General features: G+C 69.4%; 39 protein-coding genes and 3 pseudogenes. 12 read left to right on the top strand and 30 right to left on the bottom strand.

The window, feature by feature from the left end:
• Positions 1–116 precede the first annotated feature (116 nt).
• Positions 117–1187, bottom strand: coding sequence for a PLL family lectin (locus tag AOK08_RS00325; protein ID WP_079053719.1), 1071 nt, complete (start codon positions 1185–1187; stop codon positions 117–119).
• 93 nt (positions 1188–1280) lie between these two features.
• Between AOK08_RS00325 and AOK08_RS00320 the strand changes: the two are divergent.
• Positions 1281–1649 (top strand): annotated as a pseudogene (locus AOK08_RS00320) (PIN domain-containing protein); the annotation flags it as partial.
• A 108-nt stretch (positions 1650–1757) separates the two neighbouring features.
• On the opposite strand, the gene dxs reads toward AOK08_RS00320, so the two are convergent.
• From dxs to ngcE, 8 genes are all read right to left on the bottom strand, one after another.
• A complete protein-coding gene (gene dxs, locus AOK08_RS00315; protein WP_055522440.1) occupies positions 1758–3683 on the bottom strand; it encodes a 1-deoxy-D-xylulose-5-phosphate synthase in 1926 nt (641 codons plus the stop codon).
• Between the two features lie 280 nt (positions 3684–3963).
• Entirely contained in the window at positions 3964–5286 is a 1323-nt protein-coding gene (locus AOK08_RS00310; RefSeq protein WP_055522438.1) for a sugar ABC transporter permease, read from the bottom strand.
• Entirely contained in the window at positions 5283–6074 is a 792-nt protein-coding gene (locus AOK08_RS00305; RefSeq protein WP_079053718.1) for an ATP-binding cassette domain-containing protein, read from the bottom strand. Before AOK08_RS00305 ends, AOK08_RS00310 begins: the two co-directional genes overlap by 4 nt.
• 263 nt (positions 6075–6337) lie before the next feature.
• Positions 6338–7444 (bottom strand): sugar ABC transporter substrate-binding protein, encoded by a 1107-nt coding sequence (locus AOK08_RS00300; RefSeq protein ID WP_422125711.1) that lies wholly within the window; start codon positions 7442–7444, stop codon positions 6338–6340.
• Between the two features lie 123 nt (positions 7445–7567).
• A complete protein-coding gene (locus tag AOK08_RS00295) occupies positions 7568–8767 on the bottom strand; it encodes an ROK family transcriptional regulator (protein WP_055522434.1) in 1200 nt (399 codons plus the stop codon).
• Positions 8768–8959: 192 nt separating this feature from the next.
• Positions 8960–9886 (bottom strand): carbohydrate ABC transporter permease, encoded by a 927-nt coding sequence (locus AOK08_RS00290; protein WP_055522432.1) that lies wholly within the window; start codon positions 9884–9886, stop codon positions 8960–8962.
• Positions 9887–9891: 5 nt separating this feature from the next.
• Complete coding sequence (locus tag AOK08_RS00285) at positions 9892–10818, bottom strand: carbohydrate ABC transporter permease (RefSeq protein ID WP_055522431.1); 927 nt, start codon at positions 10816–10818, stop codon at positions 9892–9894.
• A gap of 91 nt (positions 10819–10909) precedes the next feature.
• A complete protein-coding gene (gene ngcE / locus AOK08_RS00280; RefSeq protein ID WP_241826739.1) occupies positions 10910–12406 on the bottom strand; it encodes an N-acetylglucosamine/diacetylchitobiose ABC transporter substrate-binding protein in 1497 nt (498 codons plus the stop codon).
• A 505-nt stretch (positions 12407–12911) separates the two neighbouring features.
• Here ngcE and AOK08_RS00275 point away from each other — a divergent pair.
• Positions 12912–16733, top strand: a complete 3822-nt coding sequence (locus AOK08_RS00275) for a GH92 family glycosyl hydrolase (RefSeq protein WP_055522429.1) — start codon at positions 12912–12914, stop codon at positions 16731–16733.
• Between the two features lie 44 nt (positions 16734–16777).
• Here the strand turns inward: AOK08_RS00275 and AOK08_RS00270 are convergent, their stop codons facing one another.
• From AOK08_RS00270 to AOK08_RS00250, 5 genes are all read right to left on the bottom strand, one after another.
• The gene (locus AOK08_RS00270; protein WP_055522428.1) at positions 16778–17167 is read right to left on the bottom strand and encodes a hypothetical protein; all 390 of its coding nucleotides are present in this window, start codon (positions 17165–17167) and stop codon (positions 16778–16780) included.
• Between the two features lie 430 nt (positions 17168–17597).
• Positions 17598–18698 (bottom strand): lytic polysaccharide monooxygenase auxiliary activity family 9 protein, encoded by a 1101-nt coding sequence (locus AOK08_RS00265; RefSeq protein WP_055522426.1) that lies wholly within the window; start codon positions 18696–18698, stop codon positions 17598–17600.
• A gap of 415 nt (positions 18699–19113) precedes the next feature.
• Positions 19114–21831 carry an aconitate hydratase AcnA gene (gene acnA, locus AOK08_RS00260; RefSeq protein WP_055522442.1) on the bottom strand — a complete coding sequence of 906 codons (2718 nt, stop codon included), beginning with the start codon at positions 21829–21831 and terminating at the stop codon, positions 19114–19116.
• A gap of 487 nt (positions 21832–22318) precedes the next feature.
• A complete protein-coding gene (locus AOK08_RS00255) occupies positions 22319–22999 on the bottom strand; it encodes a formylglycine-generating enzyme family protein (RefSeq protein WP_055522424.1) in 681 nt (226 codons plus the stop codon).
• A gap of 12 nt (positions 23000–23011) precedes the next feature.
• Positions 23012–23551 (bottom strand): GNAT family N-acetyltransferase, encoded by a 540-nt coding sequence (locus AOK08_RS00250; RefSeq protein ID WP_055522422.1) that lies wholly within the window; start codon positions 23549–23551, stop codon positions 23012–23014.
• A 283-nt stretch (positions 23552–23834) separates the two neighbouring features.
• On the opposite strand from AOK08_RS00250, the gene AOK08_RS00245 reads away from it, so the two are divergent.
• From AOK08_RS00245 to AOK08_RS45380, 6 genes are all read left to right on the top strand, one after another.
• Positions 23835–25364 (top strand): helix-turn-helix domain-containing protein, encoded by a 1530-nt coding sequence (locus AOK08_RS00245; protein ID WP_055522421.1) that lies wholly within the window; start codon positions 23835–23837, stop codon positions 25362–25364.
• A gap of 797 nt (positions 25365–26161) precedes the next feature.
• Positions 26162–26629 carry a thiol-disulfide oxidoreductase DCC family protein gene (locus AOK08_RS00240; protein WP_063793972.1) on the top strand — a complete coding sequence of 156 codons (468 nt, stop codon included), beginning with the start codon at positions 26162–26164 and terminating at the stop codon, positions 26627–26629.
• A gap of 133 nt (positions 26630–26762) precedes the next feature.
• Positions 26763–27374, top strand: a complete 612-nt coding sequence (locus AOK08_RS00235) for a methyltransferase family protein (protein WP_157876502.1) — start codon at positions 26763–26765, stop codon at positions 27372–27374.
• A gap of 78 nt (positions 27375–27452) precedes the next feature.
• Positions 27453–27800 carry a hypothetical protein gene (locus tag AOK08_RS00230; protein WP_055522415.1) on the top strand — a complete coding sequence of 116 codons (348 nt, stop codon included), beginning with the start codon at positions 27453–27455 and terminating at the stop codon, positions 27798–27800.
• Complete coding sequence (locus AOK08_RS00225; RefSeq protein ID WP_157876501.1) at positions 27797–29107, top strand: cytochrome P450 family protein; 1311 nt, start codon at positions 27797–27799, stop codon at positions 29105–29107. The genes AOK08_RS00230 and AOK08_RS00225 overlap by 4 nt, the downstream gene beginning before the upstream one ends.
• A gap of 4 nt (positions 29108–29111) precedes the next feature.
• Positions 29112–30374 carry a hypothetical protein gene (locus tag AOK08_RS45380; RefSeq protein ID WP_157876500.1) on the top strand — a complete coding sequence of 421 codons (1263 nt, stop codon included), beginning with the start codon at positions 29112–29114 and terminating at the stop codon, positions 30372–30374.
• Positions 30375–30736: 362 nt separating this feature from the next.
• Here the strand turns inward: AOK08_RS45380 and AOK08_RS00215 are convergent, their stop codons facing one another.
• Together AOK08_RS00215 and AOK08_RS00210 are read right to left on the bottom strand one after the other, a co-directional pair.
• Positions 30737–30928, bottom strand: a complete 192-nt coding sequence (locus AOK08_RS00215; RefSeq protein ID WP_055522411.1) for a hypothetical protein — start codon at positions 30926–30928, stop codon at positions 30737–30739.
• On the bottom strand, positions 30925–32667 hold the full coding sequence (locus tag AOK08_RS00210; RefSeq protein WP_055522410.1) for an ABC1 kinase family protein: 1743 nt from the start codon (positions 32665–32667) through the stop codon (positions 30925–30927). Before AOK08_RS00210 ends, AOK08_RS00215 begins: the two co-directional genes overlap by 4 nt.
• 101 nt (positions 32668–32768) lie before the next feature.
• Between AOK08_RS00210 and AOK08_RS44350 the strand changes: the two genes are divergently transcribed.
• Genes AOK08_RS44350 through AOK08_RS00195 form a run of 3 tightly spaced genes read left to right on the top strand, consistent with a single transcriptional unit; the run spans position 32769 to position 34659 of the window.
• Positions 32769–33197 (top strand): hypothetical protein, encoded by a 429-nt coding sequence (locus AOK08_RS44350; protein ID WP_055522408.1) that lies wholly within the window; start codon positions 32769–32771, stop codon positions 33195–33197.
• Positions 33194–33988: a hypothetical protein gene (locus AOK08_RS00200; RefSeq protein WP_055522406.1), complete on the top strand. Its 795-nt coding sequence runs from the start codon at positions 33194–33196 to the stop codon at positions 33986–33988. The genes AOK08_RS44350 and AOK08_RS00200 overlap by 4 nt, the downstream gene beginning before the upstream one ends.
• The gene (locus AOK08_RS00195) at positions 33985–34659 is read left to right on the top strand and encodes a hypothetical protein (protein ID WP_055522404.1); all 675 of its coding nucleotides are present in this window, start codon (positions 33985–33987) and stop codon (positions 34657–34659) included. Before AOK08_RS00200 ends, AOK08_RS00195 begins: the two co-directional genes overlap by 4 nt.
• On the opposite strand, the gene AOK08_RS00190 is transcribed toward AOK08_RS00195, so the two are convergent.
• The 12 genes and pseudogenes from AOK08_RS00190 to AOK08_RS00140 form a co-directional block, all read right to left on the bottom strand.
• Positions 34608–35501 (bottom strand): methyltransferase family protein, encoded by an 894-nt coding sequence (locus AOK08_RS00190; protein WP_079053715.1) that lies wholly within the window; start codon positions 35499–35501, stop codon positions 34608–34610. The genes AOK08_RS00195 and AOK08_RS00190 overlap by 52 nt on opposite strands.
• A complete protein-coding gene (locus AOK08_RS00185; protein WP_055522402.1) occupies positions 35498–36127 on the bottom strand; it encodes a hypothetical protein in 630 nt (209 codons plus the stop codon). The genes AOK08_RS00190 and AOK08_RS00185 overlap by 4 nt, the downstream gene beginning before the upstream one ends.
• Positions 36128–36364: 237 nt before the next feature.
• Positions 36365–36902, bottom strand: a pseudogene (locus AOK08_RS00180) (hypothetical protein).
• A 150-nt stretch (positions 36903–37052) separates the two neighbouring features.
• Positions 37053–38666 carry an IS1182 family transposase gene (locus AOK08_RS00175; protein ID WP_055522401.1) on the bottom strand — a complete coding sequence of 538 codons (1614 nt, stop codon included), beginning with the start codon at positions 38664–38666 and terminating at the stop codon, positions 37053–37055.
• Positions 38667–39235: 569 nt separating this feature from the next.
• Positions 39236–40003: a respiratory nitrate reductase subunit gamma gene (narI, locus tag AOK08_RS00170; protein ID WP_055522399.1), complete on the bottom strand. Its 768-nt coding sequence runs from the start codon at positions 40001–40003 to the stop codon at positions 39236–39238.
• Complete coding sequence (gene narJ / locus AOK08_RS00165; protein ID WP_055522397.1) at positions 40000–40665, bottom strand: nitrate reductase molybdenum cofactor assembly chaperone; 666 nt, start codon at positions 40663–40665, stop codon at positions 40000–40002. Before narJ ends, narI begins: the two co-directional genes overlap by 4 nt.
• Entirely contained in the window at positions 40662–42377 is a 1716-nt protein-coding gene (narH, locus tag AOK08_RS00160; protein WP_055522395.1) for a nitrate reductase subunit beta, read from the bottom strand. Before narH ends, narJ begins: the two co-directional genes overlap by 4 nt.
• Positions 42377–46075 carry a nitrate reductase subunit alpha gene (locus AOK08_RS00155; RefSeq protein ID WP_055522393.1) on the bottom strand — a complete coding sequence of 1233 codons (3699 nt, stop codon included), beginning with the start codon at positions 46073–46075 and terminating at the stop codon, positions 42377–42379. Before AOK08_RS00155 ends, narH begins: the two co-directional genes overlap by 1 nt.
• Before the next feature lie 295 nt (positions 46076–46370).
• Complete coding sequence (locus AOK08_RS00150; protein ID WP_055522391.1) at positions 46371–46847, bottom strand: hemerythrin domain-containing protein; 477 nt, start codon at positions 46845–46847, stop codon at positions 46371–46373.
• Positions 46848–46905: 58 nt separating this feature from the next.
• Positions 46906–48195 carry an MFS transporter gene (locus tag AOK08_RS00145; RefSeq protein WP_055522389.1) on the bottom strand — a complete coding sequence of 430 codons (1290 nt, stop codon included), beginning with the start codon at positions 48193–48195 and terminating at the stop codon, positions 46906–46908.
• A 352-nt stretch (positions 48196–48547) separates the two neighbouring features.
• Positions 48548–48685 (bottom strand): annotated as a pseudogene (locus AOK08_RS48630) (IS5/IS1182 family transposase); the annotation flags it as partial.
• Positions 48686–49399: 714 nt separating this feature from the next.
• Positions 49400–50119 (bottom strand): flavodoxin family protein, encoded by a 720-nt coding sequence (locus tag AOK08_RS00140; RefSeq protein ID WP_055522387.1) that lies wholly within the window; start codon positions 50117–50119, stop codon positions 49400–49402.
• A gap of 134 nt (positions 50120–50253) precedes the next feature.
• On the opposite strand from AOK08_RS00140, the gene AOK08_RS00135 reads away from it, so the two are divergent.
• Complete coding sequence (locus tag AOK08_RS00135) at positions 50254–51240, top strand: NAD-dependent epimerase/dehydratase family protein (protein ID WP_055522385.1); 987 nt, start codon at positions 50254–50256, stop codon at positions 51238–51240.
• 158 nt (positions 51241–51398) lie between these two features.
• On the opposite strand, the gene AOK08_RS00130 is transcribed toward AOK08_RS00135, so the two are convergent.
• Together AOK08_RS00130 and AOK08_RS42445 are read right to left on the bottom strand one after the other, a co-directional pair.
• Entirely contained in the window at positions 51399–52511 is a 1113-nt protein-coding gene (locus AOK08_RS00130) for a sensor histidine kinase (protein WP_055522384.1), read from the bottom strand.
• Between the two features lie 2 nt (positions 52512–52513).
• Positions 52514–52617: winged helix-turn-helix domain-containing protein (locus AOK08_RS42445; RefSeq protein ID WP_198539058.1), on the bottom strand; the 104-nt coding region annotated here is incomplete at its 5' end.

The following is a 52617-nucleotide window of genomic DNA, read 5'->3' as shown; positions in this document are numbered from 1 at the left end:
CGGCACCTTCAGCCCGTCCGGCGTTTGAGGACGAGCGCGTTCAGCGCGAACGGGGGTTCGGGGGCGGAGCCCCCGAGGGACGGGAAGGGTAAGGGCGGCGGGGGCGAGAAAAAGCCCTACACCGCCTCCCATGCCTCCAGGGCCAAGCCCGGTTCCCGTTTGCGCCGAGCCACCCTCAGCTCTCCGCCTCCCGGCACGACCGTCGCCGCGATCACCCTGCCGTCCGCGTCCTTCGCCAGCGACACCCGTGCGTCCAGCGGCAGTTGGGGCCCCGACTCGGTCCACCACGCCCCCGCCGACTCCTGCTCCGTCGGATACGCCGCGAACGCCACCCGACCGCTCGCCGAGCGCTGCGCGAGCAACGTGCAGTCGACCTCGTCCAGAGTGCAGCGGATCACCGACACCGGACCGGGACCGGCGCCCGGGAGCAGTTCGACCGGATCGCTGCCGTGGCGCCACGCGCACACGGTGTCCGTGTCGTCCGTGTAGAACAGCGTCACGTGCTCGTCGGACGTGACCAGCGCCCGCAGGCTGCCCTGACGGGCCGTCGCCTTCAGCGGGCTCTCGTCCAGTTCCGGGATCCAGCCGGGGCCGCCCTGCGTCCAACGCAGGATGCCGTGGGGCGAGTTGCCGTACAGCTCCACGCGTCCGGAGACCCGCGTGACCGCCGTCAACTGCTCTTCCACGTCCTCACCCTTGAGGTCGCGCCAGGGCCCCCACCCGCCGCGTTCCTTCTGGCCGCGCATGCTGACACCGCCCACGGCGTTCCGTACGAACACATGGGCGCGGCCCTCCGCGTCGACGGCGACCGCCGGTACGCCCGTACAGTCGCCCTTCTGGTCCGGATGGCCGAGCGGCGTCCAGTCGAGGGCGGCGAGGGCGGGGCGGAAGTGCGTCGTGTGGACGAGGCCCGCCTCTCCCTTCACCGTGGGGCGCCAGGTCGCCAAGTGGGCGTATTCGTCGGCGCCTTGGCCGACCCCGAGCGTGGGGTGCACGCGCTGGTCGCCGCCGATGCGCCGGGGATCGAGCCAAGGGCCGCCGGGCCGGGACTCCGCGCGGCAGACGATCCCGTCTCCCACGGCGTCGTACGCGCTGAGCCGGCCGTCGCGACCCCGTATGAGCCAGTCGCCGTTGACCGATTCCGAAGGCTCCGCGGCCGTGGGCGCGGATGGAGGAACAATGGGCACTGGGCTACTTTAGTGTGCTCTTACCTTTGCCACGCCCCCCGGCCCCCTCATCCGGTACCCGTGGTTCCGGTGCCGCGTGGGACGCTGAACCTCATGGACACCCCTCTCCTCGTGATCGTCGACGCCGCGAATGTCGTCGGCTCGGTGCCCGACGGCTGGTGGCGGGACCGGCGCGGGGCGGCGGAGCGGCTGCGGGACCGGCTGTCGGCGTACGCGGAGGGCGGGTTGGCGGGGCGGGCGGGGCCCGTGGAGATCGTGCTGGTCGTCGAGGGCGCGGCCCGTGGGATCGACTCGGTGCCGGGCGTACGGGTCGTGTCCGCATCCGGCAGCGGGGACGACCGGATGGTCGAGCTGGTCGCCGAGTTCGGGGACCGGGAGCGCCTCGTCGTCACCGCCGACCGTGAACTGCGGCGCAGGGTCGCGGAGCTGGGCGCCGAGGTGACCGGGCCGCGTTCGGTGCGGAACGACCGGCGCGCGGGAAACGCAGCCGAGCGTGCCGCCGACGAGCCGATGGGCGGGTCTTCTTACCCTGAAGAGTAAGAAGACCCGCCCATCGCGGCTCGTCCTTGGTCAGTCGCGGGCGGGCTCCACCGCGTCGACCTCCGACTGCTCGAACCGTCCGTCGATCTTCGAGACCAGCCCGGTGACCTGGCGGGCGATGTCCGGTGCCGTCAGACCGATCTCCGCCATGACCTCGGCCCGGGAGGCGTGGTCGAGGAAACGCGGCGGGATACCGAAGTCACGCAGCGGCACGTCGACCCCGGCGTCCCGCAGGGCCTGCGCGACGGCCGAACCGACGCCGCCCACCCGGGAGTTGTCCTCCACGGTGACGACGACGCGGTGCCGTTCGGCGAGCGGCGCCATGGCCTCGTCGACCGGCTTGACCCAGCGCGGGTCGACAACCGTCGTGGAGATGCCCTGCTGTTCGAGGAGTCCGGCGATCTCCAGGCACATGGGCGCCAGCGCGCCCACGGAGACGAGGAGCACGTCCGGAGTGCTGGTGCCGGGCTCGCGCAGCACGTCCATGCCGCCGACGCGTCCCACGGCGGGTACGGCGGGACCGACGGCGCCCTTGGAGAAGCGGACGACGGTCGGCGCGTCGTCGACCGCGACGGCCTCGCGGAGCTGCGCGCGCACCTGGTCGGCGTCGCGCGGGGCAGCGAGCCTGAGACCGGGGACGACCTGGAGGATCGACATGTCCCACATACCGTTGTGGGAGGCCCCGTCGGTGCCGGTGACGCCGGCCCGGTCGAGGACGAACGTCACACCGCACTTGTGCAGCGCCACGTCCATGAGGACCTGGTCGAAGGCCCGGTTCAGGAAGGTGGCGTACACCGCGAAGACGGGGTGCACTCCCCCGGTGGCGAGCCCGGCCGCCGAGACGGCGCCGTGCTGCTCGGCGATGCCGACGTCGTAGATGCGGTCCGGGAAGGCGTCCGCGAACTTCTTGAGGCCGACGGGCTGGAGCATCGCGGCCGTGATGGCGACGATGTCCTCGCGTTCCCGGCCCAGTTCGACCATCTCGTCGCCGAATACGGAGGTCCAGTCGGCGCCCGAGGCCTTGACCGGCAGGCCCGTGTCGGGGTGGATGGGCCCGATGCCGTGGAAGCGGTCGGCCTCGTCCTGGAGGGCGGGCTGGTAGCCGCGGCCCTTCTCGGTGAGGCAGTGCACGATGACCGGGCCGCCGAAGCGCTTGGCGCGGGTCAGCGCGGACTCCAGGGCCTCGATGTCGTGGCCGTCGATCGGGCCGACATACTTGAGGCCGAGGTCCTCGAACATGCCCTGCGGGGCGATGAAGTCCTTGAGGCCCTTCTTGGCGCCGTGCAGCGTCTCGTACAGCGGCTTGCCGACGACCGGGGTGCGCTCCAGCAGGTCCTTGCCCTTGGCGAGGAACCGCTCGTAGCCGTCGGTCGTGCGCAGGGTGGCCAGGTGGTTGGCGAGGCCGCCGATGGTGGGCGCGTACGAACGTTCGTTGTCGTTGACGACGATGACCAGCGGGCGGTCCTTGGCGTCGGCGATGTTGTTCAGCGCCTCCCAGGCCATCCCGCCGGTGAGCGCGCCGTCACCGATGACTGCGACCACGTGATGGTCGTCGCGGTTCATCACCTGGTTGGCCTTCGCGATGCCGTCGGCCCAGCCGAGGACCGTCGAGGCGTGCGAGTTCTCGATGACGTCGTGCTCGGACTCGGCCTGCGAGGGGTAGCCCGACAGACCGCCCTTCATCTTCAGCTTCGAGAAGTCCTGACGGCCGGTGAGCAGCTTGTGGACGTAGGACTGGTGGCCGGTGTCCCACAGCACCTTGTCCTTCGGCGAGTCGAAGACCCTGTGCAGCGCGATGGTCAGCTCGACGACTCCGAGGTTGGGGCCGAGGTGGCCGCCGGTCTTGGAGACCGCGTCGACGAGGAAGGTCCGGATCTCCTCGGCCAGCCGGTCGAGCTGCTCCAGGCTGAGCCGGTCAAGATCGCGCGGTCCCGTGATGCGGGTCAGCAGCGGCACCCGTGCCTCCTTGCAGTAGAGCTGATCGAGCTTTCGCCGGGCGTGTCGAGTCTAGTGTTCCGCCTTCGCGACCTACGCCCGGCCTCCAGGTCATACGTCACGCGATCGGCCGTACCCAGAAAGCTCCGGTTCTATGACGCACCTGTGCCCGGCGCCGCACTGCGGACACCGGGCACATATGTACGAAAGGCCGCCGAAGGCGCCTTTCAGGGGCGCGGGGAACTGCGCGACCAGCCACAACGGACCGGCACCGTAAGAACCACCGCACCCCTCGGCGAGATCACGCGCGCCCAGCAGCCTTCTGGCTCTTGCGCGACACCGAGTCGATGACAACCGCACCGAGCAGAACCGCACCGGTGATCATGTACTGGATCGACGTGTTCATGTTGAGCAGGTCCAGACCCGTCTGGATCGACTGGATCACCAACATACCCAGCAGCGCGGACCACACAGTGCCCCGGCCGCCGAAGAGGCTGGTGCCACCGATGACGGCCGCCGCGATGGCGAGCATCAGCGTGTTGCCGCCACCCGCGTTCAGCGTGGCGCTCGCCGTCTGACCGGCGAAGAACATACCGCCGATCGCCGCGAACCCGCCGGAGATGGCGAACACGGTGATACGGACCATCGGCACGTTGATACCGGCGCGGCGGGCCGCCTCGATGCCGCCGCCGACCGCGAAGACCTTGCGGCCGTACGTCGTACGACGCAGCACGAAGTCCACGATCACCAGCGCCGCGAGGAAGATCACCAGGGCGTTGGAGACACCGGACGCGTTGTTCAGCACGGCCGCGGCGGCGAACGACGCCACGGCGAGCGCGCCGACCCGCAGGAGGATCTCGCTGGTGGGCCGGAACGGCACCCCGGCGGCCTTGCGCCGGCGCTGTTCGCCGAAGGAGCCGACGAGCATCGACAGGACACCGAGGGCGGCCAGCAGGTAGGCGCCGATGATGGCCTGGTCCATGAAGAAGGAGCTCTGGCCGAGCAGCTTGATCGGGCCCTGGTCGGCGGGGATGTTGATCGTGCCGCTCGTGCCGAGCAGCCACAGCATCAGGCCGTTCCAGCCGAGGAAGCCGGCCAGTGTCACGACGAACGCGGGTACACCGATCCTGGCGAAGAACCAGCCCTGCAGCGCGCCGATACCGATGCCGGTCAGGACGGCCAGGAACAGCGCCAGCCAGCCGTTCATCCCGTGGGTGACCACGAAGACGGCGAATACGGTGGACGCCAGACCGCTGACCGAGCCGACGGAGAGGTCGATCTCGCCGAGCAGCAGTACGAACACCAGGCCGATGGCGAGCATGCCGGTGGCCGACATGTAGTAGCTGATGTTGGAGAGGTTGTCGGCGCTGAGGAAGCGGTCATTCTGGAGCTGGAAGATCGTCCAGATGACGATCAGGCCGATGACGACCGGCAGCGAGCCCAGCTCACCGCCCTTCACCTTGCGCTTGAACTCGGTGACGTAGCCCTTGAGGCCCTCGTCACGGATCAGCAGGCGCGGGTCGACGACGGTCACCGGCGCGGCGGTGGGGTCGTCGGAGGGCGCCACCGTGTTCTGGTGCTCCGAGCCGGGGTCCGGCTGCACGGTCTTGGACGTGTCGCTCACTTTGCCGCCTCCGCGTCGCGACGCCCCGCACGACGGGTCACGGCGTTGTCCGTGGCTCCGGTGATCGCGGCGATGATCTCTTCGTGGCTCGTGGTCTTCACGGGGAAGGAGCCGTTGTTCTTGCCGAGGCGCAGGACGTGGACGGTGTCCGCCACGGCCTTGACGTCGGCCATGTTGTGGCTGATGAGGATGACGCCCAGGTTGCGCTCGCGCAGCCGCTCGACGAGGTCGAGGACCTGCGCGGTCTGCTCGACGCCGAGGGCGGCGGTGGGCTCGTCGAGGATGACGACCTTGGGGTCACCGATCAGGGCACGCGCGATGGCGACGACCTGGCGCTGGCCGCCGGAGAGGCTGGCGATCGGGATGCGCACACTCGGGATGCGGATGGAGAGCGTGCTCAGCAGTTCACGGGCGTTCTTCTCCATCGACACCTCGTCGATGACACCTCGGTGCAGCAGCTCGCGCCCGAGGTAGAGGTTGCCGACCACATCGAGGTTGTCGCACAGGGCGAGGTCCTGATAGACGGTCGCGACGCCGAGTCCCTGGGCGTCGTGCGGCCTGTTGATGCTGACCGGCTTGCCCTCCCACTCGATGACACCTTCATCGATGGGGTGAACGCCCGCGATCGTCTTGACCAGGGTCGACTTTCCTGCGCCGTTGTCGCCCACCAGGGCGACGACTTCTCCGGGGTGGACCTCCAGCTCTACGTCGGTGAGGGCCTGGACCGCACCGAACCGCTTGGAGACTCCGCGCAACGCCAACACGGGCGTAGCGGACACGTGAACCATCTCCTTCGCCGCCTGACCGGCGGGGATACCGCGCTTGGGTAAGGCGCGGAGTGGTGTGCGCAATGCACGATTGTTTACAAGAAGAACTTGCGCGAATCCGCCGCGGAAGGCAACGGTTCCGCCCGACGCCCGCTCCGGCAGCGGGGTATGAAGGCCGGAACGGGCGTCGGGCAGGTTTCGCGGGACCGCCGGGCGGCTGGTCCGGGTGGGCGCTCGGTGTAGAGCGCCCACCCGGGGGCCGGCGGTGCTGGTACGCCTACCGGTTAGCTGAGACCGGCGCTCTTGCAGGCGGCGGCGAACTCAGGGGTGCAGATCTCGGCGACGGTGTAGAGCCCGTCCTTGACGACCGTGTCCTTGATGTTGGCCTTGGTGACCGACACGGGGACCAGGAGCTGCGAGGGGACCTTGTCGCCGGAGCCGCTGGTCAGCGTGGTGGTGGCGAGAGAGTCGATGCTCTTGCCGTCCAGGAGGTTGACCGCGAGCTGGGCGGCGGCGTCGGCCTCGGGCTTGAACGCCTTGTAGACGGTGCTGGACTGGGTGCCGGCGACGATGCGCTGGATGCCCGCGAGCTCCGCGTCCTGGCCGGTCAGCGGGATACCGCTGATGCCCGCGCCCTTGAGCGTGTTGGCGATACCACCGGCCATGCCGTCGTTGGCGGAGTAGACGCCCGCGATGTTCTTGGCACCGAGCTGCGTGATGGCGGCCGACACCTTCTGCGCGGCGACGGTGTCCTTCCACAGGCCGGACTGCTCGTAGGCGATGTCGACCTTGCCGTCGAGGGCCTTGTGCGCGCCCGCCTTGAACTGACCGGCGTTCGGGTCGGCGTCGTCACCGTTGATCATGACGATCTTGGACTTCGGGGTCGCCTTGGGGCCGAGGGCGGTGAGCAGTGCCTCGCCCTGGAGCTGGCCGACCTTGACGTTGTCGAAGGAGACGTACGCGGAGACCGGGCCCTGGGCCAGACGGTCGTACGCGACGACCTTGATGCCCTTGTTCACCGCCGTCTGGATCGAGGACTTGATGGCGGCGGAGTCCTGGGCGCTGATCACGATGACCTTGACGCCCTTGGTGATCATGCTGCTGACCTGCTGGGCCTGCTTGGCGGCGTCACCGGCGGCGTTCGCGTACTCGACCGTGCAGTCGGAGCACAGCTCCTTGACCTTCTGCTCGAAGAACGGCTTGTCGAACTTCTCGTACCGCGCGGTCACGCTGTCGGGGAGCAGCAGACCGATGGTCTTGTTGCCGCCGCCCGAGGTGGTCTTCTCACCGCTGCTGGACTTGTTGTCGCCGGCCTTGCCACAGGCGGCCACGGCAAGGGCCATGGAAACCGCAGTGGTACCGATCACGACTCTACGCATCATGGCGTTCATTTTGGTGGTGCCTCCCTGACAGGGCCGCAACGCTGCGACCGAGGTGGCTGGAAGTCAACTCGGCCACACGTGCGACGTCAAGAAGTAAATCCTTAACGGGTTGGCAACGGCGTTGTTCGTTCTCTAGGTGAAGGCAGGAGTCGCCGAGGTCAGCGTGCCGTCCAGAAGGGTCGAATCGCCCATTTCGCTCAATGCGAGAGCGAGCGCTCCGAGCACCTCCGCACGGCCTCCAAGTGCCCCTGGAAGAACGGACAGTTGACGTGCCGCACTGGGGATCGCATAGCGGCCGACAGACTCTCTTATGGGACCGAGCACCAGCTCGCCGGCCTCGGCGAGATCACCACCGAGGACCACTCTGCTCGGGTTCAGTAGATTGCAAAGATTGGCGACTCCACTGCCGATGTGACGGCCGACGTCGGCGATCACGCGACGACAGCCAGGGTCACCGTCCCTCGCCAGCCGCACCACACCTTCCATGGTCAGGTCGGTTCCGTGGCTGGACTGGAGCAGCGGCAGCACATAGCGCGCCGCCGCGAAGGTCTCCAGACAGCCCCGGTTTCCGCAGCGGCAGACCGGTCCGGATTCATCAAGAGTAATATGCCCGATTTCTCCCGCTGTGCCACCCGGACCACGGTAGATCTTGCCGTCTATCACCAGTCCGGACCCGACACCGCTGGCCACCTTGATGTATGCAAGATCACGCACCCCCCGGCCGCTCCCCCAGACCAGCTCACCGAGGGCGCCGAGGTTGGCGTCGTTGTCGACGTGCACCGGCACGCCCAGGCGCCCGCGCATCTCCTCGCCGGGCCTGGTGCCGGTCCAGCCCGGCAGGATCGCGCTGGAGCCCAGGGTGCCCGACTCCACATCGATCGGGCCGGGTACGCCCAGGCCCACTCCGGCGATCTTGGACTGGTCGACGCCCGTTGCTGCGATCAGGCGATTGACCAGCTCTTCTGCCCGGTCGAAGCCCTGCGCGGCGGAGGCGTCCACGTCCAGCGGCTCGGACTCCTCGGCCAGCACCTGGTGGGCGAGGTTGCCGATCGCGACCCGCAGGTGCGTGTGGCCGAAGTCGATGCCGATCACGATGCCGGCGTCCCCGCTCAGCGACACGGCGCGGGCCCTTCGGCCGCCCGCCGAGGTGGGCGTGACCTCGACCGTTCCGCCGTCCTTCAGCTCACGGACGATGTTGGACACCGTGGCCGCGGACAGACCGGTGGTCCTGGCGATCTCGGCCTGCGTGAGGGACCCGGCGAGGCGCACGGCCCGTACGACCCGCTCCAGGTTGGCTCGGTGCAGTGACGACTGCGACCCTGGAGTCTCCACGACGACCTCCCGCGCACGGGGCCGCATCGATGAGGCCCCGTCTATGTCCAACTAGTGAACTCTAAGCTGAGCCGTTCGGGTCACCTCCCGTCAAGAGGTTGAACTACATTCAGGGGCTTGTACACATAGCGGCGCGCATGCACGTTTTGCGGTGTGCACGCGCGCGTACGGCGGCTGAACGAATGATTCCGGTTACTTCAGAGCACCGGCCGTGAGACCCGTCACCACCTGGCGCTGGAAAATGATGTATGCGGCCAGTACCGGCAGCATCGCCATCACCAGACCCGCGAAGAGACCCGACCAGTCGCCCTTGTAGCCCTGGGCGGCGGCGAGCTGCACCAGCCCCTGGGTGAGGACCCGTTTGTCGGGGTCGGTGTTGAGCACCGTCGGCAGCATGTACTGGTTCCACTGGCCGAGGAAGTTGAAGATGCCCACACTGATCAGTCCGGGCTTGGCCATGGGCAGCATGATCTGGAAGAAGGTCCGGGAGTGCGAGGCACCGTCGACGAAGGCCGCCTCCGCCACCGACGTCGGCAGGGTCCGGAAGAACGCGGTCAGGAAGAAGACCGTGAACGGCAGCGAGTAGGCGACGTAGACCAGGATCAGCCCGTGGATCGTGTTCAGCAGGCCCATGTTGTTCACGACGTAGAACAGCGGGACCAGGGCCAGCATGATCGGGAAGCTCATGCCGCCGATGAACAGGAAGTAGATGAACCGGTTGCCCGGGAAGTCGAAGCGGGCCAGGACATACGCCGCCATCGAGCCCAGCACCAGGGTGCCGATGAGTGAACCGCCCACCACCAGAACGGTGTTGAGGAAGTAGTCGCTCATGTTGGCGTCGGTCCAGGCCCGCGCCCAGTTGTCGAAGTGCAGCTTGTCCGGCAGGGACCAGGGTGAGCTGAAGATCGCGTTGTCGTCCTTGAAGGACGTCATCACCGCCCACAGCAGCGGCATCACGACCATGAACGCCCACAGGACGAGCATGCCGTGCGAGAAGACGTTGAGAACCCCGCCCTCACGCTTCTCCCGGCCGCCCTTCGCGGGCACTTCCGTCTTGCGAACGGGCCCTCCGTCCGGCTGGCGAACCGTGTCCGGCGGTGTGCTGTCGGTCGTCGTCATAGGTGTCAGTACTCCAGCCGCTCGCGCCGGCCCAGCCGCATCACGAGGGCCGCGAAGGCCAGCGTGACGACGAGCAGGGCGACTCCGATGGTGGTTGCGTAGGCGGCCTGACCGTCGCGGAAGGCCTTCTGGTAGACGTAAAGGACCATGACGGTCGTCGAGTAGTCCGGGCCGCCGGGCCCGGTCGTCATGATCTGGACGACCGCGAACGCCTCGGCGCCCAGCGCGAGGATGCCCATGTAGACCCAGCCGGACTGCACGGTGTCCCACAGCAGCGGCAGGGTGATCCGGAAGAACGTGGCCGCCCGGCCCGCGCCGTCGAGCAGCGCGGCCTCGTAGAGGTCCGCCGGGATGGACGCCATGCCCGCGGAGAACAGCACCACGAAGAAGCCGACCGTCGACCAGACCAGAACCGCCATCACGCACCACAGGGCGAGATCCGGGTCGCCCAGCCACAGCGGCTGGACACTGCCGAGCCCGATACCCCGCAGCAGCGAGTTGATCGCGCCGCTCTCCGGGTTGTACGCGAAGGCGAACAGCAGCGCGACGATCGCGATCGACAGCACCTGCGGGAAGAAATAGACGATTTTGTAGAACGAGGAGCCGCGCACCCCGGAAATCACCGGTCCGCCGCGGCGCCGCCGTCCGCCCACATTGATCATGAAGGCGAAGAACAGTGCCAGGCCGATCGTCACCAGCGGCAGCACCAGCGCGAACAGGAGGCTGTGCCGCAGGGACTTCCAGAAGATGTCGTCGTCGAACATCCTCTCGTAGTTGGCGAAGCCCACCATCTTGAATTCCGGGCTCAGTCCGGTCCAGTCCGTGAACGAGTAATAGATGGACTGGATGAACGGCCAGATGACGAAAAGCGCGTACAGCCCGAGAGGGACCGCCAGAAATCCGATGATGAAACGGTACTTGCCGTGCTGCATTACCACAGACCCCGTTCCGTGCGCGGGTGCCGCCGCCGATGACACACCATCAACTCTTGATCAGCCCTCGATCAGCTCTTGGACGCTTCGGTCACTGGTGCTTGTAGTGCTTGATCGACGGGTCCTTCGCGGTCTCGTCGGCATAACCCTGGATCTTCTTGATGGCCTCGGCCGGGGTGAGCCGTCCGGCCATCATCTCGCCGAGCCCCGACACCCCGATCTTCTCCTTCTGAAGCTGTACGTACCAGTCCTGAAGACGCGGGTTGACGACGTTGTCGCCGGCCTTCGCCAGCGCCGCCACACCCGACTTGAGGCCCGGGGTGAGGGTGATGCCCTCGGTCCCGCCGTTGTACGCGGTCAGCGACTTGACCTTGGTGGTGAAGTTCTTCGAGGAGGCCTCACTGAGCATGATGCGCAGTTGCTCCATGCCGCCCGGGGTGTTCCTCGCCTTGGCCGGGACGATGAACGGCTCACCGCCGGAGGCCCAGATCGTGCCGAACGGCAGCTTGTCGGAGCTGTCGATGCCGGTCGGCGCGGAGACGGCGAGGTCGAAGTCGGCGGGGATGACGTTCGCCGACTCGTTCTCCACCCATGAGCCGTTCGGGATGAACAGCGCCTTGCCCTTGGCCCACGCGGTCTGCGACTGGATGTGATCCAGGCCCGGGGTGCCCTTGAGGACGTACCCCTTCTTGTAGAGCTCGTAGTACGCCTCGAAACAGGCCTTGACGGCCGGGTTCCTCCAGGCGTTGGGCTCCAGGTTGTCGATCGCGTCGAGGACCTCGACCCCGCCGACCTTGCCGATCATCGCGTAGAGCGAGAAGGGCAGGTAGTACGGGTACTTGCCCGCGTAGGTCCAGCCCGCGATGCCCTTTTTCCTGGCCTTCTCGCACACGGCGAGCATCTCGTCCCACGTCTGGGGATAGGTGGCGTCGAGCGAGTCCAAGGCCTTCTGGGAGTACCAGACGCCGTACACCGTGTAGGCGTAGTACATGATCCACACCGGGTCGCCGTCGAGCCGGCCCATCTCGACGATGCCCGGGCGCAGGGTGTCACGGACCTTCTTGTCCGGGTCGTCGAAGGACGGGGCGTCCAGCAGTGGGGTGAGGTCGGCGAGCTGGTTCTTGCCCGCCAGGACGCCCATGTCCATCTGCTCGGCACCGGAGTTGTCGATCAGGTCGGGCGGGGTGCCCTGGTTGAAGCGGGGCTGGAGCGTGGACTGGATCTTCTGGGTGGCGGAGAACCTGACCCCGGCCTTGGGGAAGCCCCGCTCATAGAGCTTGACCGCGTCCTCGGCGTACTCCTTGCCGAAGCCGCCGTCGAAGAGCACGAACTCCATCGGGACGCTGTCGTTGACCGCCAGGGGGTTCTTCGCGGTCTTCTCGCCCGCCGCGGCCTTGTCCTCGCCGCCTCCGCCGCTGCTGGCGCAGGCGGACAGGAAACCCATCGCGGGGACGGAGACCAGACCGAGCGCCGCGGACCGCCTGATCAGGTCGCGGCGGCCGACACCGTTGACGGGGGTGGCGCCGGTCGGGTCGGTGGTACCGGACGTGCGGTCGGGGGTGCGGCTCTCGTCGGAAGTGGATCCCATGCTCAAGTCCTCGCCTTCTCCAGGACTCAGGCGGTGAACCGGATCCTCCCGGCACCGCGATCGGGTCGAACTGGGTCGTGCAGGAAGTGCGTCGTGCGGGAAGTGCGTCGTGCGGGAACTACTGGTGCGTGATGCGTCCTGATCAGAGGGAATACCCGGCGGGCCGCGCGTTCAGCACGTCAAACCACCCTTCCGGTCCCCTCGCACCTGTCGTTTCCTCTGTCGTCGACGGGGCGTCGACAGGGCGAACAGTGGCAGACGCCGACAGGTATAGTCCACTTCCCGTCAAAGGAGCAAGATCGAGGGCGGGGTCGACCGCGGGTCTTTTCCGAGTTGAGACCTCACGGAAATATGCGGACCGCGGGCATCCATTGCGCGATGAATTCGCGATATTGGGTCCGAATGCCACATCCAACACCCTTGACACCACTGACCACTTGACTCCCTACTGGTTCCTGCGCAGCAAGCTGACAACGTTGTCCAGCAGTAGGGAGAGTGCTCTCGCATGCGGCAGGGAGTTCGGTACAGAGGTTGGTACGGGCGGGAGTTCAGGTCATTTTCGGCCATTGCTGCGACGTTCGCACTGGTGATCGGCGGACCGGGTGCGGCAACCGCCCTCCCGGCCACCGAACCGGCCGCCGACCGGGAGTTCGTCTCCTCGTTCGAGCCGGGTGAGCCGGCCCCGGACTGGCTGAACACCGTCGACACCGGGCCGGACGGCACGAAGCGGGCCTCGGGTGCCGACGGCGCCTACACCACCGGCATCCCGGGCAACGCGACCGACCAGGTGACGGACGTACGGGCGAGCGGCGAGAACACCACCGGGGGCGAGGTGAAGGAGAACCTCGTCGACGGCGAGCCGGGGACCAAGTGGCTGACGTTCGCGTCGACCGGCTGGGCGGAGTTCGACCTGGACGAGCCGGTCAGGGTCGTCACCTACGCGCTGACCTCGGCCAACGACCACGCCGAACGCGACCCCGCCGACTGGACGCTCCAGGGCTCGGCGGACGGTACGACGGGCTGGCGGACCCTCGACCGCCGCTCGGGCCAGTCGTTCGCCGAACGGTTCCAGACCCGGTCGTACGACCTGGCCGCGCCCGCCACCTACCAGCACTTCAGGATCGACATCGGAGGCAACAACGGGGGTGCCATCACCCAGCTCGCCGATGTCCAGTTCTCGACGGGCGACGGCGACCCACCCGTGCCCCGGGACATGCTGTCGCTCGTCGACCACGGCCCGAGCGGATCGCCGACCGCGAAGGCGCGCGCCGGTTTCACGGGCAAACGGGCGCTGCGCTACGCCGGAACACATCGGGCGGACGGGCGGGCGTACTCGTACAACAAGGTGTTCGACGTGGACGTGGCCGTCGACCGGGACACCGAACTGTCGTACCGGATCTTCCCGTCGATGGCGGACGGTGACCGCGACTACGACGCCACGAACGTGTCGGTGGACCTCGCCTTCACGGACGGCACCCTTCTGAGTGAACTCGCGGCGGTCGACCAGCACGGGTTCGCCCTGACGCCGCAGGGGCAGGGCGCGGCCAAGGGGCTGTACGTCAACCAGTGGAACCATGTCGCCTCGCGGATCGGGGCGGTGGCGGAGGGGCGGACGGTCGACCGGGTGCTGGTGGCCTACGACTCACCGGCCGGTCCCGCGAGGTTCCGGGGCTGGATCGACGACGTGGCGTTGCGGACGGTGGCTCCCGAGCCGCCCCGGGAACACCTGTCCGACTATGCGGTGACGACCCGGGGCACCAACTCCAGCGGTGCCTTCTCGCGGGGCAACGACTTCCCGGCGACGGCCGTGCCGCACGGTTTCAACTTCTGGACTCCGGTGACCAACGCGGGCTCGCTGAGCTGGCTGTACGACTACGCGCGGGCCAACAACGCCGACAATCTGCCGACGATCCAGGCGTTCAGCGCGAGTCATGAGCCGAGCCCCTGGATGGGTGACCGGCAGACCTTCCAGGTGATGCCGTCGGCCGCCGCCGGCACCCCGGACACGGGCCGTACGGCACGGGCGCTGGCCTTCCGGCACGAGAACGAGACCGCGCGGCCCTACTACTACGGGGTGCGGTTCGAGAACGGCGTCAGGGCCGAGATGACACCGACCGACCACGCGGCGGTCCTGCGCTTCACCTACCCCGGCGACGACGCCAGCGTCCTGTTCGACAATGTCACCGACCAGGCGGGCCTGACCCTCGACCCGGAGAACGGCTCCTTCACCGGCTTCTCGGACGTGAAGTCGGGGCTGTCGACAGGAGCGACCCGCCTGTTCGTGTACGGGGTGTTCGACGACGACGCGGAGGTCACCTCGGCATCGTGGACCGGGGTCAAGGGCCGTATGCGGTTCAGTGCTCCCACCGGGGTGGTGACGCTGCGGCTCGCCACCTCGCTGATCAGCGTCGAGCAGGCCAAGGCCAACCTGCGGCAGGAGATTCCGGACGGTACGTCCTTCGAGACCGTACGGGCCGACGCTCAGCGGCAGTGGGACGGGCTGCTCGGGAAGGTCGAGGTGGAGGGGGCGACGCAGGACCAGCTGACAACTCTCCACTCCAGCCTGTACCGGCTGTATCTGTACCCCAACTCCGGCTTCGAAAAGGTCGGTTCGAAGTTCCAGTACGCGTCTCCGTTCTCCCCGATGCCGGGTCCCGACACCCCGACGCACACCGGGGCGAAGATCGTGGACGGCAGGGTGTACGTCAACAACGGCTTCTGGGACACGTATCGGACGACCTGGCCGGCGTACTCACTTCTGACGCCCGGTCAGGCGGGCGTGATGGCGGACGGTTTCGTGCAGCAGTACAAGGACGGCGGCTGGACCTCGCGGTGGTCCTCCCCCGGGTACGCCGACCTGATGACGGGCACCTCGTCGGACGTGGCGTTCGCCGACGCCTATGTGAAGGGCGTCGGGTTCGACGCCAAGTCGGCGTACGACGCCGCCCTGAAGAACGCGACCGTCGTGCCCCCGATGTCGGGCGTGGGCCGCAAGGGCATGGCGACCTCGCCCTTCCTCGGCTACACGAGCACCGAGACGCGCGAGGGCCTGTCATGGGCGCTGGAGGGCTGTCTCAACGACTACGGCATCGCCCGGATGGGCCAGGGGCTGTACAAGGAGACGGGGCAGAAGCGCTACCAGGAGGAGTCCGAGTACTTCCTCAACCGGGCCCAGGACTATGTGCGGTTGTTCGACAAGGAGGCCGGGTTCTTCCAGGGCCGCGACGCGCGGGGTGACTGGCGGGTGGCGTCGTCGGCGTACGACCCGCGTGTCTGGGGTTACGACTACACGGAGACGAACGGCTGGGGTTACGCCTTCACCGCCCCGCAGGACAGCCGGGGCCTGGCCAATCTGTACGGCGGCCGGGCGGGTCTCGCGGACAAGCTCGACGACTACTTCGGGACCCCGGAGACGGCGTCACCGGAGTACGTGGGCTCGTACGGCGGGGTCATCCACGAGATGACGGAGGCCCGGGACGTCCGGATGGGCATGTACGGCCACTCCAACCAGGTGGCCCACCACGTGAATTACCTGTACGACGCGGCCGGCATGCCCTGGAAGACACAGAAGAACGTCCGCGAGGTCCTCTCCCGGCTCTACACGGGCAGCGAGATCGGCCAGGGCTACCACGGCGACGAGGACAACGGCGAGCAGTCGGCCTGGTACCTGTTCTCGGCGCTCGGCTTCTACCCGCTCGTCATGGGCAGCGGCGAATACGCCATCGGCTCCCCGCTGTTCACCAAGGCCACGGTCCATCTGGAGAACGGCCGGGATCTGGTGATCAAGGCCCCGGCCAACAGCGCACGGAACGTGTACGTGCAGGGCCTGAAGGTCAACGGGCAGTCCTGGACGTCGACTTCGCTCCCCCACTCGGTCGTCTCCGGGGGCGGGACCCTGGAGTTCGACATGGGCCCCGAGCCCTCGGCCTGGGGAACGGCCAAGGACGCGGCCCCGGTCTCGATCACCCAGGACGACGAGGTGCCGACACCACGGGCGGACGTGGTGACCGGCGCGGGCGCCCTGTTCGACAACACGTCGGCGACGAACGCGACGGTGACGTCCGTGAACCTGCCGGTCACCGGTGCCCCGAAGGCCGTCCAGTACACGCTGACATCGGCGGCCCGGGGCGACGCGCCGACGGGCTGGGCGTTGCAGGGGTCGTCGGACGGCGCCAACTGGCGGACACTGGACCGGCGTTCGGGGGAAGCGTTCAGGTGGGACCGGCAGACGCGGGCGTTCTCGGTGGCGTTCGCGGGGTCGTACGCGCGGTACCGGCTGGTGCTGGACGACGAGTCGACCCTGGCGGAGGTGGAGTTGCTGGGCTGACCACTTCCGGCTGGGCTGCCCCCTTCCGACGCCCGCTTCGCCGATCAGGGATCGGGGAAGCGGGCGGGGAGGCGGGGCAGCAACCGGCTTAGGGCGTCGGCGTGTTGGTGGACGCGCTTGAGCAGGGAGCGCCGGTTGTGGACAGTGCCCGGGACGTCCTGGGGTGGGCCGCAGCCGGTGGCGGTGTAGATGTCGTCCAGCGACGCGCCCCATCCTCGGGTGCCGTCCGGCGCGACCGGGCTCAGATGCGTCCACATGCACGGCTCAGGTCGCCCCGAATGGAAGCACAGGCACACTTCCAGGTCCGCGCGGCGGTACCTCAGCCCGAGGTCACGGTCCTCCGGCTCGGCGAAGCCCTCGCTCTCGACGAGGAACGCGAAGGCGATGCGTGCCTCGGACCTGAACTCCTCCAGCAGGTTCGGCCGATGCCCCATCCGTCGATGGTCGCGTGCGACGGTGTGCCCCGCCAGAGGCAGTCACGGTCAGCCGGTCGCGAGGGTGAACACGTGGACGTTGGCGTTGGCAGGGAGGCGGACGCTCGCCAGCGTTACCACGGGAGGGCGGGCACCTCGGAGGGGACGCGCACGCGGGTCACACCCGCGGGGTACCGCGTCCGCTCCTGCCCGGGAGGCAAGCCGTTTGACGACGCTGTCCGGCGGAGCGATAGAGTGAAGATCGGACCGCTGGACAACGTTGTCTCCAACCCCCGTCGGTCGCTTCCCCAGACGCACTCCACCCGGGCCTCATCCCCCGTGCCGGCCCGGCTCGCGGACCCGGTGTGTATTCGGCCACCGGGTCCGCCCTGAGCCGCTGAGCCGCCTTGAGCCCAATTGCGCTGCCTGTCCCTGCCTTGAACCTGCCCGTCTAACCGACCCGGCAGGGCAGGGTGGTCGCCGTCTCGCCGCCCGAGCCCCGGACGACGTATCCGAACGTCGCGCTCTTGCCCGGATCGAGCGAGCCGTTCCACCCGGCGTTGTGGACCATCACCGCCTGGCCGTTGTAGGTGGCGTCGCCGCTCCAGAGACTGTCCACCGCGAGGCCGTCCGGGAGCGTCCAGTCGACCATCCAGCCGAGCATGGGCACGGTCCCGGAGTTGGTGACGGTCACCTCGGACTGGTAGCCGCCGTTCCAACTGCCCGTCGTACGGCGGGTGGCGGTGCACGCGCCGGGCGGGGGCTCGGTGGGCGGGTTGCCGGGGTCCTTGATGCCCGTCACCTCGCCGTTGCCGCCGTCGAAGACGACGTCGGAGCAGGAGTAGAAGGTCTCCGAGCTGTCGGAGCGCTGCCACACCATGTAGATGATGTGACGCCCGGACTTGTTCGCCGGAAGCTTGCCGCTCCAGGAGTACTTGGTGTCGACCGTGCCCGGGGACCCGGTGCGCGGCGGGTGGTCGACACTGAGGAACGGCTGGGGCTCGATCGCGTCCCAGGTGAGCGTCTTGGTCGGGTCGAAGCCGTCCTTGGTGATGTAGACATAGAACCAACCCGGGTGCGCCGCCCACGCGTTGTACGCGAAGTCGATGGTGGCGCCCGAGGTGAGGTGGGTCAACGGCCAGTCCGCGCTGGGGGTGTTGAACCCGGCGAAGTTGGGGTTGCCGCCGCTGCACAACTGGCCGTCCGGGACGAAGCCCCGGGTACGGCCCGCGCCGTCCGAGCGCAGCACCGAGAACCAGTTGTAGAACGGCGTTGTCCCGCCGACCTGTTGGGCCGTCTTGCAGGCCGGATTGATCGCCTTGATCTCACCGCTGCTGGTGAGGGCGTCCTCCCAGCACAGGAAGGTACGGCTGCCGGGCTTCATCGGGGTGCCGTGGGCCTCCGCGTCGCCGCCCGCCGTGACGACCAGACCGAGGGCCGGGATCGCGGTGAGCAGGGCCAGGAGGATCAGGAGGAAGGCCCGGCCTCGGGTGGGGAGTGGTGGACGGCGTGGAGTGCGGGGGGAGGGCGGGGAGAGAGATGTCAGGGCCATGCCATGGACTCCTTCAGTCGTACGCGAGGCGCCGTACGTCGTGCGGTACGTACGGAACGTGCGGGTGAAGGGGCGCGCCCGGGCTGGGGGCGCGCGTGAAATGCCATACGGGATGTGCGCGAGGTGCGAGGTGTTCGAGGTGCACTGGTACGCGAGGTGCACGGGGTGACGCGTGGGGGGTGGTGAGGTGGGAGCGGCTCCCGCTTTACGGGTTCCGGTCCGCTCGGTGTGGGAGCGCTCCCACCTCACTCCTTCTCGAAGCTAGCGCCAGAGGGGGAAGATGTAAACGCCTGGCGCACAGGGGCCGTACACCCGGTCGACGCCCGGACACGGACCGGACACGGCCCGGACACGCGAAGGGCCGCACCCCCGCCCGAAGAACGGGGAGTGCGGCCCAGGCGCGTTACCGGATCGGCTAGCCGCGGATCAGGTTGCGCAGCACGTACTGCATGATGCCGCCGTTGCGGTAGTAGTCGGCCTCACCGGGGGTGTCGATGCGGACGACCGCGTCGAACTCGACGCCGGTGTCGGTGGTCACCTTGACCGTGCGCGGGGTGGTGCCGTTGTTCAGCTCCTCGACGCCGGTGAAGGAGAAGGTCTCCTCGCCGGTGAGGCCGAGGGACTCGGCGGTGACACCCTCCGGGTACTGGAGCGGGAGGACACCCATGCCGATGAGGTTCGAGCGGTGGATGCGCTCGTACGACTCGGCGATGACGGCCTTGACGCCGAGGAGCGCGGTGCCCTTGGCGGCCCAGTCGCGGGACGAGCCGGAGCCGTACTCCTTGCCGGACAGGATGACCAGCGGGATGCCCTGCTCGATGTAGTTGCGCGAGGCGTCGTAGATGAACGCGACGGGCGCGTCCGGCTGGGTGAAGTCGCGGGTGTAGCCGCCCTCGGTGCCCGGCGCGATCTGGTTGCGCAGGCGGATGTTGGCGAACGTGCCGCGGATCATGACCTCGTGGTTGCCGCGGCGCGAGCCGTAGCTGTTGAAGTCACGACGCTCGACGCCGTGCTCCGTGAGGTACTTGCCACCGGGGGTGTCGGCCTTGATCGCGCCGGCCGGGGAGATGTGGTCGGTGGTGACCGAGTCGCCGAGCTTGGCGAGGACGCGGGCGCCGGTGATGTCCGAGACCGGGGTGGTCTCCATCGTCATGCCCTCGAAGTACGGGGGCTTGCGCACGTAGGTCGACTGCGGGTCCCACTCGAAGGTGTCGCCCTCGGGGATCGACAGGGCCTGCCACTGGGCGTCGCCCGCGAAGACGTCCTGGTAGGACTTGCTGAACATGTCCTCGCCGATGGCGTTCGCCACGACGTCGTTGACCTCGGCCTCGGAGGGCCAGATGTCGGCCAGGAAGACCGGCTTGCCCTCCTGGTCCACACCCAGCGCGTCGCGCGTGATGTCCACCTTCATGGAACCCGCGAGGGCGTACGCGACGACCAGCGGCGGGGACGCCAGGTAGTTCATCTTGACGTCGGGGTTGATCCGGCCCTCGAAGTTGCGGTTGCCGGAGAGCACCGAGGTCACGGCCAGGTCGTGGTCGTTGACGGCCTTGGAGACCTCGTCCGGCAGCGGGCCGGAGTTGCCGATGCAGGTGGTGCAGCCGTAGCCGACGAGGTTGAAGCCGACCTTGTCGAGGTAGGGGGTGAGCCCCGCCTTGTCGAAGTAGTCGGTGACGACCTTGGAGCCGGGCGCGAGGGTGGTCTTGACCCAGGGCTTCCGCGTCAGCCCCTTCTCAACCGCCTTCTTGGCCACCAGCGCGGCGGCGACCATGACGTACGGGTTCGAGGTGTTGGTGCAGGAGGTGATGGCCGCGACCGTCACCGCGCCGTGGTCGATCTCGTACGTCGAACCGTCGGGGGCGGTCACGGTGACCGGGTTGGACGGGGCGCCGTTCGGGGCGACGGCCGGGGAGTCGGAGGCCGGGAAGGACTCCTGGCCGGCCTCGTCCACGGAGGCGACGTAGTTGCGGACGTCGACCTTGAACTGCTCGGCGGCGTTCGCGAGGACGATACGGTCCTGCGGGCGCTTCGGGCCGGCGATGGAGGGGACGACCGTCGAGAGGTCGAGCTCCAGCTTCTCGGAGAAGTCGGGCTCGGCGGACGGGTCCAGCCAGAGGCCCTGCTCCTTGGCGTACGCCTCGACGAGCGCGAGCTGCTGCGGCGAGCGGCCGGTGAGCTTGAGGTACTTGATGGTCTCGCCGTCGATCGGGAAGACCGCGGCGGTGGAGCCGAACTCCGGCGACATGTTGCCGATGGTGGCGCGGTTCGCGAGGGAGGTGGCGGCCACGCCCTCGCCGTAGAACTCGACGAACTTGCCGACGACGCCGTGCTTGCGGAGCATCTCGGTGATGGTCAGCACGAGGTCGGTGGCGGTGGTGCCGGGGGTCAGCTCGCCGATGAGCTTGAAGCCGACGACGCGCGGGATGAGCATCGAGACGGGCTGGCCCAGCATCGCGGCCTCGGCCTCGATACCGCCGACGCCCCAGCCGAGCACACCGAGGCCGTTGACCATGGTGGTGTGGGAGTCGGTGCCGACGAGGGTGTCCGGGTAGGCCTGGCCGTTGCGCACCATGATCGTACGGGCGAGGTGCTCGATGTTGACCTGGTGGACGATGCCGGTGCCCGGCGGGACGACCTTGAAGTCGTCGAAGGCGGTCTGGCCCCAGCGCAGGAACTGGTAGCGCTCCTTGTTGCGGCCGTACTCCAGCTCGACGTTCTGGCCGAAGGCCTCCGCCGTGCCGAACTTGTCGGCGATGACGGAGTGGTCGATGACCATCTCGGCCGGGGAGAGCGGGTTGACCTTCGCCGGGTCACCGCCGAGCGCCTTGACGGCCTCGCGCATGGTCGCGAGGTCCACGACACAGGGCACGCCGGTGAAGTCCTGCATGATCACGCGGGCCGGCGTGAACTGGATCTCCTGGCTGGGCTGCGCCTGCGAGTCCCAGCCGCCGAGGGCCCGGATGTGGTCGGCGGTGATGTTCGCGCCGTCCTCGGTACGGAGCAGGTTCTCCAGCAGCACCTTCAGGCTGTACGGAAGGCGAGCCGAGCCTTCCACCTTGTCCAGCCGGAAGATCTCGTACGACTCGTCGCCCACGCTGAGCGTGCTACGGGCGTCGAAGCTGTTCGCCGACACGACAGTCTCCTTCATTGATGTGCGCGTTCCACCGCATCCTGCCGCCACGACTACTTGGCCGATCCGCTAAGGTGAGGCTAAGTTAGGCAAGCCTTACTGAGCTGGCGACTGCGGCACGTCTGGGTAGATATCTCGATGTCGAGATAACTCTAGTACATGGGCGGCGGATGGTCATGCCCGGCTGCCCTTGACCTGTCTCACTTGGCCCACCGGGGTGCCGGACAGCGTGTCGCTCCGGTATGCACGTCCGCCGGTTGCGCGGTGAGTGTCGCTTCGGGGGCTGGTACCGGGCGGTGGCGAGCGGACGGCGTGGCTGCGGGGTGGGACGATGCCGGGGAAACAGGTGCCGTTGCGTGGGCGACAGGCACAACAGCCCGGTACGCCACTCCACAGCGCGACGCGGCCTATTGGGAGGCCCGGTGCGCGAAGTCGAGCGAGCCGCCAGAGTGGCCGTGGCCAAAACCGGTGACCCGGGTCTCCCGGAGTTCTAGCCGGTGGAGCGCGCGACGCGGAACCCCACGTCGTCGACCTGGAAGGTCGGATGGCTGCGGCGGCGCGCGGAGGCGCGGCAGCTCCAGTGCTCGTCGAACCAACCGCCGCCGCGGAGCACCCGGTAGGTTCCGTAGACCTCGGCGTCGTAGACGTCCCAGCACCAGTCCCAGACGTTGCCGAGCATGTCGTGAAGACCCCATGAGTTGGGCTGTTTGCCACCCACGTCGTGGATCCGCTCGTGCGAGTTGCCGCGGTGCCAGGCGATCTCATCGAGCGGCGCGTACCGCGGCCCGGTCGTGCCGGCGCGGCAGGCATGCTCCCATTCGGCCTCGGTCGGCAGGCGGTACCCGTCGGCGGACGCGTCCCACTCGATGCCTTCGCCCCCTTCGCCGTCGTCAGGGAAGTGGTAGGCGGGCGTGAACCCGTCACGCCGGGACAGGGTGTTGCAGAACCGCACCGCGTCCCACCAGGAAACGCACTCGACGGGCAACCGGTCCCCGTGGGCGGCACTCGGCCGCTGGTCCGTGACCTGTGCGTACAGCGACTGGGTGACCGGGAATGCCGCAAGCCGATAGGGCGCGAGCTCGACCGTCCAACTCCGCTGCGTCCGCCGGTCCGACAGCGTGACCTGCCCCGGCGGGACCGCGATCATCTCGTTCGCTGCGATCATGCCCATGATCAGGGCATCCTAGCGAGACGTGACGCACACACCGAACCACTGCTCGGCCCCCCATTCCTCGAACCGTCGCACCTCGGTGAACCCCAGCTTCGCCGCGAGGCGCATCGAGCGGTCGTTGGCGGTCTGGGTGCAGAGCACCACCGGCTCGCCGGGAAACGCGTCGGCGAACCAGCCGAGCGCCGCCGAGCACGCCTCGGCGGCATACCCGCGTCCCCACGCCTCCGGCAGAAACATGTAGCCGAGCTCCGCCTCCCCGCCCTCCGGACGTACACGCCCCGGACGCTCCGCGTCACGCCGGTCGAGCGTGACCGTGCCGATCATCGCCCCGTCGAGCTCGATCACGAAAAGGCCGGGGCGCCGCCCGGGCAGTTCAGGCAACGCGCGTTCGAGCTCGTCACGGGGTCGAGGACCACCGAGGTAAGTGCGCACTTCCGCCGAGGCGAACAACTCGACGAACGCCGCACGGTCCCCGGACTCGGACTCGCGCAGCACGAGCCGCTCGGTCCTGATCGGGACGGGCGGCCAGGTGACGGACCCCAGTTCAGCCATGACGGGCAACCTATCGCCCGCGCCTGATTCCGGTCCGCCGGTTACGAGTCAGGCCTCGACCCGCCGCACGGTGATCTCGTACTGGTCCGCCGCGCCGTCCCACTCGGCCACCAGTGCGCCGCCCTCCTCCCTGGACTCGCGCATGCCGTGAAGGCACACAGGACCGACTGTACGAGGGCCCACTGACAACGCCCGCGCCCGTTCCCCAGGGTCCGCTGACGATACGTCACCCGCCCGGACTCCCCAGCGGGCGGCATCTCATATCTGAGATAACCTCAACCTCATGGCAGACGACTACCTCGTACGTATCGGCAAGCTCATTCGTGACGCCAGGCAGCACCGGGGCTGGACACAGACGCAGCTTGCCGAGGCGCTCGGCACCAGTCAGAGCGCGGTCAATCGCATTGAGCGCGGCAATCAAAACATCAGCCTTGAGATGATCGCTCGAATCGGTGAAGCTCTCGACAGTGAGATCGTCTCCTTGGGCTACGCGGGTCCGATGCACCTGCGCGTGGTCGGCGGGCGTCGGCTGTCCGGTTCCATCAACGTCAAGACCAGCAAGAACGCGTGTGTCGCGCTGCTGTGCGCCTCGCTCCTCAACAAGGGCCGCACGGTGCTGCGTCGGGTCGCCCGCATCGAAGAGGTGTACCGCCTGCTGGAGGTGCTGAACTCGATCGGCGTACGCACGCGGTGGATCAACGACGGTGTCGATCTGGAGATCGTGCCGCCGGCCGAGCTGGACATGGCGGCCATCGACGCCGAGGCCGCCCGCCGGACCCGCTCGATCATCATGTTCCTCGGCCCGCTGCTGCACCGCATGGACAGCTTCCGGCTGCCGTACGCGGGCGGCTGCGACCTCGGCACCCGGACCATCGAGCCGCACATGATCGCGCTGCGCCGCTTCGGGCTGGACATCGCGGCGACGGAGGGGCTCTACCACGCCCGTGTCGACCGTTCCGTCTCCCCCGGGCGCCCGATCGTGCTGACCGAGCGCGGGGACACCGTCACCGAGAACGCGCTGCTCGCCGCCGCCCGGCACGACGGCGTGACCGTCATCCGTAACGCGTCCTCCAACTACATGGTCCAGGACCTGTGCTTCTTCCTGGAGGCGCTGGGCGTACGGATCGAGGGCGTCGGCACGACGACGCTCACCGTGCACGGTGTGCCGAACATCGACGTCGACGTGGACTACTCGCCCTCCGAGGACCCGGTCGAGGCGATGAGCCTGCTGGCGGCGGCGGTCGTCACGGAGTCCGAGCTGACCGTGTGCCGGGTGCCGATCGAGTTCCTGGAGATCGAGCTGGCGGTCCTGGAGGAGATGGGGCTCGATCACGACCGTACGCCCGAGTACTTCGCGGACAACGGCCGTACGCGGCTGGTCGACCTGACGGTCCGGCCCTCCAAGCTGGAGGCGCCGATCGACAAGATCCACCCGATGCCGTTCCCGGGCCTGAACATCGACAACGTGCCGTTCTTCGCGGCCATCGCGGCGTCGGCCCAGGGCAAGACCCTCATCCACGACTGGGTCTACGACAACCGCGCGATCTATCTCACCGACCTGAACCGCCTCGGTGGCCGTCTCCAGCTTCTCGACCCGCACCGGGTGCTGGTCGAGGGCCCGACGCGCTGGCGGGCCGCCGAGATGATGTGCCCGCCCGCGCTGCGGCCGGCCGTGGTGATCCTGCTGGCGATGATGTCGGCGGAGGGCACGTCCGTACTGCGGAACGTGTACGTCATCAACCGGGGGTACGAGGATCTGGCGGAGCGGCTCAACTCGGTGGGGGCGCAGATCGAGATCTTCCGGGACATCTGAAGGTTCTAAGAAAAAGTATCATAAAACCCCTCCTGACCTGCAGAAATGCGGGTCAGGACGGGACGCGTGGGCGCCTCTGGGACTTTCCTGGGACTTCTGGCCGGGCTCGGAGGCTTTGAGTGACAGGACACATCACGTGATCCGTCATCGGAACGATGTCGGCCTGAACGATCCTCGGAAAAGGCCAGATCAGGACCTATTTTCCGGCTCGCCGTCCCGCGTGCGGGCACCCAGAGCCTCAAACGAGCGTCACGACCAGCAGTCCATCCCCCTCTTCGGGCGGAACAGGCTGCCACGACCAGCTCCCATCCACGAGCCCACTCCCACTCACTCCGGACGCAGGTTCGCGCATCATGGCCCTCACCGCGTCTCCGACTGTCATAGCGGATAGCGCGGGACGGGTAGCTGCTCGCCGTCGCTGTCGATGCGAGGGGTGGGAGAAACGCCAGGTCACGAGGCCCTTCGCCGTCTTTTAGACGGTCATTCTGAATGTGCAGGTCATGGGGCTTGTGTGGGCGGAGGATTGGGGTGCTCGTGCCGGTCGTGGGCGTGATCGGCAGCGGGTGGTCATCCGAGCCACTGCTGGTTCACCGGTATCGCGAGCCGGGGTCCGGAGTGCCTCGTAGGGTCCCGAACTCCTTCACGAGAACACATCGTTCAGGGGCTTCACCCGCCTGCCTGGCCTGGGGGAAATGGTTCACTGCCGTCAACCATCGGCGGGGCCCAAATCCTTCGAATTAGGGAATTCGCTCGAACAACTGTGAAATGCATGCGAGTTGTGCTCTACGCTCCGGGGAATGAGTCGAGGGAAAGACGCGCTCGCCGACGAAGCGGTCCTTTTGTTCGATGCCACGTGTGTGATGTGTTCCCTGCTCGTTCCGTGGATCATCGAGCACGAATCGGTCGCGGTGCTGCGGTTCGCCGCGCTGCGGTCGGACGCGGCAGTTCGCATGCTGGAGCGCCATGGAGTCATCGCCGTCGACGACGAGACCATGTACGTAATCGAAGGCGGGCAGGTGTACACACGATCAGCCGCGGTGGCCCGGTGCGCCCGCTATCTGCGCTGGCCATGGCGCATCGCCATGGTGATCGGCGCGATGCCAGTCCGGCCACGGGACGCCGTGTACCGGTGGGTCGCGCGCAACCGGCACCGCTGGTTCGGCACCCGCGACGCCTGCGCCATCCCTCCGCCCTCCGTTCATCAACGCCTTCTGGATTGGCGGGTAGGATTGGACGACGATTCGGACGTGAAAAACGGTGAATGACGTGTTGGCCGCGCTCGGGTGGCGTGTCTCGCTCCGTCAACGGCTCACCCTCGTGGGATACATTTTCTTCCTTTCGGCTGTCTTTACCGTCGGCGGCTATGCAATCGCACTTCCTTTCGGCGATCGCACGTATGTGGTGGAACTCCTTCTGTGGATTCCCTGGCTCATCTGGCTCGGCTACGTGTTTCCAAGGGACCATGCGCGTGCGGCCACGGCGGCGTCTCCTCTCCCGTACCGACGCGCCTTCTTCCGCCAGGTGGCGCCCGGCGTCTCGTGGAACTTCGCCCAGATGGCACGGCCAGGGCTGGTCGGGGCGTGCGACGGGGGATTCGGCCAGTTGCGCCCCGTGCCGGTCGCCGTCGGGCTGTGCGTGGTGGCGGCGGGCGCCACGGTGATCCATATCGCACTCCGCTCGCTGGGTGTCTCCCGGGCACTGTTCCTGAGCGAGTACCGAATCCGGCCCGAGTCACGGCCTTTGGTGACAGTGGGCGTCTACGGCTGGCTTCGGCACCCGCTGTTCGTCGGAGGCGTGGTGACCTCTCTGGGTATCGGGGTGTTCTTCTGCACTCCGGGACCGCTTGGTACGGCACTGGCGAACGCGGCCGTACTGCCGGTGTACCAGGTACTGGAGGACGCCCGGTGCCGCCGCGTCCACGCGTCGTACCGGGACTACCAACAGAGCGTGGCCGGACTGGTGCCGGACGTACGGCGGCTCGGGCGACAGCGGTCCACGGAGCCACACTGACATGCGATATATCCCGCATGACGATGCATATCACTCGTATCGCCCACGAAGAGTCAGCCACGAAAAGGGAGTGTGGGGATGGCCGGGACGGCAGCCGAGGGCAATGGGGAGCACGGTCCGGCGGGACTGGCGAAACGTGCAGCCGCCGGGGCAGCGCGCAGTGTCGCCCACGCCTCGCAGACCTTCGCCAACGAACTGGACCGTGATCCCGACCCCGTGGCGCTGCCGGGGAACGCGGTGACGGCGTTCTTCAGCGCCAACGCCGTGTTACTGCGCGACCTGGCGTCCGTCGTACGGGATCTGACCGAGGAGTGCGGACCGAGGCGGGCCGGCCGACCGGCCCACGACGAGGACACCGACGCCCACCGGTCCGCGGCCGAGCCGGGCTTGGACCCGACAGGCCCGCCCGCTCCCCCCGCCGCATGAAAGAGGTGTCGCTGCCCGCCACCACGGGGCACGGCGAGAAGGTCTTCCTGTCGAAGCCCGTCTCACCCCTTCGAGTGGCACGCGGACTGCGCCGGTCGGTGCTCGACCTGGCGCCGCTGTTCGGTGGGCACGAGGTCATCAGCTTCTCGCTGGCCGGGGCCACCTGGCACATCGGCCGGTCGCCGGAGTGGGCCAGGCATGTCATCGGCTCCCGGTCGATGTGGGCCGACCTGGGCGTCCTCCCACTCGGCCTGGTCGGCCACCCCACCTACTACGCCATGGGCGGGCTGCCGGGCGCGCCGCCCGACGAGCACCGATCGGTGCGCCGCGCCGTGATCCGCAGCGGGCCGACGGGTGCCGTCGACCTCCAGGTGGTGCGCGCGGGGCTCGCGACGGCCGAGCGGCTGGCGACCGACCCCAGCAGCCGGATCGTCGACCTGACCGTATTCGCCCGCGCCCTCTTCCTGCACACCACCGCAGCGGCTGTGGTGGGCGTACGGCTCGACGGCACGGCCATCCGGCGGGTCCTGCACTGGTTTGACGCGTGGACGAGATTGCTGTCGAACCCGCTGATCGCAGTCGGCGGGCCCGGACTGCCGTTCACCCCGGCGGGACGCCTGCGTACCGTACTTGCCCGCTGGTACGGCTGGCTGGAGAGCCTCCTGCACGGGCCTTGCGCCGAAGGCGGTCTGGCCGCCCGGCTACGGAGCCGGACGGCCGACGGCGTGATGCCTGTGCAAGAGGCCGTGGGCTATCTGGCGACGGTGCTGTTCGCGGGCACCGAGCCACCAGCCCACACCCTGCTGTGGGCGTACACGCATGTCGTGGACGCCGGTACGACTACGACGGCCGGGCTGCCCGGCGTCCCGGACTCCGTGAACTCGCGGCGGGCAGAGGTGTTGCTGTGCGAGTCCTTCCGGGTGCGCCCGGCCGTCAACCTCGTGGTCAGACGCGTCTTCAAGGCGGACGAGCAGGCGAAACGGCGGCAGCGGAGACCATGCCACTCGGCGTCCGCGGAGACGTTCGTCGTGGCACCGCCGCTGGCTCACCAGCATTCCAACGAGCGGCACGGGCTGCCCGGTTACTTCCGGCCCTTGACGGACGGCCCGACCCATCTCGACCCCGACGAATACCCCGGGCTCGGCACCGGGGCCCACTACTGTGTGGGCGCCCGGTTGGGCATGACGGTGGGCCGAGAGGCTCTGATGCTCCTGTGGCGGGAGGCGGAGCTGCTGCGTGCACCCGACCCCAGGCCCGCCGGGTTGATCACCTCTCTGCCGCGACGGCTGCCTGTGATCCGCTGGTGACACGGTGCCGACCCGACCCTCGGAAGTGTTTCTCTCCCGGCTGAACGCCGCCGCCGACAGTGACGTGACGGTCCTTCTTCGCTGTACGACCGTCGCCCGCGCGGACGCCGTACTGGAAGCCCTCATCCGCGCGGGCACAACGGCCCCGGTCCGCGAGGTCGGCAACCGCGCACGCCGTCTTGAGGTGGTGCGACGCCTTCCGGCGGTGCTCGGACCGCACACGCTGGACCACTCCCCGGGTTCGGCAGGCCCCTGGGACCTGGCCAGAGCGAGCGACGATCCAACGGTGGTCGTCGTCCGCTGGAGTCATCTGGCGGGCGATGCCCGCACCTGCCAGGAGGCGGTGCTCGACGGGTTGCAGCACGCGGGCCTGCTTGGCGCCGACGCGGACCGTGGCTGCCAGTGCGTCCGGCTACCTGCCGGGGCGCAGGGCCCGGCCTCCCCAGCGGACGCCTGGGGGGCCCTGCGCGCACAGGGTGAGAGCGGCGTTTGGGACGCCCTGCGCGCCGCGCTGCCCGCCACGACACCGCTGCTGCGCCCGCTCAGGACGGCCCTCGACACCGGCGCCCCCACCGCCAACACCACTGATGCCGCTCAAGCCACTGACGCCGTCGCGCTGATCGCCATGGACGACGTGACCACCGGGCACGCCCCGCACCACCCGCCCGCTTCGCGGTTCGCGCACGTCGTGTCCGCTGTCGCAGCGATGTCGGGACAGCGGCGGATCGGCGTGACCGTGGATCTGCGCCGTCACGAACCCACCCTTCCAGGCGCGGGCACAGCCGGAAACCTCTCCCTGGTGGGCTGGATCGTCCTGCCGCGGCGGCGCCCTGCGCCGGAGCCGACGCACCAGCGCGTCCAAGGGCTGCTACGACGACGCTTCTGGCGACAGCAATTGGCCGTCGACGCCTGGCTGGGTGACCGCTCCCCGGAGCGGCTGGCCGACCGCTGTGACCTCCTGATCGGCGGGCTCGCCCACCGGGCGCCGACGACCGTCACCGAGCTGTGGCGCGACGACGGGCCGGTGTGCGCGGGCTGCGGTCGCGCTCGACGCCATCTGCCTCCGGACATCGGGGTGCTCGCGATCCCGCCCGCGCTGCCACCTGCGGGCCTGACCGTAGGCATCACCCGTACTGCCGCACACACCACCGTGTCACTCCGCCGCGTCACCCTCCCCGGCCACTCGGCCACCGCCTGGCTGACCACGGCGGCAGCACGCTGGGCGAGGGGCCGCACACTGCATGCAGGACCAGTGACCCACCCCTGAACCGCCGGACGACACCGGTGCGGGCTCCGAGCTCCGCCACAAACTCCACGCGTCGCTCCCCGTTCGCGCCCGATCACGAAGTGAGGACGCGTCACGTCCATCAAGTCCCACCCGCAGAGGACCGCTTCGGAGACCGTGACCTCCACACAGCCGTCACCCAGGCTGCCGCTGTAGCTGGTACCTGAACCACGCCAGCACCGGCGGACATGACCACCTCTCAGGTACCGGGGACGCCACCCCCAGAGCTCGATCATCCCGGCCCTTTCAACCCGGCCCAGGTGGTAGAGGGTTTCTTCAGGGAAATGACCAAGTCAAACGAACCTCCTCGCGACGACTGCCCGGTACGACCTGGAGCCGGCCCTTCAGGAACGGACCGCGCCGCGTGCCAGCCGACCCGCCGTTCGGGCAGCCTCGGTCAGCATGGCCTTGTTCAGTTCCAGGGCGGCAGCCGCGGCGCGCTCCGCCATCGCGCCGATCCAGCGGACGTCCAGGCGGGGCGGTTCCACGGGGGTGACCACCAGCCGTGGCAGCGGCGTCTCATCGTGACCGGTCATCCGACGAACCTCCTGGCCCACTGCCGCAGCACCACATTGGTCGCCGCCAACAGCGTCAACGCTCGCACCCAGTGATCGGTCACCCATACCGCGACCGGCCAGCCCGGCGCGGTCACCAGCCCCACCGCCAGCGCGAGCACCGCGGCGAGCGCGGCAAGCCCGGTCAGCAGCACCAGACGTACCAGACCGTGCGCCAGCTCGTTGGCAGCACTGGGCGGCGGCGGCGCGGCCCGCTCCGGCCCCAGCAGGAGCCGTAGATCAAGCCACTCCCAGCCCGCGGTCATCGTCGAGGGCGCGCTCAGCAGTGCCGCCAGGCCCGACGGGTCCTGGGCGCCGGCCCGTATTGTCTCCTGGGTCTGCTCGGCCACGTACCGCACCAGGAAGTCGTCCATCTCCGATAGCCAGTCGATGCCCGGGTCCAGCCGCAGCATTACCATGTCCGCGACCAGGATCGCGCGGTACAACTGCATCACGTCGGTGCTCATCGGCAACCGGTGCCGGCGCAGCGCGCCCAGTGTGCTCATCAGGAAGGCACCTGTGCTGCGCCGGTTCATGGGCGTACCGGGATCGCGGGCTGCCACGATGTAGGAGCGGATCGCCTCTTTCATCTCGGCCTCAAAGCTTCGCAGGTCACGACCGGGGAGTGGCCCGACCGACTCCAGGAAGAGCCGATAGGCGCCGTGCACCTCACCCCGTACGAACGCCCTGCGCAGCCGAAGCTGGAGCGACCACTGCCTCTCGTCCATCCAACCGACTAGACCGAAGTCGATCCAGTTCAGCCGCCCGCCGTCGCTTACGATCAGGTTGGACGGATGCGGGTCGGCGTTGAACATGCGGTGCCGCGTGGACTGTTCGAGCACCGACCGGAACACCAGGCGGGCCACGCCCTGCGCGGTGATGCCGCGCTGCGCCCACGCCGTCAGCCGCTCCCGGTCGTCGTGGTGCAGGGCGGACAGGATCTGTCGAACCGTCACCCCGTTGATTCGTTCCATGGTGAGCACCTCGGCGGAGCACAGGTGTCGGTACGGTGCCGGCGCGTGGTGCGGAAGCTCGTCCCCGGCCAGCGCCGTGTGGAAGAAGGAGAGGTGGGTCGCCTCGCGCTCCAGGTCGAGTTCAGCGACCGCCAGTCGGCTCAGCTCGCGCGCGGCGGTCCCGATGCGCAGGTCCATGAAGGGCGGCACCCTGTCGAGAAGCCGGGCCACGGCCCGTACGAACCACATGTCCATCGTGACGAGCCGGGCGACACCGGGTTTGAGCACCTTGACGACCACGGGCTCACCGGACCGCAGGACCGCGCCGTGCACCTGGGCCAGGGACGCGGTGCCCAGGGGCTCGTCCTCAAATTCCGCGAACAGCTCCTCGACGCGCCTCCCCAGGGACGCCTCGACCCGCCCGCGGATCCGCTCCGCGGGCACCGGGCGCAGCCCGTCGAGCAGCCGGGCCAGTTCCTCGCAGTACGCGGGCGGCAAGAGGTCGTAGCGGGTCGCGAGCAGCTGACCAACCTTGACTACACCGCCTCCCGCCCGTTCGAAGTAGACGCGCACGATCCGCGGACAGGCCGCGGGGCGCAGCAGCAGGGCGGCCAGGAAAGCGACGGCGCATCCCGCGCCGAGCAGCGCGAGAGTGGGAAACCGGGTCAGCCGTACGGCGGCGCCTCGCAGGAGCCGGTCGAGCCGCCGTTGGTCGCTGCCAGTGCAGGTCGTGCCGGTACCAATGCCAATATCTCGGATGTTATGCAAGGAACGCACCTTGTTGGGTAGCCTGATGGTGAGATGGGCGCTTTCTCCCGGCGTGCTGCTGCCTGCCGGGCGGGCCCCGAAGCCGCGTCAGGGGAGCCAATGTGGGTGTCGACATCCCGCAGCCGTTGCGCACCAAGGTAGAAGGCCCGATCGGTCCGATCACGATCGACGGGGTCCCCCACGACTTCAACATTTCTGTCGACCGACTACCGAAACTCGCGGTCGGGATCGATCCCCTGTCCGTCGGCGTGACGGAACTGCCGAAGATCAGCGTGGGCCTCGATCCGATCGCCCTGGAACCCGTGGACGTACGGCTGTCGATCACGCGCGTCCCCGATGTACGGGCGCATTTCCCGACGGATTTCACCGTCCGGGTATCGCTACTGGGGCTCCAGCTGTTCGCCGTGCGCCTGACCGGTGAGGCGCAGATGATCACCGAGCCGTTCCGGCCCAACCCTGCGGAGCAGACGGAGCCCCCGAGGGAGCGTCCGGTGCTGCGTCCTCTGCCGCCCGAGGACGGGTCGCCGTGACCAACGACCCGTCCCCCGTGGTGTTCGCCGGGCCGCCCGACGCGGCGGAGGCGATTGTGGCCGTGCCTCCCACAGCCAGGGGCCGCGTCTCGGTGGCCTGTGACGACGCTGAGCTGAGCTACCGGCTGCTGTCCGCCCCGGTCGGCACCGGGACGACACTGCTTCGGTTGGTACTGAGCCCCACCACGCCGCCCGGCCGGTACCCGGCGAGGATCGTCACCGAGGGCGGGGACCTGGCCGCCGTCATCGCCGTGGCCGAACGGCAAGAGCTCTCGGTGCAGCCCGCAACCCTGCAGTTCGACCTGCCGGCGGGCGGCACCGGCAGGGTGGACATCACGTTCCACAACACCGGCAACACGCCATACGTCCCGCGCCGCGCGTACGGGGTCGGTCTGCTGCAGAACGGTGCGCTGGAAGCAGCTATCGGAGACATGCTGCGCATGCCGGAGATCCGGATGCGGGAGACCGGGAGGAGCCGTCTGGAGGAGGCCGGGGACACCCTGGCCGACCGCTACGGCGGCACGGCGCGCCTGGTGATCACCGGTCTCGACGGCCCCGTAGAACCGGGCGCGTACGGCACCGCCACGGCCGAGCTGCAACTGGACCGGCGGGCCCAGTCCACCCGCGGCTACCACGGGCTGTGGGAGCTGGAGGGAGCGCGGATCCCGGTGAGCGTGACCATCGGCGGCGAGAGGGAACGGCGCCGCGGGGGCCGGGCGGATCACCCGACGGCAGAGCAGGACGACACGGCGGCAGAGCAGCACGACCCAGCGGCGGAGGGACCCCCATGAGTACGACGGCAAGCCGACGACGGGCCGACGACCGGCACGGCCGGGAGTACCGGGGCCAGGACCGCCAGGGATGGCGCGACGCGGCCGGGGTGCTCGGCAGGCTCCTGTTCCCATGGGGCGGCGCGGGCCACTGCGCGCCCCTGACCTGCTCATGCCTGTCCTACGAGCCCGAGGCCGGGGCAGGCTGCCGCAGTCACGGCTGGGCCTGCGAGGAGGAACGGGGCGAGCCCGGCTGGCTGCCACGCCGACTGCCGCCGGTACATGCAACGGTCGGCTGCGGCGGAGTACTGAGGGTGCGTTTCGTAGTGCGCAACCACTCGCTCCAGCACCGCGCCTTCCTCGTCGCGGCCACCGGGCCCGACGCCGGTCTCGCCAAGGGGGCTCCGTCCACCGCCGAGATCGACAGCATGGGCCGTGGCGACCTGACCGCGGTGATCCGAATGCCCGACACCGGGCCACCGGGTGGGCGCCGGGCGCTGGAGCTGACCCTGTGGGTGCGCGGCTGCCGCGACCACGTCGCCAACGTGTGCGTGACTCCGGACGATGCCGGCTGCAACGAGGCGACAGTCCGTCACCTGACCGACCGCCAGGACGCCCGGCACACCTGGCGCGACCACTTCTACACCTCCCGGTCCTGCAGTTGCGCCGACGCCTCCAGGCAGGAGCCGTAGGAGTTGCGCAAATGGTGGGGGTGGTGGGAGTCGCGGGACTCGGGTGACCGGCGGGCCGGAATGATCCAAGGCACCTGACGCGAGTAGTCGGTGTACCGGTCGCCGAGCACCTTGGCAAGGCGCCGGTCCTCCAGCACGTTGTAGACCAGGCCGTACAGGGTGTTCACCACGGCGAGGGCCATGCCCGCCGTGGTGGGCGCCAGCAACGCGAATGACCACGAGACGCCGATCCCCGACCAGAACAGCGGATGGCGCACTCGGCCGTACGGACCGCGCTGTACCGGTTCGAACAGATCCGGGTCGCGGAACTCCGAGGCGAACCCGACACGGGCAGCGCCCAGCACCCGCCAGGCGCCCACGAACAGAACGGCCGAACCGAGGAGCACCACCAGCCCCGCGGACTGCACGAGCCAGGCAGACGCGGTCCCGGGCAGCCGGGGAAACAGGCCCGCACGCAGGTTCTGCCCGTTCCACGCAGGCCGCAGCATCTGGCTGAAGCCGATGGTGATGCCGGGGAAGATGTCCTGGAAGAACGCGCGCCGGTACGGATACTCCAGCGCTGCGGCGAGAATGGCCTCGCGGTGCTTGCCGAAGAGGTGGCTGTGCCATATCGACCACACCCCCCACATCACCACGGCCGCACAGACGATGCCGACGGCCGGGACACCGACCGCCCACTCGACGCACGCCTGCACGGCGACAACCCCGACCATCGCGGCGCCGAACCCGAACCAGATCGCCAGCGGGACCAGTCTGCGTGGCCACCGTCCGCCGACGCCCAGACAGTCGAGGAGATCCGACATCGCCCCGGGGGACTGCGCGCCCCGCGCCCGGTCGCTCATCCGGTGATGACGACCGGCACGATGGAGGCGGTGAGACCCGGCACATGGACCGCGCCCCTGACCTCACCGACGGCAGTCAGCCGGTCCGGGACGACCACCTCCACAGCGACCACGGCCTGTTCACCGGGGCCAAGCGCCAACTGTGCTGGTTCCAGTCGAAGTTCGACGTCGACCCGGGCCCCCGACGGGTCGACGAACGCGGTGGGCAGCGGGGTCGCAGTGATGGCTTCGTCCCGTACGTTCTCCAGGAGGAAGGCCCCCGCAATTGTCTCCCCGGGGCTACCTCGCAGCACCACGGCGTGCGCGCCGGGCGCCGCGCCCGGCGCGCCGTCCCGGGTGGTCTGTGAGGAGGCCGGTTGGGCGGAGCGCCGGGAGAACCTGGTGAGTTGCTCGAACAGAGCGCCGTTGGCCTCGATCACGGAGGTCAGCGACTGCCCCAGGGAGGTGGGGAGCGTCGCAGGCTCGATGGCGGCGAGCCCGGCGGAGAACACGCGGCCCGCCTCGGCGACGCTCTCCATGGTCTCGCGTAGCACGTCCAGCGGGCAGAAGGCGATCGGGTCCGTGGTCTCGTCGGCGGCTCGGAACTCGGCTGCGGCGCCGGCTCGGGACTCGGCCCCCCTAGGCACCTGCTACTCCCCTACGCACCTATCGCTCCCCTTTCCCGCACTCGCTTCACTACCAGGGGATCATACTGATCCATTAGGGAATCAACATCACATATCACCCCTTCGAGTGAAATAAGGCCAAGCGGTGGATCGTCGAGCGTCTCTTCGCCCACCTGATGCGCAGCCGCCGCCTGGTCCGCGACTTCGAGCGCCGCACCGCCAGTGCCGAGGCGATGATCCTTTGGTCGATGACCACGGTCATGAGCCGCCGCCTGGCTGGGCCACACCGCGGGCGGGCGTGAACCGGCCCGCAGCCGGCTCTGCCAGCCAGCCGCGCGCGACCAGGCGTCTCGCCTTCGACCGCAGCGCCTCCACACGGGCCGGCACCACGTCCATGCCGAAGGCGGCGGCCATCTCCTGGCAGGTCACCGGCCCCTGACCGAGCCGGGCCCGGTCCGCCCCCAACTGCACGACGCGCTGATAGTCCACCGGCAGCGCCGACCAGGCCAGCCCCTCACACCACATGGGCACCTGCGACTTCGGCTTCGCCGCCTGCGCAACCGTTCCCGGCTATCCTTCGGCGGCCCGCACACTCCCGTCGGCCCGGGCACGGTCGCGCCCGGGCTCCTCCGGGGCCAGCACCTCGCCGACCTTCGAGCGGGCAATCGCCCACTCCTGCTTCCCGCTCGGCCACGGCCAGTTCGGCCTGGAATCGGTCCGCTTCCTCCCGCAACTCGTCCACCCGACGGCAAGCACCCAGCTCGCGCTGTTCCAGCAGTCCGACCACCGACGGCATCCACGACCCCCACAGCAGCGACGACACGACAAACCGTCACTCCCACGAGATCGCCGAACCTACGCCCCACCAGCGAAAACACAGTCCTCACGTCCGGAACAACAACAGCTTCTGAGCTTGACTCTGTCGGGGATCTTGGAGTCGGCGGAGTCAACTGCCCAGAGTTCGCCAGGACTTCGGGCGAGGGATCTCGCGCTGGTCGAGGTAGTTCTGGAAGGCCGTCGGTCGGCGGGGTGTGGGGGCTTCCTCAGCCGGTGACAGTCCGCTGAGGCGCTCGATGTTGACGGCGATGGCTGTCAGGACGTGCTGGACATGGGCCTTTCCCTGTCCTCGGTAGCGGCAGCGCCGTATGCCGTGTCCGTGGGCGAACTCGTTGACCGTGCCTTCCACTCCGGAGCGGACCGCGTATCGGGCCTTCCACTCGGGCGTCTGCTGTTCGGCGCGGACGCGGAGTTGCAGGTCACGGAGCTCGCGCGGGGGAAAGCCCACGGTGCGGGCGCTGTCGGCGGTGCTGGTGCACTGGGTGCGTGCCGGGCAGGGCCGGCACTGACTCTTGGTGAACCTGGCCACGATCAGCGGGGCGGCGGTGGGCGAGGAGGTCGGGTAGGGGCCGTGCCAGCCCGCGCTGACCTGTCCCTGGGGGCAGGTCACCTGCTGACGGTCGAAGTCGATGTGGAAGTCGTCCCGGGCGAAGCCCTCGCCTCGGCGGTGCTGGTGGGTGGGGTTGCTCTTCAGCGGTCCGGAGACGGTGACCTGGTGTTCGCGGGCGGCTTGTTCCAGGTGGGGCAGGGAGGTGTAGCCGGCGTCGACCAGGTGCTCGGCGGGCAGCAGTCCGCGCCGGGCAAGGCGGGTGTGGATGCCGGGCAGGACCTTGCTGTCGTGGGTGGTGGCCGCGGTGGTGGCGACATCCGTGATCACGTTGGGGCCGTCGGGAGCGCAGGTCTCGGTCAGGTGAGCGGCGAACCCCTTCCAGCTGATGATGTGGCCGTGCCGCGCGTAGCGGGCCGAGGTGTCGTAGGGCGAGACGATCGCCCTCGACGACGGCGGCAGACCCGCCCCGCCTTCCTTCTCGGCGGTGCGCCAGCGCATGCGGCCGGCGGCATCACGGTGATAGTTCTGCACCATGATCTGCCGCAGAGCCTGGACGCGAGGACCGGACATGTGGTGAGCACCGTGACGGTGGAGGTGCTCCAGGAGCCGGAAGGCATCGTTTCCGGCTGCGAGGATCCTGGTCTTGGGCTTGGTGGGGTTCTTGCCCAGGCGGACCGGCCGGCCGTAGCGCAGCCCCCAGTCCTCGTCGACCAGTTCGTCGAGGAGGTGCGGGGACGTGGCGGCTACTTCTTCGAGTGCGGCGCGGACCGCCTCGGTGACCAGCTCCAGGCGGGTCAGGTCACGCACCGCAGCCAGGACATGGGTGGAGTCGGTGCGCTGCGTGGTGCGCTCGCGGACGAGACCTGTCTCTTTCAGGCGTGCGAGTGCGAGGTCGAGGAGGCGGTCGGCACGGCCGACCTCAGCGAGGCGCTCGCGGAAGTCGGCCAGCACACTGTGGTGGAATCCAGGGTCGTCCAGCTCCATGGCCATCGCATATTTGAAGTCGATGCGGCAGCGGACCGACTCGGCGGCCTGCCTGTCCGACAGACCGAGCAGGAACTGCAGCACACAGACGGTGGCCAGCTGAGCAGGCGAGAGACCCGGGCGCCCGTCCCGCGGGTACCAGTCCGCGAAGTCCTCGTCGCACCACAGCCCATCAAGGCGGTCCCGCACCCATATCGCCGTCGTGCCAACCGGGTTGCTCGCCCGCGCAACCTGCGCAGTCAGAGGCGGAACATGCTCACCGGAACGGGGACGAAGGGACAACGAACACCTCGACAGCTGTATCGGTCGGCAGAACCACACGAGCATGCCCGTCGATCTTGCCGCCGCACCGGGAAACTCCAAGATCCCCGACAGAGTCAAGCTGAGCTTAAGCTAAGACTCCGTGATGAGGAATGTCCGATACCTCCTCGATGCTTGTCCTGTTCCACACACCGCACTGGGCCCGGTGGGGGAGCAGATCCGCCCGTCCCGTCGATGGTCCCGGCGCCCCTGCCGCCGCCGACAGGGCCGAACTTCCCTCGTTGCGGGGCCCCTTGGCCCGCGATGGGACCACCGGGCGGTCCCTTGCCCGTCTGCCCGCCTGCCGCTCGCCCGGTCCCGGTCGCGGACCGGTGAACCGTCGATCGGCGGGCATGGCCGTGTGTCGCCCCGTGACCGCAGCGGGCAACGGCTCCGGCCGTGACCGCGGTACCGCGGTCACGGGCAGTATCACCGGGCGGCGGTGGGTCGGGCGCTCATCACCCCACGCGTTCCCAGCCGCGGCGTGGCGGGCGGGAGCCGAGCCGGGTGTCGCGGCTGCGGTAGACGATGTAGGGGCGGGTCAGGTAGCCCAGCGGCGCGGTGAGCATGTGGACGAGCCGGGTGAACGGCCAGGCCGCGAACAGCAACAGGGCGCTGGCCGCGTGCAGTTGGAACAGCACGGGGACACCGGTCATCAGGTCCGGGTCGGGCTGGAGGTAGAAGAGGGAACGAAACCAGGGGGAGATGGTCTCACGGTAGTCGTATCCCCCGCCGACGACGTTGGCGGCCACCGTGGCGGACAGGCCGAGCGCGATGGTCAGGGTCAGCGAGACGTACATGGCCTTGTCGTTGCGGGTGGTGGCGGAGAAGACCGGGCCGACGGTGCGGCGCCGGTAGATCAGGATGGCCAGCCCGCCGAGCGTGGCGACACCCGCCGTCGTGCCGAGCACGACCGCGCCGATGTGGTACGTGTGCTCGCTGACGCCGACCGCCTCGGTCCAGCCCTTGGGGATGACCAGGCCGCCGATGTGGCCGAGGAGCACCACGAGGATGCCGAAGTGGAACAGCGGGCTGCCGATGCGCAGCAGCCGCCTCTCGTACAGCTGGGAGGAGCGCGTGGTCCAGCCGAACTTGTCGTAGCGGTAGCGCCAGATGTGGCCCAGGACGAAGACGGCGAGCGAGACGTAGGGCAGGACGGCCCACAGCAGGGTTCCGCCGGTGCCTGCCTGGGCCGCCAGGGTGAGGGGCTGTGCGGGCGCGGTCATCGGAGTCCTCCTACGACGGGGTCGGGCAGGAACACGGGGGATGCCGCGTACGGGTCGAGGCCGACCTGCTCCTCGGGCGGGCCCTGCGCGGCCAGGCGCATGACGGCTTCGCGGTCGTCGCCGGCCAGGGCGGGCAGGGTGGCGGAGACGGAGTCCAGGACGTGCGCCCAGGGTGAGCCGTCGTCGGTCAGGGCCAGGCGCAGGAGTTCCAGGCCGGCACGGTGTTCGATCAGCAGGTCGTGTCCGGCCGCGGGGTCGGTGGCGGCGAATTCGAGGACGACGGCGAGGTGGTCGGGCAGTTCGTCCTCGCCCAGGCGCCAGCCGGCCGCGGCGTAGGTCTGCTTCAGCCGCAGCAGGCCGATGCCGCGCTTCCGGGTGTCGCCGTACGCGTAGTACGTCAGGTACGGGCAGCAGCGTTTGCGGTGGTCGAAGGTGGCGACATAGGCGGCGGCCAGATCGGCGCGGGTGGTCTGCTCGGCGTGTGCGGTGAAGCGGAGCAGGGGGCGGGCGACCGGTCCCGGCAGGGCGGCGGCGACCCGGCCGGCCAGGGCCAGGCGCTGTTCGAACTGTTCGTCGGGGTAGTCGAGCAGCAGGGACTGGGCCTGCCAGGCGTGGGGGTGCCAGGGCTGGGTGCGGGCGGTGCGCGTGGGCTTCCTCTTCATGGCTTCGGCTCGGCTTTCCCGTCGGCCTCGCTGCCGTCGGACGGTCTGTCCGGGAACAGGCCGGACGGGGAGCCCTTGCCGTCCCAGCTGAGAAGGTTGACGCGGGTGGCCTTGTCGGTGGGGGCGGCCGGAGTGTCGGCCGTCTGCCGGTCGCGCAGGACATGGAAGTTCTCCACCGCGATCGGAGCGGAGCCGCCGGACGACTCGCCGAAGGGGCCGGAGCCTCCCATGCCGGGGCCGCCCTCGTAGTCCAGGCTGCACTCGGTGGCGAGCTCCTCCAGTTTGTGGGCCTGTTCGGCGTGCGCGGGCGGGATGACGTACCGCTCGTCGTACTTCGCCAGGGCCAGCAGCCGGTACATGTCGTACATCTGCTCCTCGCCCATCCCGACCGCCGCCGGGATGGACGCGTCCGGCTCGCGGCCGAGGTTGATGTCCCGCATGTACGCGCGCATGGCGGCCAGGCGGCGGAGCACCGCGTCGACCGGTACCGGGTCGCCGGCGGTGAACAACTGGGCGAGGTAGTCGACAGGGATGCGCAGGGATTCGACGGCGGCGAACAGGTTGCGGTGGTCCTCGGCGTCCTCGCCGGTGTCGCGGACGGCGTCGACCACCGGGGACAGGGGCGGGATGTACCAGACCATGGGCAGGGTGCGGTATTCCGGGTGCAGCGGAAGCGCCACCTTGTAGGTGTTGATCAGGGCATGGACCGGGGATCGCTGGGCGGCCTCGATCCAGTCCCGGGGAATGCCCGCCTTCTCCGCCGCCCGCACGACCGCGGGGTCGTGCGGGTCCAGGAAGACCTGCCGCTGGGCCTCGTACAGATCCGTGTCGTCGGGGGTGGAAGCGGCTTCCAGCACCCTGTCCGCGTCGTAGAGGACGAGGCCGAGGTAGCGCAGCCGGCCCACGCAGGTCTCGGAGCAGACGGTGGGCAGGCCGACCTCGACGCGCGGGAAGCAGAAGGTACACTTCTCGGCCTTGCCGGTGCGGTGGTTGAAGTACACCTTCTTGTACGGGCATCCGGTCACGCACATGCGCCAGCCCCGGCAGCGGTCCTGGTCGACCAGGACGATGCCGTCCTCCTCGCGCTTGTAGATCGCGCCGGAGGGGCAGGAGGCCGCGCAGGACGGGTTGAGGCAGTGTTCGCAGATGCGCGGCAGGTAGAACATGAAGGTCTGCTCGAACTCGAACTTGACCTTCTCCGAGACCTGGTTCAGCAGCACGTCCTTGTCGCCGTGGTCCACGGAGCCGCCGAGGTCGTCGTCCCAGTTCGCCGACCAGGCGATCTTCATGTCCTTGCCGGTGATCAGGGACTTGGGGCGGGCGACGGGGGTGTGCTCCTGCAGCGGCGCGTTCGTCAGGGTCTCGTAGTCGTACGTCCAGGGCTCGTAGTAGTCGTCGAGGGACGGCAGCACCGGGTTGGAGAAGATCGTGATCAGCTTCTTGAAACGGCCGCCCGCTTTCAGCGTGAGGTTGCCGCGCTTGTTGAGCTCCCAGCCGCCGCGCCACTTCTCCTGGTCCTCGTAGCGGCGGGGGTAGCCCTGGCCGGGTCGGGTCTCGACGTTGTTGAACCACACGTACTCGACGCCGGTGCGGTTGGTCCACGCCTGCTTGCAGGTGACCGAGCAGGTGTGGCAGCCGATGCACTTGTCGAGGTTCATCACCATCGCCATCTGGGCCATGACACGTCCGATGGTGGCTTCGCCACGGGGCATCAGTACGTCACCTCCTGATTCGTGCGACGGCGGACGACGGTGACCTCGTCACGCTGGTTGCCGGTCGGGCCGAGGTAGTTGAAGGCGTACGTCAACTGGGCGTAGCCGCCGATCAGATGGCTCGGCTTGATCAGCAGCCGGGTCAGGCTGTTGTGGATGCCGCCGCGCCGGCCGTTGGTCTCGGTGCGGGGCACGTCGATCAGGCGGTCCTGGGCGTGGTGCATGTAGACGGTGCCCTCGGGCATGCGGTGCGAGACCACCGCGCGGGCGGCGACGACGCCGTTGCGGTTGACCGCCTCGACCCAGTCGTTGTCGTGGACGCCGATCTTCGCCGCGTCCTCCTTGCTCATCCAGATCGTCGGACCGCCCCGGGACAGCGACAGCATGAACAGGTTGTCCTGATACTCGGAGTGGATCGACCACTTGTTGTGCGGGGTCAGGTAGCGCACGGTCACGCCGAGTTCGCCGGTGTCGCCGGTGTCGCCGACGCGTGGCTCGCCGAACAGGGCGTTCATGTTCAACGGTGGCCGGTATACCGGCAGTTGCTCTCCGAGGGCGGTCATCCAGTCGTGGTCGAGGTAGAAGTGCTGGCGGCCGGTGAGGGTGTGCCAGGGCTTGAGGCGCTCGACGTTGATGGTGAAGGGGGAGTATCGGCGCCCGCCGGTCTCCGAGCCCGACCACTCGGGTGAGGTGATGACCGGGACGGGAGCGGCCTGGGTGTCGGCGAAGGTGATCCGTTTCCCCTCGTGCTCGGCCGCGAGGTCCGCCAACTGCCTGCCCGTACGCGCTTCGAGGGTGTGGAAGCCCTGGGTGGCGAGGTGTCCGTTGGTGGTGCCGGACAGGGCGAGGATCGCCTCACAGGCATCAGTGTCGTGGGCGATCGAGGGCATCCCGTCAGCCACTCCGCCCCGCACGGTGCCGTTCTTGTGCCGCAGGTACTCCAGTTCGCGGCCGACCTCGAAGGTGACGCCCTTGGTGGTGGCGCCCAGGGAGTCGAGCAGCGGGCCGAGCGCGGCCATCTTCTGCGCCACCGCCCCGTAGTCGCGTTCGACGGTGACGAGTTTCGGCATGGTGCGGCCCGGCACCGGTTCGCACTCGCCCGCCTTCCAGTCACGCACCGTCCCGTGCGGGTTGGCCAGTTCGTCGGGGGTGTCGTGCAGCAGCGGCGCGGTGACGACGTCCCTCCGTACGCCGAGATGACCGGCGGCCTGTCGGCTGAACTCCTCGGCGAGGGTGTGGAAGGCGTCCCAGTCGGTACGGGTCTGCCAGGGCGGGGAGATCGCCGGGTTGAAGGCGTGCACGAAGGGGTGCATGTCCGTGCTGGACAGGTCGTGCTTCTCGTACCAGGTGGCGGCCGGCAGCACCACGTCGGAGAAGACCGTGGTGCTGGTCATGCGGAAGTCCAGTGTGAGCAGGAGGTCAAGCTTGCCCTCGGGGGCTTCCTCCCGCCAGACCACGTCCCGCGGGCGGGCGTCCGGCGGCGCCTCGGTCGCCCGGACCGCGTGGTCGGTGCCGAGCAGGTGTTTCAGGAAGTACTCGTTGCCCTTGGCCGAGGAGCCCAGCAGGTTGGCCCGCCAGATGGTCAGCACCCGGGGGAAGTTCTCGGGTGCGTCCGGATCCTCGCCCGCGAACCGCAGCCGCCCGGCCTTCAGTTCGTCCACCACGTGCTCGGCGGCCGGGCGGCCCGCGGCGGCGGCCTCATCGGCCAGGTCCAGCGGGTTGCGGTCGAAGGTCGGGTACGACGGCATCCAGCCCATCCGGGCCGACTGCGCGATGACGTCCGCCGTGGTCTTCCCGGCGAACGGGCCGTCCCGGCCGGGACCGGCCGCCGCGAGGGTGTCGGCGGAGAACGGGTCGTAGCGGAACTGGTCGGCGTGCAGGTACCAGTAGGCGGTCTGGATCATCTGCCGGGCCGGCCGGTTCCAGTCGGCGGCGGTCGCGATCGCCGAGTAGCCGGTGATCGGACGGACCTTCTCCTGCCCGACGTAGTGGGCCCAGCCGCCGCCGTTCACCCCTTGGCAGCCGGTGAGTGTGGTGAGGGTCAGGAAGGCGCGGTAGATGGTGTCGGAGTGGAACCAGTGGTTGGTGCCCGCCCCCATGATGATCATCGAACGGCCGCCGGACTCCTCGGCGTTGGCGGCGAACTCCCGGGCGACACGGGCCGCCCGCTCGGCGTCCACGCCGGTGATCGCCGCCTGCCAGGCCGGGGTGTACGGCTCCGTCGCGTCCTCGTACGAGGACGGCCAGCGGCCGGGCAGGCCGTCACGGGCCACCCCGTACTGGGCCAGCAGAAGGTCGTACACCGTGGTCACCAGACGTCCGGCGACCCGCCGTACCGGTACTCCGCGCCGCAGCCGGTCCGCGCTGCCGTCCAGGGCGTCGAAGCGCGGCAGTCCGACCGTGACCGGCACCTCGCCGCCGCCGTCGGCCGACAGCAAGGGATCCGTGTCGCCCAGGTCGAGGTTCCATTTCCCGGCCCCGGCCTCGCCGTAGCGGTCGCCGAGCGTGCCGTTCGGCACCACCGGCTCCCCGGTGGCCGCGTCCAGCAGCACGGTACGGAACTCCGCGTGCTCGGCTTCGGCGGCCTCGCCACCGAGGTCGGCGGCGGTCAGGAACTTGCCCGGCGTGCAGGTGCCCGGCTCGTCCTCGGCCTCGTCGAGGACGACCAGGAAGGGCAGGTCGGTGTACCGCTTCACATAGGAGGTGAAGTGCCCCGTCTGCCGGTCGACGAAGAACTCCTTGAGGATCACGTGACCCATGGCCATCGCCAGGGCCCCGTCGGTGCCCGGCTGGGCCGCCAGCCACTCGTCGGCGAACTTCACGTTGTCCGCGTAGTCCGGCGACACCGCGACGACCTTCTGTCCCCGGTAGCGGGCCTCAGCCATCCAGTGCGCGTCGGGCGTACGGGTGACCGGCAGGTTCGAGCCCCACATGATCAGATAGCCGGCGTCCCACCAGTCCCCCGACTCGGGCACGTCGGTCTGGTCCCCGAACACCTGCGGCGAGGCCACCGGCAGGTCGGCGTACCAGTCGTAGAAGGAGAGCATCACACCGCCGAGCAGCGAGTAGAAACGTGCTCCCGCCGCATGCGACACCATCGACATCGCCGGGATGGGCGAGAACCCGGCCAGCCGGTCCGGCCCGTACTCCTTGATCGTGTGCACATGCGCGGCGGCCACCATCTCCACCGCCTCGTCCCAACCCGCCCGTACCAGACCGCCCTTGCCGCGCGCCGCCTTGTAGCGGCGGGCGCGTACGGGGTCGGAGACGATGTCCGCCCAGGCCGCCACCGGATCGCCGAGGCGGGCCTTGGCCTCCCGGTACATCTCCAGCAACACGCCGCGTACGTAGGGGTAGCGCACCCGCGTGGGCGAGTAGGTGTACCAGGAGAACGCGGCCCCGCGCGGGCAGCCGCGCGGCTCGTACTCGGGGCGGTCCGGGCCCACCGAGGGATAGTCCGTCTGCTGGGCCTCCCAGGTGATGATGCCGTCCTTGACGTACACCTTCCACGAGCAGGAGCCGGTGCAGTTCACCCCGTGGGTGGAGCGCACCACCTTGTCGTGCGACCAGCGGTCCCGGTAGAAGTCGTCCGCCTGCCGGCCGCCCTTGCGGTGCAGGGTGCGCAGATCCTCGGAGACCTCCGCCCGGCTGAAGAAGCGGCGGCTGCGCACCAGTGCCTCTGCCAGCTCGCCGTCCATGCGCGCCCGCGCCTGACTGTCTCTCGTGCCCAACGTGCCACTCCGCTCCGGGCGTTCAGGCCCGTTCGAGACGTGTTCCAGACTGGCGCACCCGACTGTACGGGCGCTGTCCGGCGAAAGGTCGACAACGACGCGAGATTCGTGCGGAGCCCGGCCGGCGGGGATCGTCTCCGCGTCGAACCGGCCACCCGGGTTCCGCGCGGTCGAGCCGGACGGTGCCCGGGGGCGGGACTCTCCGGCGGACGGGAGGGGTGAAACGGCCCGGCCCGCCCGGTGATGGGCCTTGGGCGGCCCATCAGGCAGCCGGCCGGGACAGAGCGCTGCCCGCTTCTGCGCGCACGGCCTCCACCGCTTCCCATTCCGCGGTGCCGAGGTTCGCGAGCGCGGCCGGGAAGACGCCGTCCTGCTCCTTGAGGATGTGGTCGCGCAGCATCGCCATCGTCCCGATCAGCCGGTCCGGCCAGGCCGGGTCCGAGGGCGTGATGTTGTCGGCGGCCTCGGCCAGCACCGCTTCGACGCGGCGGTGCTCGGCTTCCAGAGCGGAGATCTGCTCGGGAAAGTCCCTGGCCAACGCGGGGAACAGGCCCTGCTCCTCGACCTGCGTGTGGGGGCCGAGCACGGTGGCGATCCGGCGGGCGACCCGCGCCATCCCGCCCACGTCACCGTCCTCGTGGGCGGGACGGAGATGACTGATCAGCCGGACGACCTCGTCGTGCTCGCGGGTCAGTTCGTCGATCGACGCCAGCGACTGGCAGCCGCAGTACTCACACACGGTGCTGCTCCTTACCTGTTCGAGGTCTGTCCGGTCCTTCGTTCCCGGTGGCCGGTGCTCACACCGTGGTGGGCGCGGGGCCGGGCCGAGGTCCATGTCCGGTACGACGCGGAGCCGGGACGTCGCCCCGGGCGACGGCGGAGCGGACACCGGTGAGGGTGAAGCCCAGTGCCGCCGCGGCCACCAGCGCGAGCAGGACGAGACCGGCCGCGTAGGAGCCGTACTTCCCGTACAGCGAGCCCATCACCAGCGGCGGGAGGAAGCCGCCCAGGCCGCCTGCGGCACCGACGACGCCGGTTACCGAGCCGATCCTGTTCACCGGGGTCAGCAGGGCGACGAGGGCGAACGTCGCCCCGCTGCCCGCGCCCAGCGCGGCGGCCATGGACAGGAAGGCGACGGTGCCCATCGGTGTCATCGCCGGAGTGAACGACTGCACTACCGCCCCGGCCGCGACGGCGGCCAGCGAAGCGGCCAGCACCCGGACCGGGCCCAGTCGGTCGGACAGCCAGCCGCCGATCGGACGCATCGCCACGGCCAGCAGCACGAACCCCGCCATGCGGTTCGCGGCGTCCCCCTGTGTGAGCCCGTAGCCGGTCTTGAGATAGGTGGGCAGGTAGACGGAGAAGGCGACATAGCCACCGAACGCGACCGCGTACAGGGCGGACGCCTGCCAGGTGATGCCCAGCCGGGCTGTCGCTGCCAGGCGACGCGTCAGCGGTTCCGTCGGCACGATCCGGCCGGGCACGTCGCGCAGCAGCAGCGCGGCGGTCGCGGCGTACCCGGCCAGGACCGCGGCCGTGATCAGGAACGGTGTCGACATGCTGTGCGCGTCGACCAGCTTCACGGTGGTCAGGGCACTGATGGCGGTGCCGCCCATGCCGGTGCCGAACAGCCCGATGGCCAGGCCCCGCCGCTCGGGCGGGAACCAGGCGTTGACGAAGGGCACACCGACGGCGAAGGCGGTGCCGCCGATACCGAGGAAGAATCCGCCGGCCAGCAGCGCGGCGAAGGAGGAGTGACCGGCCAGGCCGAGGTAGAGCACCGGCACGATGGTGGCCGAGGACACGATCGGGAACATGACCCGCCCGCCGAACCGGTCGGTCAGCGCGCCGATCGGAATCCGGCCCACGGAGCCGACCACGACCGGCACCGCCACCAGCAGCGACTGCTGGAAGGAGCTCAGCTCCAGGACGTCCTTGAACCGCGGGCCGAGCGGGCTCAGCAAGGCCCACGCCCAGAAGTTGACGGCGAAACCGACCGTGGCCAGGGCCAGCATCAGCCATGCCCGGCCGGACACGGGCGCCCCTGGAGCCGGCCCGTCACTCCGCTTCGTCGACGGCTGGACCATGGTGTCCGTCCTTTCCCTCACTCACTCGAAGTTCCCCGGTGACACGGAGGCAGCCTCGGAACCACGGGCTCCGCGCCGCACCCACCCAGCCACTGTCCGCATCCGAGCACCTTGGCGACATGGGCCATGAGGCCCTAGTTCCAGGTAGTCGGCCCCGGGAACGGTCCCGGCCCACCCGCTCTCCGTAGGCCCGCGCGGGCCCCACACCACCCGCGCCGCTCCCCGGACGGTGCGGTCGCATCGGGCTCCTACCGGGACATGGCAGAGGCGGGCCGACCGGCACTACCCCCTCCCATCGCCTTCGGGGACGATGCCCCGATGGCCTCGAACGGCGCCTTCCCTCACTCGACCAGCCGGTGCGGGCCTGGTAGAGGATCGCGTTGACGATCTCCCGCATCGCGTACTGGCCCGCATGCCCGCTGACCGAGGTGTGCCTGGCCTTCCGGAGAGCCACGACCGGCCGGATCAACTCCCATGCCCAATCCGACAGATCACTCGGGTACGGCTGGCGCCCGCCCCGCCCACGCTTCCCAGCGGGCCGCGCCCCCGGCCGACCGTGAAGCCCCCGGAACCGGACAGCGATGCCGTCCGGACAGTGCACGGCTACGACAACCCGAGTCCGAGCTCAGTCACACACACGAGCAAAGCCCCAGGGCAGGAGCCTTGGTAACCGGCTCAAGAGTCACCATCCGCCGCGCCCGCGCGCCCGGCAGATCCAGTGGATGCCGCCCGGTCGCCCCCTTCAGTCGACATCGGATCCTCACGACGACCACCGTGTCGAAGGAAGCAGCGACCATCCTCGGTGACCTCCACGAGCGCTTCCCCGCCGCCCCGACTGATCCTCAGCAAACCTCGATCACTCAATGCATAAGCCGACCGCCAATTCCCCGGCGCCCAGGCTGCGGGACGCTCCTCACCAACAGCGAGCCGTTCGAGCAGTGCGCGTTGCCGTTCATTCGGGTCTGACCGTCGATCCACGATCACCAGCCCACAGCGCATCCGTATGCCCTGTGCAGAGCCGAAAGAGTGGCTCCTGCCCGTGGGAGTTCTCTGGGACTTTCCTGGGACTTCCGGCCGCGTCAGCCAGCACGAGCATGAAACAACCAAAAGGGAATTCATGCAGGTCAACGACCTACGACAGCAAGACCCCACAGGTCACGGCGTTAGCTGGTCTCTTCCGGGACATCTGAGGGACCCGAACCGCTCAGCGGTGTTCGGGGTTCTCGGCTTCGGCGCGGCAGCCGGCGTCCCATTCGGTGCGCTGGTTGCCGTGGGCGGGGATGCCGCCCGAGCGCTTGAGCAGGGCCGCGACGTGCATCAGGTTCCAGGTCATGAAGGCGGTGTTGCGGTTGGTGAAGTCGTTCTCCGGGCCGCCCGATCCGGGGTCCAGGTACGACGGTCCGGGTCCCGCCGGGCCGATCCAGCCCGCGTCGGCCTGTGGCGGCACCGTGTAGCCGAGGTGCTGGAGGCTGTAGAGGACGTTCATCGCGCAGTGCTTCACGCCGTCCTCGTTGCCGGTGATCAGACAGCCGCCGACGCGGCCGTAGTAGGCGTACTGGCCCTGGGGGTTGAGCAGGCTGGAGCAGGCGTAGAGGCGCTCGATCACCCGCTTCGTCACCGAGCTGTTGTCGCCGAGCCAGATCGGTCCGGCGAGCACCAGGATGTCGGCGGCCATCACCCGCTCGTACAGCGCGGGCCACTCGTCGGCCGCGAAGCCGTGCTCGGTCATGTCCGGATACACGCCGGGGGCGATGTCGTGGTCGACGGCCCGGATCTCGGAGGTGGTTACCCCCTGCTCCATCATGATCGCCGCGCTCTTGTCGATCAGTCCCTGGGTGTGGCTGAGCTGCGGGGAGGGTTTGAGGGTGCAGTTGACGAACAGGGCCGTGAGGTCGTCGAAGCGGGGCGGAGGGGGTGTGTTCATGATGGTCAGGGTCTCGCGGCCGGCCCGCTTTGTCCCGGTGCCGCGCGTCGGAAACCTCTGACAACGTCTTACCGAGTGATGACGTACCGCGCGGGCGGCGCGGTCCGGCGCGGGTGCGGACCTAGCGTGGCGGTATGCGTGTACTGGTCACCGGCGGTGCCGGGTTCATCGGGTCCCATGTCGTCGAGGCGCTGCGGGCGCGCGGGCACGAGCCGGTGGTGTACGACGTCCGGGCGGACCCGGCGTGCGATGTGCGCGACTCCGCGGCCGTCGCCCGCGCGCTGGCCGGTGTCGACGCCGTGTGTCATCAGGCGGCGATGGTCGGGCTCGGTGACGGTGTCGCCGACGCGGCGGAGTACGTCTCCCGCAACGACCTCGGCACCGCCGTCCTGCTCGCCGCCATGGCCGAGGCGGGCGTACGGCGTCTCGTGCTGGCCGGGTCGATGGTCGTGTACGGGGAAGGGCGGTACGAGTGTCCGCTCCACGGGGTGGTGCGGCCCGGGCCGCGAGCCGTCGCCGCGCTGGACACGGGGCGGTTCGAACCGGGCTGCCCGGTGTGCGGGGCCGAGCTCTCCCCCGGGCTGGTGGGTGAGGACGCTCCCGCCGATCCCCGCAATGTGTACGCCGCCACCAAGCTCGCGCAGGAGCATCTGGCGGCGGCCTGGGCCAGGGTGACGGGCGGGCAGGGCGTGTCGCTGCGCTACCACAACGTGTACGGGCCCCGGATGCCCCGCGACACCCCGTACGCCGGTGTCGCCTCCTTCTTCCGCTCAGCGCTCGCCCGGGGCGAGGCCCCCCGGGTCTTCGAGGACGGGCGGCAGCGGCGGGACTTCGTGCATGTGCGGGACGTGGCCGCCGCGAACGTGGCCGCGCTGGAGGCCGGGGCGCCCTGCGGAGCGCTCACCAGTTACAACACCGGCAGCGGTGAGCCGCACACCGTCGGGGAGATGGCCTGTGCGCTGGCCGCCGCGCACGGCGGGCCCGAGCCCGTCGTCACCGGCGAGTACCGGCTGGGCGACGTCCGGCACATCACCGCGGACTCGGCGCGGCTGCGGGCCGAGCTGGGGTGGAAGCCGCAGGTCGGTTTCGAGGAGGGCATGCGGGAGTTCGCCCGGGGGTGACCTCACTCCCAGGGGGTGAGGTCACCCCCGGGCCGCGGTCAGCGTCACCTCGAAACGGCAGCCACCGGGGATGTTGCGTAGGGGCTCGTCCGCCCCCTGGTGCGGCTCCACGATCCCCCGCACAATCGCGCCGCCGAGGCCCGCGGCCCGCAGTGACCTCACTCCTGGGCGGCGGGCAGCGTCACCTCGAAACGGCAGCCGCCGGGGATGTTGCGTACGCTCGTCCGCCCTTGGTGCGCCTCCACGATCCCCCGCACGATGGCGAGGCCGAGGCCCGCGCCCGCCGGTGGTGTCCGGGCGTGGGTGCCGCGCCAGCCGGTGTCGAAGACGCGCGGCAGGTCCGCCTCGGGGATGCCGCCGCAGCCGTCCGTGACCGACACCACCACGCCGTCCGGAGAGCGCTCGGCGGCGACCGCGACCGTGCCGTCGGCGGGCGTCCGGCGAATCGCGTTGACCAGCAGGTTTCCGAGAACCCGGCTCATCTCCCGGCCGTCGACCTCGACCGGGACCGCCGCCACCCGGTCGCCGATCAGCCGGACGCCGTGCTCGCGGGCGAGCGGGTCGGCGCCCGCGAGGGCGTCGCCGATCAGGTCGTACAGCGACATGCGGGTGCAGCTCAGGGGGAGGGTGCCGGCGTGGATGCGGGAGAGTTCGAAGAGGTCGCCGACCATGCCGTTGAGCCGCTCGACCTCCGTGCGGATCTGTCTGAGGTAGCGGTCTGGGTCGGTGGCGACGCCGTCCTCCAGCGCCTCGGACATGGCGCGCAGACCGGCGAGCGGGGTGCGCAGGTCGTGGGAGATCCAGGCGACGAGTTCACGGCGGGAGGTCTCCAACGCGCGTTCGCGGTCGCGGGATTCGGCGAGTTTCGCGCTGGTGGCCGCCAACTCGTCGCCGAGTGCCCGCAGTTCGGCGGTGGCCGGGCCGCCGGGGGCGGTGAAGGCACCGCCGTCGCCGAACGAGCGTGCCGCGACGGCGAGTTCATGGCTGCGGGCGACGACCCAGCGGCCCAGTGTCAGCGCGGTGGCCAGGGAGACCACGGCGGCCATCGCGACGACCGTCGTCACGACGCTCAGGTCGTGTCCCGACAGGAACATCGCCTGCGCCACGGCCAGCGTGCCGGCGAGCATCGCGGTCACGGCGACGGCGGCCACCACCGTCAGGGACACGGTGAGCGAGCGGCGGCGCACCAGCCACAGGGCGCCGGCGCCGAGGAGTCCGGCGGCGACCGCGCCGAGGAAGGCGAACAGGGCGATGAGCAGGGTGTCGCGCATCCTCACTCCTCTCCCGGCCCGAAGCGGTAGCCCACGCCCCACACGGTCCGGATCAGCCGGGGCCGGGCCGGGTCGTCCTCGACCTTGCCGCGCAGCCGGCGCACAT

Origin of the sequence: Streptomyces graminilatus, from assembly GCF_001418565.1 — a bacterium.
Lineage (GTDB): Bacteria > Actinomycetota > Actinomycetes > Streptomycetales > Streptomycetaceae > Streptomyces > Streptomyces graminilatus.
The sequence above is the reverse complement of the archived record's forward strand: the minus strand, read 5'-3'. Positions and strand labels throughout refer to the sequence as shown.

What these genes read in the sequence shown, in the direction of transcription:
- AOK08_RS00305 (WP_079053718.1), bottom strand. Translation starts at nt 6,074, where the DNA reads ATGGTTCACGTGTCCGCTACGCCCGTGTTGGCGTTGCGCGGAGTCTCC.
- AOK08_RS00300 (WP_422125711.1), bottom strand. Translation starts at nt 7,444, where the DNA reads ATGAACGCCATGATGCGTAGAGTCGTGATCGGTACCACTGCGGTTTCC.
- AOK08_RS00290 (WP_055522432.1), bottom strand. Translation starts at nt 9,886, where the DNA reads ATGACGACGACCGACAGCACACCGCCGGACACGGTTCGCCAGCCGGAC.
- AOK08_RS00285 (WP_055522431.1), bottom strand. Translation starts at nt 10,818, where the DNA reads ATGCAGCACGGCAAGTACCGTTTCATCATCGGATTTCTGGCGGTCCCT.
- ngcE (WP_241826739.1), bottom strand. Translation starts at nt 12,406, where the DNA reads ATGGGATCCACTTCCGACGAGAGCCGCACCCCCGACCGCACGTCCGGT.
- AOK08_RS00275 (WP_055522429.1), top strand. Translation starts at nt 12,912, where the DNA reads ATGCGGCAGGGAGTTCGGTACAGAGGTTGGTACGGGCGGGAGTTCAGG.
- AOK08_RS00270 (WP_055522428.1), bottom strand. Translation starts at nt 17,167, where the DNA reads ATGGGGCATCGGCCGAACCTGCTGGAGGAGTTCAGGTCCGAGGCACGC.
- AOK08_RS00265 (WP_055522426.1), bottom strand. Translation starts at nt 18,698, where the DNA reads ATGGCCCTGACATCTCTCTCCCCGCCCTCCCCCCGCACTCCACGCCGT.
- AOK08_RS00255 (WP_055522424.1), bottom strand. Translation starts at nt 22,999, where the DNA reads ATGGGCATGATCGCAGCGAACGAGATGATCGCGGTCCCGCCGGGGCAG.
- AOK08_RS00250 (WP_055522422.1), bottom strand. Translation starts at nt 23,551, where the DNA reads ATGGCTGAACTGGGGTCCGTCACCTGGCCGCCCGTCCCGATCAGGACC.
- AOK08_RS00245 (WP_055522421.1), top strand. Translation starts at nt 23,835, where the DNA reads ATGGCAGACGACTACCTCGTACGTATCGGCAAGCTCATTCGTGACGCC.
- AOK08_RS00240 (WP_063793972.1), top strand. Translation starts at nt 26,162, where the DNA reads ATGAGTCGAGGGAAAGACGCGCTCGCCGACGAAGCGGTCCTTTTGTTC.
- AOK08_RS00230 (WP_055522415.1), top strand. Translation starts at nt 27,453, where the DNA reads ATGGCCGGGACGGCAGCCGAGGGCAATGGGGAGCACGGTCCGGCGGGA.
- AOK08_RS00225 (WP_157876501.1), top strand. Translation starts at nt 27,797, where the DNA reads ATGAAAGAGGTGTCGCTGCCCGCCACCACGGGGCACGGCGAGAAGGTC.
- AOK08_RS00215 (WP_055522411.1), bottom strand. Translation starts at nt 30,928, where the DNA reads ATGACCGGTCACGATGAGACGCCGCTGCCACGGCTGGTGGTCACCCCC.
- AOK08_RS00195 (WP_055522404.1), top strand. Translation starts at nt 33,985, where the DNA reads ATGAGTACGACGGCAAGCCGACGACGGGCCGACGACCGGCACGGCCGG.
- AOK08_RS00190 (WP_079053715.1), bottom strand. Translation starts at nt 35,501, where the DNA reads ATGAGCGACCGGGCGCGGGGCGCGCAGTCCCCCGGGGCGATGTCGGAT.
- narI (WP_055522399.1), bottom strand. Translation starts at nt 40,003, where the DNA reads ATGACCGCGCCCGCACAGCCCCTCACCCTGGCGGCCCAGGCAGGCACC.
- narJ (WP_055522397.1), bottom strand. Translation starts at nt 40,665, where the DNA reads ATGAAGAGGAAGCCCACGCGCACCGCCCGCACCCAGCCCTGGCACCCC.
- narH (WP_055522395.1), bottom strand. Translation starts at nt 42,377, where the DNA reads ATGCCCCGTGGCGAAGCCACCATCGGACGTGTCATGGCCCAGATGGCG.
- AOK08_RS00155 (WP_055522393.1), bottom strand. Translation starts at nt 46,075, where the DNA reads ATGGACGGCGAGCTGGCAGAGGCACTGGTGCGCAGCCGCCGCTTCTTC.
- AOK08_RS00145 (WP_055522389.1), bottom strand. Translation starts at nt 48,195, where the DNA reads ATGGTCCAGCCGTCGACGAAGCGGAGTGACGGGCCGGCTCCAGGGGCG.
- AOK08_RS00140 (WP_055522387.1), bottom strand. Translation starts at nt 50,119, where the DNA reads ATGAACACACCCCCTCCGCCCCGCTTCGACGACCTCACGGCCCTGTTC.
- AOK08_RS00135 (WP_055522385.1), top strand. Translation starts at nt 50,254, where the DNA reads ATGCGTGTACTGGTCACCGGCGGTGCCGGGTTCATCGGGTCCCATGTC.
- AOK08_RS00130 (WP_055522384.1), bottom strand. Translation starts at nt 52,511, where the DNA reads ATGCGCGACACCCTGCTCATCGCCCTGTTCGCCTTCCTCGGCGCGGTC.